We start from the raw sequence: 56369 nt of genomic DNA, 5'->3' as shown, positions 1-56369 counted from the left end.
TGATCCACCCCTATCTCGACGTGAATCTGGAGTATTACGACCTCGGTATCGAGTACCGCGACAAGACCGATGATCAGGTCACTGTCGATGCCGCCGAGGCCATCAAGCGACACGGCGTCGGGGTGAAGTGCGCCACTATCACGCCGGATGAGGCGCGGGTCAAGGAATTCGGCCTGAAGAAGATGTGGCGTTCGCCCAACGGCACTATTCGTAACATCTTGGGCGGTACCATCTTCCGGGCGCCGATCATCATCTCGAATGTTCCTCGGCTGGTACCGGGGTGGACCAAGCCGATCATCATCGGCAGGCACGCCTTCGGCGACCAGTATCGTGCCACCGATTTCAAGGTGCACCAAGCGGGCACCGTCACCCTCACCTTCACCCCGGAGGACGGCAGTGAGCCGATCGTCCACGAAGTGGTGAAGGTTCCCGAGGACGGCGGTGTCGTACTCGGCATGTACAACTTCAAGAAATCCATCGAGGATTTCGCGCGGGCCTCGTTCAACTACGGTCTGCAGCAGAACTACCCGGTGTATCTCTCCACGAAGAACACCATCCTGAAGGCCTATGACGGCATGTTCAAGGACACCTTCCAGGACATCTTCGACGCCGAGTTCAAGACCCAGTTCGACGCGGCCGGCCTGACCTACGAGCATCGTCTGATCGACGATATGGTCGCCTCGTCCATGAAGTGGGAGGGCGGTTACGTCTGGGCGTGCAAGAACTACGACGGCGATGTGCAATCCGATACCGTGGCCCAGGGCTTCGGATCGCTCGGTCTGATGACCTCCGTCCTGCTGACCCCGGACGGCAAGACCTGTGAGGCCGAGGCCGCGCACGGGACCGTCACCAGGCACTTCCGTCAGCACCAGCAGGGCAAGCCGACCTCGACCAACCCCATCGCGTCGATTTTCGCCTGGACCCGTGGTTTGGAGCATCGCGGCAAGCTGGACAACACCCCTGAGGTGATCGGCTTCGCGCAGACCCTGGAGGACGTCGTCATCAAGACCGTCGAAGGCGGCCAGATGACCAAGGACCTCGCGCTGCTCGTCGGTGGGGACCAGGGCTATCTGAGCACCGAGGAGTTCCTCGGTGCGCTGGACGCCAACCTGGCTCGCGCGTTGCGCTGAGCCGGCCTGCTCCGCAGGAGCCTCGGCGCGGAACCGGTTCGTTCGACCGATTCCGGCGCTGGGGCATATCCGGCGCCGCGCTGAATGTTATCGGGCACCCGCCTCACTCTTCGGTGGAACGGGTGCCCGTACTGTTTTCCGATCTCTTCCCCGGAGGAGCGGATCGGCTTCTCCGGTTCTTTCTTGATTGCCGGACAATTTCTACGCGGTGATCCCATCATCGGCTGATGTCAGGTTTTGCCCGTAATGTGGCGATAAAACCGGTTGCCGTGGTTATGCTGTTCTGGAACGTCGCCAATGTAGTCGGCGTTCCCGCCATAGCTTGGTTCGGAGTGCTATCTCGGCCGGTGTGGCTGCCGCGCTCACCCTGTTGTGAGCTGACCGGTGGAGGAGTTCCACTCGATCCAGCCGCGTTCGAAATCCATCCGACGGCCGTCGGGAACATCGTATTCGGCTGATGCGGGGAAGCCGAGCCTGCCGTTCTCATAGCCTTGCTTGGCCCATTCGTCGAAAATGGCGCCGTAGACGGGATAGGTGCCCGCCGGGGAGAAGTAGATGTTGCCGGTCTGGAATTTGTTGAACCGGCCGACTCCATTCGGTGTGGACAACTCGCCACTGACGGGCCATTGCAGCGGTGACGAGGGGCCGCCCAGACGGTCGTACTCGTCTTCGATCGACCCGTATACCTCCCAGGCGCCGGTCTCGGGGGTCCAGTAGATGGCTCCGTGCTGGAAGTCCTGGACCCGGCCACCATCCTGATCGTATTCACCGCCGCTGCAGTCCCCGAGCGGGCCGGTGGGCCCGGAGATCTCGGCATAGCGGGTGCCGATCGCGCCGGTGGGCCAGCAGCACGATGACTCGTCCGAATCACAGGCCGCTAGCCCGAATGCCATCAAGGTCACGGCTGTAGCCAGTGGGATTGCTCGAATCGCGTTCATGGCGCGCCCTCTTCCTGAGCAGTGGTGCCCCTCGTCTTGGGATGACCCATGGGCGGGTGACTAAACATCTGGCCTGCGTGAACGCGGTCTTGTTTGCCGTGAGTACTCGCGGGCACACTGGAGGTACAGAGCTGATCCGTCGATGGCCCCGCTGCTCAGCGGGCAGATTCGTGAGCACCCCGAGCCGCGGGGCGTTGACCCGATCGAGGAGGGGCGCGATGAGCGCCGAGCAACAGCCGGTAACGGCACCGAAGAACTCCGGAAAACACCTACGCCGAGAACGCGCCGAACGGAAACGCACACCGGGTGCGTGGCGAGGCCACGCGCAGGCATGGACTGCGCGAGCGTGGCTCGAGATCGCGGTGGGAGCGGGTCTCGTGATCGTGTTGCTGATTTTCATCCTGCAGAACACCACGCAGACCGAGATCGCCTTCCTGCCGTGGAGCTTTACCATGCCGCTCGGGGTCGCGTTGTTGTTCGCGACAATCGGTGGTGTGCTGGTGATGGCCTTGGCCGGCGGTGCCCGCATCTGGCAACTACGGCATCAGCATGCCCGTGCCGCGAAACAGAACCGCGCGGCGGGTTGACCGCTCCACTGTGATCTTCGAGGTCAGGACAGAGCACCGGGAGCTATCCGCCACGCACCGACCGATAACCGCGGCCGACGCTCCGACGGCAATCGACGAGGATCGGAACATATGGCATACATCGAGGAGACCAGGGATGTAGACGCCTCTCCGGAGGAGATATGGGCTTTTGTCGCCAATCCGCGTACCTGGGACAAATGGTTCCTGATCTTGGAGAAGTTCCGGGAGGAGCCGCCCACGGTGCTGACCGAGGGGACCGAGTTGGCCGTCAAGCTGTCGGCACTCGGCATGGCGAGCGATGCGGAAATGACCGTTATCGCGATCACCGCGCCGAACACGCTGGTCGTGCACAGCATCGTGAGCGGAGTGAAGATAGATTTCGACTTCAACATCCAGCCCAGAGGTACGGGCAGCGCGATCACGGTACGGTGCGAATTCACCGGAATGATGATCAGAGGCCCGATTGCCAAGGCAGCGGCAGAAGTCAGCACTGAGCAGGTCGATCGGTCTCTTGCTCAGCTCACCGCGTTGATCTCGGAGGAAGCGTCGCCGCAGGGCGATCCGAGCCAGTGACCGGTCGATGCCGTCCGCGCGGCATCGACTCGGCACGGTACGGTCAGCGGATGCCTTGTATCTCGACGGTGAACGTGAACGGTATCCGCGCGGCCGCGAGAAAAGGCCTGCTCGCCTGGTTGGCGAGTACAACGGCCGACATTGTCTGTCTACAGGAAACCCGTGCCACCGATGAACAAGTCGGAGTCGCGTTGGCGCCCGCGCTGGAGGCGGGGTGGCAGTTGACGCACGCCGAGCCGGAATCCAAGGGGCGTTCCGGTGTCGGAATTCTGTCCAGGCAGGCGCCGCGCGCCGTGCGGATCGGTTTCGACAGTGATGAGTTCGGGGCCGCGGGTCGCTATATCGAAGCCGATTTCGATGATTTCACCGTGGCGAGTGTGTATGTGCACTCGGGCGAAGCGGGTACCACGCGCCAAGACGAGAAGTACCGCTTCCTGGCCGAATTCGGTGCCTACTTGACTAAGCGGACCGATGATCTGGTCGTGGCGGGCGACTGGAACATCGCGCATACCGAGCGTGATCTGAAGAATTGGAAGGGCAACCTGAAGTCGGCCGGGTTCCTGCCGGAGGAGCGCGCCTGGATCGATGAGTTGCTGGCCGCGGGCTACGTCGACGTGGTGCGCGGCTTGCACCCTGGGGTCGATGGCCCTTACAGCTGGTGGTCGTACCGGGGTCGCGCCTTCGACAACGACAGTGGGTGGCGGATCGATTACCATCTGGTCCTCGGTGATCTCGCCACACGTGCCGAACAGGCTCTGGTGGAACGGGCCACCGCTTACGATCAGCGCTGGTCCGACCACGCACCTGTTACGGTGCGGTACCGGCGAAGCCATTCGTGATCGCGCGGCTTGTCCACCATGGCGTGCGGTGCTCTCGTTCGAGCCGTCCATAAGGGAATGCGCAGGCCGCTGGGTGTGTCGCCGCTTCTGTGGCGCTGAGTGTTCAGCGCAGCTTGCTCGCTGAATCCTCGCCGAGCAGGACGAATACGTCGACGGTGTGTTCGATCAGTTCGTCGCGGCTGAGGTTCAGATCGCCCTGGAGCCAGGCGGTCAGCGTCTGTATCAGCCCACCGACCAGATACATGGCGCGGAAGTCGATCACCGGGTCCGGGGTAGCGGTGCCGACTCGGTAGAACTCGATGCCCTCGGTGGCCACCATCCGGGAGAATTTTCGCACTGTGCTGGTGGTGCGGGCGCGAAGCGCCGGTGTCGCCATGCTCACGATCAGCGCGACTTTGGCTTTGCGCGGATCGTCGGTGAGTACATGTACGCCCGCGGTGATGGCGGCCTGTGCGCTCGTGCGGGCATTCGGGGCGGCGGCGCGTACAGCCGCGAGGATGGCGACGGCCAGTTCCTCGGCGATCCTGTCGAGCAGTGCGGCGAGCACGGCGTCGAGGCTGTCGAAATTCTCGTAGTAGTAACGCTCGTTGAGACCGGCCAGCGCGCAGAGACCGGAGACCGTCAGTTTCGCCGAACCAGTGGTGCCGACGATTTCCAGCGCCGCTTCCAGTAAAGCCGCACGTCGCTGCGCTCGCCGTTCCGGTGCGGAGATACCCCCATAGGTCCTTTGCGCGGTCACGCTCCGATTCTGACAGTGTTCGATGTGTCGTGCCTGCGGCGGTGGGTTCGCGGCTCGGCTCGGTTCACACAGAGTGGTGTGTCGGCAGGTCAGGGTGTGATCACAATTCTGGTAGAGAGCATTGCCAGAATGGTCGATTCTGGTGGATGCTATTGCCAGATGATCCCGATCGGGGAGGCTGGAATGCCGAGAACCACTGGAACCTCCGAGCCCGGCTACTTCAGTGACCACTCGATGATTCGGCGGGTCATGCGCAAGCGTGCGGTAGGCCTCACCTATGGCCTGCGCGCCTTGGTCATCGGTGCGGTGCACCCGCTGCTCTATGTCGGCACTGCGGAGAACACCGAGCATCGGGAGACGCCCTACACCAGACTCGCGCTGACCGGCAGGTTGTTCGAGGCGGTGTTCCTCGGCAGCAAGGCCGAGGCGGATCGCGCGCTGGCGTTCACAAGGAAGAAGCACAGCACAGTACGGGGCGCACTGCCGGAGGACGCCGGGGTCCACTACCCGGCGGGCACCGGATACTCCGCGCTCGACCCGCACCTGATGTTCATGACGATGGCCTTTGCTTTCGATTCGGCCGAAGTGATGCACGACCTGCTGGTGCGCCCCCTGACCGATGGTGAACGCGAAGGTCTCTACCAGGACTACGTACGCTGGGGCGAGCTGTTCGGTATGCCTGCGGACGCCGCTCCTGGCAGTCATCGAGAGTTCCGCGCATTCTTCGACCGTTATCTCGACTCCGGCGAACTGTTCCTCACCGATGAGGCGCGGCTGGTCGGGTCCTACTTGGCCGGACAGCGTGTACCGTACGCGCCAGGTATGCCGTTACGGCAGGTCACTTCCTCGTTCTACCTGCTGGTGCAGGGCAGCTTACCGCCGCGTATCCGCCGGATGTACGGGATGCGCTGGGGAATTGTCGACGAGGCCGCCTATCTGGTGCTGGCGCGTGCGATCCGCACCGCGCATACGCCGGTTCCACTGGTGCCCGCGGTACTGCACGGAGCCCTCGCCGGCCCGAGCACACCGGTCTACACCATGCTCGCCGAACGTGAACGCGAACTGGTCGGCAGCGGGCGGCCGAGCATGCCGGGGATCGATCCGCGCAACCGGGTGCGGCGGAATCCGGCTTGAACCGCATGCGAAGATCGGTGGTATGTCCAGTCCTGTGCCCACCACGGCGGCCGAACGCACACAGCGGGTCCTGTCCGGGATTCAGCCGACCAGCTCCTCGTTTCATCTCGGGAACTATCTTGGCGCGCTGCAGTACTGGGTGACTATGCAAGATGACTACGACTCGCTGTATTTCATCCCGGACCTGCACGCGATCACCGTGCCGCAGGACCCGAAGGAACTGAGAGCGCGGACAAGGGCCGCTGCCGCGCAGCTGCTCGCGCTCGGGATCGACCCGAAGAAGTCCACCCTGTTCGTGCAGAGCCAGGTACCCGAGCATGCCGAACTGGCCTGGGTGCTCAGTTGTATCACGGGTTTCGGTGAAGCGAGCCGGATGACCCAGTTCAAGGACAAGTCGGTGAAACAGGGCGTGGAGAACGCGACCGTCGGTTTGTTCACCTATCCGGTGCTCATGGCCGCGGATATCCTGCTCTACCGGCCCCATCAGGTTCCGGTCGGTGAAGACCAACGGCAGCACCTGGAGCTGACTCGAAATCTGGCGCAGCGCTTCAATACCCGGTTCAAGAAGACGTTCGTGGTGCCGGAAGCCCATATCGTCAATGGCACCGCGAAGATCTACGACCTGCAGGATCCGACCGCGAAGATGAGCAAATCGGCCGTCACCGACGCGGGCCTGATCAACCTGCTGGACAACCCGAAGATCACCGTGAAGAAGGTGAAATCGGCGGTCACCGACACCGGGCGTGAGATCCGCTACGACACCGAGCACAAGCCTGGTATCAGTAATCTACTGGTGATCTTGAGTTCGTTGACCGCGACGCCGATCGTGGTCTTGGAGAAGGATTTCGAGGGCAAGGGCTACGGTGAGCTGAAAGTGGCTGTCGCCGACGCATTGGTCGAGTTCGTCACACCGTTACAGGCCAAGGTGCAGGAGTATTTATCGGATCAAGGCGAACTGGACCGGATTCTCGCCGCCGGAGCCGAACGGGCGCGCGAGATCGCGGGAAATACCCTCGCGCAGGTGTACGACCGGGTCGGCCTGTTGGGCCGCTGAGCGCCGTTCGCGAGTTCTGGCGTCCGAAAGGCGAATGGTGCAGTGATCGACTCTCTTGTGGCAGGGATCAAACGCCGGATTCAGGCGCGGCCCTGGCTGGATCATCTGGTCAGGGCGGCCGGACGCTACCGCGATCAACGGGGTGACCATTACGCGGCAGGCATTACGTATTTCACGGTGCTGTCGCTGTTTCCGCTGTTGATGGTTGCTTTCTCGGTCGCGGGCCTGGTGTTGTCCAGCAATCCAGAGTTGATCGATACGCTGCGGTCCAAGATCGTCGAGAACATGCCGGGCTCATTCGGCACGCAGGTGAGTGACCTGGTCGATCGGGCGATCGACTCCAGGGGGACGGTCGGTACGCTCGGGCTGCTCGTCGGGATATATACCGGGCTCGCCTGGATGAATCATCTGCGTGCCGCACTCACCGAGCAGTGGGAGCAGCGGTCCACCGAACACAACTGGCTGGTGACCAAACTCTCCGACCTGGTCGCGTTGGCCGGTCTCGGTCTCGCCTTCACGGTATCGCTCGGTTTGTCGGCGTTGGGATCGAGCACGCTCGGTACGCAACTGCTCAGAGGCCTTGGACTCATCGATTTCCCCGGTGCCGGATTACTGCTGCGGGCGGTGTCCATCCTGCTCGGGATCCTGGCCTCCTGGGCAGTGTTCGCCTGGATCATCGCCAGGCTTCCTCGGGAACCGGTCACACTGGCCAGTGCGGCCAAGGCGGCGGCGCTGGCCGCGCTGGTGTTCGAGGTATTCAAGCTCGTTGCCTCGCTCTATCTGCAAACGGTGCTGGACAGTCCAGCCGGCGCTACGTTCGGCTCGATCATCGGCCTGATGGTGTTCACCTACACCACCTACCGCATCACCCTTTTCGCCACCGCCTGGGCCGCTACTGCCGCCGAGAACGAGCCGGAGGCCGAGATTCCCCCGCCGGGCCCCGCTGTGATCGCGCCAAGGATCGGTGCCAGAGGCCTGTCGATGGGTGCGGGTGCGAGTTACTTCGGTGCAGGTATTTTCACCGCCCTTACCCTTTCGCGTCTTCGGCGGTTCTCCGGCCGTCGTTGACCGGAACTGTCCGGCCGGGTCGTATCCCGCGTATGCGTAGGTCGAGCGGCTAGGCGGTACCGCGCGCTGTGTCCGCGGACGTGGGGCCTGCGGTGGCTTTTATCCGGATGCGACACTTCGAGCCGGAGTGCGCGCTGGATGCGGCAGAATCGATGCATGTCGGTCGAGCTACCTGCGCCCGGCGCGGCGCGGGCGTTGGGTGAGCGGAAGCAGGAACGCGATCGCCAGGCGATTCGTCTGGAAGCGTTCCGGCTGTTCCGTGCGCAGGGCTACAACGAGACGACTATCGAGCAGATCGCCGCGGCGGCCGGTGTCTCGCCGAGCACCTTCTTCCGCTATTTCCGGAACAAAGAGCAGCTTGTGCTCGCCGATGATCTCGAGCCGCTGCTGATCGAGGCCCTGCGGCGGCAGCCACGCGGTATCACCCCGATGGCTGCCTTCCGCAACGCGGTGTTCGAGGTCTTCACTATGCTGCCCGCCGCTGAGCTGGGTTTCGAGCAGGAACGGCAGGCTTTGCTGTATCACGTACCGGAGTTGCGGTCGGCTATCGGCTCGGAAGTCCTCCGCAGTATCGATCTCATCGCGGGCCTGCTGGCCGAGCGCAGCGGCTGCTGCGCCGATGATTTCGAGGTTCGGGTGACGGCGGGCGCGATGGCGGGCGCCACCATGGCCATCTCGACGATGACACCGATGAACGTGGAGAACATCACCCGCACCGTGGATTTCCTGCATGCGGGCCTTCCGCTCGGGGTAGATCGTGAATCCTGAAGGTCGATCCAGATCCGAGTACCGCAGGGCCGGGCGCATCCTGGTCTACTGAGCCCTGGTGGTGCTGGAGCGCAGCAACCGATCCGGTGTGTCGTCGTCCATGGTCGCGAAGAAGCCGCCGAGCACATCTTCGATCTCGGTGATCGAGTCCGCGCAGTAGAGAATCGGCTGGTAATGCGTGATGTCGTAGTTCGCGCTGCCCATCTCGGCGATATCGAGTGGCCGGAGTTCGGCATGCCGGAACTCCTCGATCTCGCCGTAGGAGGACAGCAGACCCGCTCCGTAGCAGCGGATTTCGCCGTGCTCGCGAACGACGCCGAATTCCATCGAGAACCAGAAGACATCGGCGAGGAACTTCAGCGCGCGCTCGGTGCTCAGTCTGTCTACCGCCGCGCCGACCGCGGCGTAGATAGCGGCGAAGCGCGGGCTGGCGATCTGGTTGGCGTGTCCGATGATCTCGTGGATGGCATCCGGCTCCGGGGTGTACAGCGGTGCGGAGTGATGCCGGATGTATTGGGTCGAGTGGAAGGTCCTTGTGGCGAAGGAGCCGAAGAACTCACGCAGCGGTACCAGGCCCGCGGCAGGGACGTAGCGGAATCCGGTGAGTGGTTCCAGTGCCGCGGATACCTCGTCCAACTGTGGAATGTGATCGGTGGGCAGGGTGAGTGCCGCGGCTGCCGTGAGTATCTCCGCACTGGCGTAGGCGCGGTGTTTGCGGGTGAGCTCTGCGGAGGCGATCCGCCACACCTGCTGCTCGGCGTCGGTATAGGCGATGCGGGGCAGCGGCTTTCCCTGCGTATAGTCCAGGGCCGATGCGGCGATGGCATTGCGCCGCGCCCGATATGCCGGGTCGTGCACGCCGGGATGCTCGTCGCATAGGTGCACCGTCACGTCGCCGTCGCCGGTGCGGGTCACCGGCGAGTACAACTGGGCCTCGGTGAACATACCTCGATGCAAGCATCGCTGACCGCTGTCGACAACAAAAGCCCGTCAAACTGGGCAAAATGTCTAGCTGGATGGGGTTGTCCGGTGGATTCCGCTACCGAATGGCGTGTGTGGTCGGCCGATCGGTGCCCGCCGTGCGGTGAATGCGTCACCGCGTGCCCCTTGCCGCGCCCGATCGGCCATGTGTGCGCTGGTGTGTTCGGCGCGAATGCCCTCGCGAGAGCGAAAAGGAGAGTGGTCAAGAACGGAATGCAGTGTCGCCATCGCCGTCGTGCATCAGGTAGCCGGTGGATGGTGCGCGCTATGGTGCCAGGTATGGCGCGACTGGTGTCCAGCGCCTACGACGTGATCGCAGACCGCGGTGTGCCTGTACCCCATGGCGATAACTATACCCATGTAGGGTATACGCCGGGCGAGTCGAGTTCGCGATTTGCCAGACATGAGCGGGCATCATGACGCAAGATGGCGAAAGTACGAAGGAGGGCGCATGAAATACGTGCGGATCGATCTCGACCAAGAATTGCTCGCCGCGGCTGCCACCATCATGGGCACTTCGACGAGTGCCGCCACCATCAACGAAGCCCTGCGTCGAATCGTCGTGCACGAGCGCCAGTTGCACCACCTGGAGAAGCTTGCCTCGGATATCTTGTTCGCTGTGCCGGAGCCGGAGGTGGTCGGCGTCGATCGATAGCGAGGGCGTCCGGCTATAGGGCAGGCGCTCCCGCTGTCTCGATGGTTCTTGGCCCGGCGCCACATACGTCGGTAGCAGGCTCGTCCGTTGGGATGTGGTGTCGGTGTCTGCTGGCACAATCCGGGAAACTGTTGGCGTGACCGAGGGGTGGAGTCATGGCGGTCTCCCTAGTCGATGTGCCTGCCGCGCAGCGGCCGCGTGAACGTCTGTTGGCGCTCGGGCCGCAGGCGCTCAGCGACGCGGAGTTGCTCGCATTGTTGTTGCGGCATGGCAGGCGCGGTGCGAGTGCGCTCGATCTGGCGGTGGAATTGCTGGTCGAGCACGGTGGACTGGCCGGGCTGGCGGCGGTGCGCCCGGAGGAGCTGTCGCGGCGGGCCGGGATCGGGGTGGCGAAGGCCACTACGATCATCGCCGCATTCCATATCGGTGTGCGGGCGCGTGGCGGGCCGGATACGGCGATCCGGCTGACCAGTGCCTCCGCCGTGGCCGCCGCCGCTCGCGCGCAGTTCGCAGGGGCTCGGGTGGAACGGTTGCTGGTGCTGATATGCGATACCCAGAATCGGTTACGCAGGCAGGTGTTCGTCGCGCAAGGCGCTGTCGATCAGGTCGCGGTCCCGGTCAGGGAGATTCTCAATACCGTATTGCGCCATGACGGCCGTGGCTTCGCCGTCGTGCACAATCACCCTTCCGGCGATCCGACCCCGAGCGCCGATGATCGTCGCGCGACCACCATCCTCGCCGAAGCAGCTCATATCGTCGGACTCCGCTTCCTCGATCACATAGTGATCGCGGGAGAGAAGTGGGCCAGCGCCCCCGCTCATCCGATGCCCTGACCGATGCGCGGCGGTGCTGCCTGCCTCGATACTACGGTGAAGGCCGCCTTCCCCCATCCAGGGAGAAGGCGGCCTTCGGTGCGGCTGAGCCGGGTGGTCAGCGAGTGAAGAGCAGGGCTCGCTTGACCTCTTGGATGGCCTTGGTGACCTCGATACCGCGTGGGCAGGCATCGGTGCAGTTGAAGGTGGTACGGCAGCGCCAGACGCCTTCGACGTCGTTGAGGATGTCGAGGCGTTCGCGAGCACCTTCGTCGCGGCTGTCGAAGATGAAGCGGTGCGCGTTCACGATCGCCGCAGGGCCGAAGTAGCTGCCGTCGCTCCAGTACACCGGGCAGGAGGTGGTGCAGCAGGCACACAGGATGCACTTGGTGGTGTCGTCGAACCGGGCGCGGTCGGCCTGGCTCTGGATGCGTTCCCTTGTCGGCTCGTTACCCGAGGTGATCAGGTAGGGCTTCACGGCGCGGAAGGCGTCGAAGAACGGCTCCATATCGACCACGAGGTCCTTCTCCACCGGCAGGCCGCGGATCGGCTCGACCGTGACGGTGAAGGACTTGCCGTCCTTGGGCAGCATGTCCTTCATCAGCACCTTGCAGGCCAGCCTGTTGACGCCGTTGATGCGCATGGCGTCGGAACCGCAGACGCCGTGCGCGCAGGAGCGGCGGAAGGTGAGCGTGCCATCCAAATAGGACTTGATGTAGATCAGCACGTTCAGGAACCGGTCGGTCGGCAGTACCGGCACTTGGAAGGACTCCCAGTGCGCGCCCTCCGTGTTCTCGGGGTTGAACCTGGCCACCTTGACGGTGATCATCACCGAGCCCTCGGGGACCGGAGCCGGCTTCGCGCCAGGCGCTGCTTGGTTCTCGATAACAGCGGTCATCAGTACTTACGCTCCATCGGCTCGTAACGGGTCTGCACCACGGGCTTGAAGTCCAAGTGGATCTCGGCGAGGAGGTCGGCCGGAGCGCCTGCTTCGACCTGCTTGTAGGCCATGGTGTGCCGCATGAAGTTCACGTCGTCACGGTCGGGATAATCCTCGCGGGCGTGGCCGCCGCGGGATTCCTTACGGTTGAGCGCACCGACCACGGTGACCTCGGCCAGCTCCAGCAGGAAGCCGAGCTCGACGGCTTCGAGCAGATCGCTGTTGTAGCGCTTGCCCTTGTCCTGCACTGTGATCCGCGCGTAGCGCTCCTTGAGCGCGTGGATATCGGTGAGGGCCTGCTTGAGCGTGTCCTCGGTACGGAATACCGAGGCGTTATTGTCCATCGAGCGCTGCAGTTCGGTACGGATATCGGCGACCCGCTCGTCGCCGTGCTCGCTCAGCAGCTGGACCAGCCAATCCTGCACCATCTGCGCCGGGTTCTCCGGCATGTCCACGAACTCGGCACGCTGCGCGTATTCCGCGGCGGCGATACCGGCGCGGCGACCGAACACGTTGATGTCGAGCAGTGAGTTGGTGCCGAGACGGTTGGCGCCGTGTACCGACACGCAGGCGCATTCACCCGCGGCGTAGAGCCCGGGGACGATATCGGTGTTGTTGCGCAGCACCTCACCCTGGATGCGGGTCGGGATACCGCCCATCACGTAGTGGCAGGTAGGGAATACCGGCACCAATTCCTTCACCGGATCCACGCCGAGGTAGGTGCGGGAGAACTCGGTGATATCGGGAAGTTTCTCCTCGAGCACGTCTTCGCCGAGGTGGGTCACGTCGATGTAGACGTAGTCCTTGTTCGGCCCTGCGCCCCGGCCCTCCAGCACCTCGAGCACCATCGAGCGGGCGACGATATCGCGCGGGGCGAGGTCTTTGATGGTGGGGGCGTAGCGCTCCATGAAGCGTTCGCCGTCGGCATTGCGCAGGATGCCGCCCTCGCCACGGACCGCCTCGGAGATCAGGATGCCGAGACCGGCCAGACCTGTCGGGTGGAACTGGTGGAACTCCATATCCTCCAGCGGCAGACCCTTGCGGAACACGATCGCCATCCCGTCGCCGGTCAGGGTGTGCGCGTTCGAGGTGGTCTTGTACATCCGGCCCGAGCCGCCGGTGGCGAACACGATCGACTTGGCGTGGAAGACGTGCAGCTCGCCGGTGGACAGCTCATAGGCGACCACACCGGTCGCGACCGGGCCGCGGTCGCTGTCGGTGAGCACCAGATCCAGCACGTAGAACTCGTTGAAGAACTCCACATCGTGCTTGACGCAGTTCTGGTACAGCGTCTGCAGGATCATGTGGCCGGTGCGGTCGGCGGCGTAGCAGGCGCGGCGGACCGGGGCCTTGCCGTGGTCGCGGGTATGGCCACCGAAGCGGCGCTGGTCGATCTTGCCCTCGGGGGTGCGGTTGAACGGCAGCCCCATCTTCTCCAGATCGAGTACCGCGTCGATGGCCTCCTTGGCCATGATCTCCGCGGCATCCTGATCGACCAGGTAGTCACCACCCTTGACGGTGTCGAAGGTGTGCCATTCCCAGTTGTCCTCTTCGACATTGGCCAGGGCCGCGCACATACCGCCCTGGGCGGCGCCGGTGTGGCTGCGGGTCGGGTACAGCTTGGTCAGCACCGCCGTCCGTGCCCGCGGGCCTGCCTCGATCGCGGCACGCATGCCCGCGCCGCCCGCGCCGACGATCACGACGTCGTAGCGATGCTCCTGGACCGGACGAGATCCGCCGGTCCCGTTGATTGGTTCGCTGCGCTCACTCATGCGAGGGGGCCTGTTCCTAACTGATGTTGGGGTCGAAGGTGAAGATGACGTAGGTGCCAACGCTCATGACCAGGATCATCGAGACGGCCAGCAGGGTGTTCAGCCAGAACCGGGTCGAATCCTTGCGGGCGTAGTCCGCGATCACGGTGCGCACCCCGTTGCCGCCGTGCAGCTGCGCCAGCCACAGCATGCTCAGGTCCCAGAACTGCCAGAACGGGCTGGACCAGCGACCGGCGACGAAGGCGAAGTTGACCCGCTTCACGCCGCCGTCGAGCAGCAGCATGATCGCCATATGTCCGAGGACGAGCACGATCAGCAGCAGGCCGGAGAATCGCATGAACAGCCAGGCGTACTTCTCGAAGTTGTTGTTCGAGCGGGCGCGGGGCGAGCGGGGCAGATCCAGGCTCGCCGGGCGGTCGTAGGACTTGCCGAGAACAGGTGCGCTCATGATCAGTGCTCCGTGAACAGGTAGAAGAACATGCGTCCGATTGCGGGAATACCGAGCAGGGCGCAGGCCGCGAGAACGATCCAGAGCATCAGGCGCTGGTACTTGGGCCCCTTGGCCCAGAAATCCACCAGGATCACGCGGACACCGTTGAATGCGTGGTACAGCACGGCGGCGACCAAGGCCATTTCCATCAACGCGACGATGGGGGTCTTGTAGGTCTCGATCGTCGCGTCGTAGGCCTCCGGGCTCACCCGGACCAGTGCGGTGTCCAGTACGTGGACGAAGAGGAAGAAGAAGATGGTGACGCCGGTGATCCGATGCAGCGCCCACGACCACATTCCGGGGTCGCCTCGGTACAGTGTCCTCCGCTTCGGCTGGGCCGGAGCTTCAATCGTGGTCATAGAGTACGGTGCCTCCAACGTCGTTGATGGACCCGGTTGCAGGTCCGACGCCGGCTGCAGTGGGGGGCTGAATGCCCAGGTGGCTGTCCTCCGACCCATCGCAGGGAACCTGAACCGATCTGTTGTGGACTCTAATCCTCTTGCATTCTCGGAACTAATTCGGTGTGCCGCGCGTTGCACGGCAAACGATTGAGTTAGGTTTACCTTCCTCTGTGTGTGCGAGGTTTCCTCGCGGTCCTCGCGCGGCTGTGTTCGGCTCGACCGGAAAGAGCTTCCTATGCTGGATATCGACTGGAAAATATTGCGCGACAATGCCATTGGAGTTATGCAGAATGCCTATGCGCCGTACTCGCAGTTTCCGGTCGGCGCCGCGGCTCTCAGTGCTCATGGACGAATTGTGATCGGCTGCAATGTGGAAAATGTCTCATATGGATTAGGCCTGTGTGCCGAATGTGTACTCGTCGGTAACTTGATTTCGGGGGGTGGCGGACGACTGTTGGCCATCTCGGTGGTGGATTCTCGCGGAGAAATCCTGATGCCGTGTGGACGGTGCCGACAATTGCTCCACGAGCACGGTGGTGACGAACTCTTGGTCGACAGCAAGGCCGGAGCGGCGCCACTGCGGATGCTGCTTCCGGATGCCTTCGGCCCCGCGGACCTGGACGCTGGGCATATGCCCGATCTGGTCAGGGGGGTCAGCCCGCAGTGAGGTAGGCGGCACCGGAGCGAGCGCATGCCAGACTGGCGAATGTGACAGCACTCGACGCGGTTTCGATCATTACGGCCAAGCGCGACGGCGGGGAACTGTCCGATGCGCAGATCCACTGGGTGGTGGACGGGTTCACCCGAGGAACGGTGGCCGATGAGCAGATGTCCGCGCTGGCCATGGCAATCGTATGGCGCGGGATGACTCGGCGGGAGATAGCCGCGTGGACCGCCGCGATGATCGATTCCGGGCAGCGTATGGACCTCACGGGTCTGCCACGGCCGACTGTGGACAAGCATTCGACCGGCGGGGTGGGGGACAAGATCACCTTGCCCTTGGCCCCCGTGGTCGCCGCTTGCGGGGCCACCGTACCGCAATTGTCCGGACGCGGGCTCGGCCACACCGGCGGAACTCTGGACAAACTGGAATCCATCCCCGGGTGGCGAGCCGATGTGCCGGTATCGCGGATGCGCGACATCCTGGCGGATCCACGGCTCGGTGCGGTGGTGTGTGCGGCGGGGGCTGACCTCGCGCCCGCCGACCGGCGTCTGTACGCCTTGCGCGATGTCACCGGCACGGTCGAATCGATCCCGCTGATCGCCAGCTCGATCATGAGCAAGAAGATCGCGGAGGGCACCGCGGCGCTGCTGCTCGATGTCAAGGTCGGCTCCGGCGCCTTTATGAAGACGCTCGACGAGGCACGTGAATTGGCTACGGCCATGGTCGAGCTCGGTACCGATGCGGGTGTGCGGACAGTGGCACTGCTCACCGCCATGGACACCCCGCTCGGCCGCACCGCGGGCAATGCCATGGAAGTCGCGGAATCGGTGGAGGTACTCGCCGGAGGTGGACCGGCTGATGTGGTGGAGCTGACCCTCACCCTGGCCAGGGAGATGGTTGCCCTGGCCGGACTCGATACCGATCCCGCCGATGTGCTGGCGGACGGCCGGGCGATGGACCGCTGGCGCGCGATGGTCCGTGCCCAAGGAGGCGACCCGGAGGCGGCCCTGCCTGCCGCGAAACACACCGAGACCGTACTTGCTACCACCGACGGTGTGCTGAGCAGGCTCGACGCGTACGGCGTCGGTATCGCCGCCTGGCGCCTCGGTGCGGGCCGCGCACGCCAAGGCGATCCGGTACAGCTCGGTGCGGGCGTCGTTATGCATGCCAAGCCGGGCGACGCTGTCACCGCGGGACAGCCGCTGCTCACCATGCATACCGATACCCCGGAAGCATTCGCGGGTGCGGCGGCGGCACTGGATGATGCCGTCACCATCGCGCCGACGACGGCTGAGCCCATCCCGCTGATACTCGGTCGCGTCGGGTGTTGATCCGGCGCACGGGTATGCGGTATCGAGTCGCTGCCATGCCGACCGGCCGGAAGTAGCGGGCTCGGTTCGGTGGTCCATTCTGGTCCGGTCGGCATTCATCCGGCAACGAGATGGTCGCCACGCCCCGAGTCGGCTGCCGATCCGGCGTGCTACGGCTACCGTCGATACATGACTGGACCGATGCCACTGACCCTCGCCTCGATCCGCCAAGCGCCGAAAGCGCTGCTGCACGACCACCTCGATGGTGGCCTGCGGCCCGCTACGGTGCTAGAGCTGGCCGCACACAGCGGCTATGACGATCTGCCTGCTTCCGATGAGGCGTCACTAGCGGCCTGGTTCCGTGACGCGGCCGACAGCGGATCGCTGGAACGGTATCTGGAGACCTTCGTCCACACCGTCGCCGTGATGCAGACACCGGAGGGCCTGCGCCGAGTCGCCCGCGAATGCGTCGAGGATCTCGCTGCCGACGGTGTGGTGTACGCGGAGGTCCGTTTCGCCCCCGAACAACACTTGGAACAGGGCCTCACCCTGGATGAAGTGGTCGAACACACTCTCGCCGGTTTCCGCGATGGTGAGGCCGCGGTCGCCGGACAGGGGCACACCATCGTGGTGACCTGTCTGCTCATCGCGATGCGGCATGCGGCGCGGTCAAGGGAAATCGCCGAGCTGGCGGTGCGTTTCCGCGATCGTGGTGTCGGCGGCTTCGATATCGCGGGCGCGGAGGCTGGCTTTCCGCCGAGCAGGCATCTGGACGCGTTCGAGTACATGCGCGCCAATAGCGCGCATTTCACGATCCACGCGGGTGAGGCGTTCGGCTTGCCGTCCATCCACGAAGCACTCGCGTTCTGCGGTTGCGACCGGCTGGGGCACGGCGTACGGATCACCGACGACATCAGTGTGCCCGGCGCGATCGAGGACGCGCAGCTCGGACTGGTTGCCAGCTACGTGCGGGATATGCGCATCCCGCTGGAACTGTGCCCCTCCTCGAACGTCCAGACCGGCACCGTGCCCTCCCTGGACAAACATCCCTTCGATCTGTTGGCCAGGCTGCGTTTCCGCGTGACGGTCAATACCGATAACAGGCTGATGAGCGACACCAGTATGAGCAAGGAGATGCTCAAGCTGGTCGAGACGTTCGACTACGGCTGGAGTGATCTGGAACGGTTCACCATCAATGCCATGAAATCGGCGTTCATCCCGTTCCCGCAGCGACTGCGGATCATCGACGACATCATCAAGCCCGGATACGCGGTGCTGATCGGCTGACATACGCATACAACGAGATTCGGATATGCCGGGTAGACGTATGTCGACGTAATCGGCCATATGGTGCCCGACCGGCCGTCGTGAGACGGCGCTGTGCGCACCGGTGCTCGGCCCGATCCGGGGTCGGGCACCGGTGCGCTAGGGTGATCGGCCATGGCGATTGCTCATCGCGGCTACTGCTTGTCGAATCGGGATTCCAGATCGCGTTCCAGCTCGCGCCATGCCTGTGCCTCTGCGGTGAACGGCGGATTGGGCGCCAACCGGGTGGGATCGGGATTCAACAGGTAGGAGATGTACCAGCCCAGCGGGGTGGACTGGGCCAGCGCCTGTTCGACAGTGTCGCTGTCGGCGTAGTCGGCGGCATCGGTGAACAGTTCGACCGCGAGGTCGAGTTGTTCGATGTCGACGGCCTCCGGTCCTTCCGCCAGATCTTCGGCAAGGCCGGGTAGCACGTAGACGTTCTCATCGGTGACTTCGACCTCCAGCGAACCGTCCACTGCCGCGGTCTGCACGTCGGTGAAAGTGCTCACTCGGGCCAGATCGTGTTCGTGATCATCGGCGAGGTAGCGAGCCAGCGCCCGCTCGGAGGAGAACACCGTGATCGAACTGTCGGTGCCGAGGAAGATCGGTTCGTCGTCGAGATAGCAGCGCAGGGTGAAGAAATTGCCCTGCGAGGTGACGATTTTGACCGGGTCGATGCCGACCTCATGCCAGAACGATTCGTCCTCGTCTTCCTCGTCGAGGTCGACCGGCTCGAACTCCTCGTCTTCATCGCTGTCGGCCGCGTCGTCCGCATCGACGATGTTCTCCTCCGCGGCCAGTATTTCGGCCTCGGCGACCGCGACCGCCTCGGCATCGACCTCTGGTGTCTGGATGGCGGAGTCGATGGCATCGAGGACGTCGTCCCACCCTTTGGCGATGGCCGCGCCGATCTGGTCCCACAGTTCCTCGCCGTCTCGTCCGACGAACGCGCTCACCCCGCCGGGCAGGGCGCCGAGCACCGGATGCGAACCGAAGAACTTGGTCACCGTCTCCAGCTCACAGACCTCGCCGAGGTTGCGCACCATGTCGAGGGTGTCTTCCAACTCGGCGACAACGTCTACGTCCGGTTCACCCGCGGCCAGCTCAGGTACCGCGACCAAATCGAAGGTGAAATTCTCCTCCGGCTCCAGCTCGGCCGCGGAGAGCCCGACGACTACTTTCCACGCCGGATGGTCGACGAGGTCGTTATCGGAGTCGGTCCGGATGAAAGCGGCCAGTTCCGCGACGGACTCGAAGCCGTAGAGGGCATCCTCGTGTCCGAGGAATGCCTCCCACTCATCATCACCGTCGCGCCAGCGCGGTGCCCACAGGGTGACGAGATCGCCGTCGGTCAGGCCGAGCTCGATCGGGACGATGTCTCCAGAAGCCATGAGCGGTAGCCTATCGACCTTCCTCGTCAGGCACTATCCGGCCCGCCCCCATGCCGGTCCGCCGGAGGATCGGCGGGAGAAGTAAACGACTCGTTCAGTGTCGCAACGACCTTGGATCGTTGCGCACCCGCATTCTCGGCCGCCTGCCCACAAGCCCAGATGATCAACTGTCCGACTTCTGCGGGTGGTCTGGTGCTGACCGATTCCGCCAAGGTCAGGCCTACCAGTGCGCCGTCACTGTTCACCTCGACACGCACCGAGCCGTCCTCGGTGGTGAATTGCCCGCGTACCTGCTTCAACCCGTACAGCGCTGCTTCCAGCGCCTCCAGCTTCTGGGTCGCCGATGCGACCAGAGCGTCCATCTCCGCACTCATAACGGTCTCATCCAGCTTGTCGGTCCGGTGTCCGCGTCATCGATCCGGTCCAGTTCGTCCACCGCCTGTTGCCGGGTGGGTAACCCGAGCTGGTCCAGGGTATCCGAGGACATGCCTGCTTCGGCGAGTAGTTCGCGGCGCCGGGCCCTGGCCGCGATGGCGGAGCGCTGGGTGAGTCGCAGGATCTCATTGGCGAGCGACTGCGCACCGTAGCGGTATTCGCTGCGTTCGAAGGTGATCTCCACCGGCATGCCCTGATCGGTCGCGCGCACCGAGACAGTGCCCGACCGGTTGCTGCTGCTGGCCACCGTGACATTGGGTATCTGAGGTTGATTCATGCTGTCGGCCTGTAGAAACCGTAGAAGTCCATGCCTGAGTTCTCCGTTCGAATCGAACTGATCTGGACTGGGTCACCCGCTTCGACCAACTGTCCGTTCCCGATCACCATGGCCACATGACCATCCCAGATCGCGAGATCACCGGGCATCAGGTCGCCGGGGGACACCGTCGCGGCCCCGGTGCCCTGCTCGGCCGCGAGCCGGGGCAGATCGACACCGGCTTCGCCATAGGCGTACTTGGTGAGCCCACTACAGTCCAGCCCGGCGCCAGGGCTGTTTCCACCCCATACATAAGGGGTGCCGAGAGCGCCGAGCGCCGAACGGACCGCGGTGGCGGCCTGCTCGTTCGGGGCCTCGACGACACTGCCATCGGGCAGCGTGAGCCGTACGCCATCGCCATCGTCATCGGCGGGCATATCCGATGAGCCGGTGCCCGGCATAGGGGTGGTCGATGGGCCGGGCATCTCACCGGGACCGTACAGGGCCTGCGGTTGTGGTTGCGGTGCGGTCAGCGCGCTGCTCAGCATCTGGCCGACGCCGTCGAGCGCGCTCGCACCGGCGGACATCACCTGCTGCATACCGGGGCCGGGCATATCGAGGCCGGGCACGTTGAGACCGGGTACCCCGGCGAGTGATGGAGTAGGCGGCGGTGGGATCAGCTCGCTCATCGACGCGGTGCAGGTGCGCAGCTCGTTCTGCACCCGGCCGACCACCGCGAGTGCCCGGCCGAGGTGGTCGATCGCCGAACCGACCAGCACAGCCAGCCCCTGCGGCGTCGTCAAAGCCGGCCCCATGCTCGCCGCGGTGTGCAGGAACGACTGCGCGATAGCGGTGAGCTCCCGCTGCCCGGCCTCGACCTCGGCCGCCGCCCGGCCGACCACCACGGCCATTTCGTTACCACGATCGGAGATGGTGGCCGCGGAGGTCTGTACGCGCAGTGCTTTGGCAGTGGCGGCATCCGCGGCTCGGCCGTCCCACGCGGTGTTCATCGCGTTGATGCTGTCGCGACCCTGTTGCTGGATCTGATCGATCACAGCCGAGGTGCTGCGCAGCGCATCGGCCGGACCACCGGCGGGCAGCACTCCGGTGCCGAAGCAGGTGAGCAGGTCCAGGAGCGGTCTGGCCAGCGCGTTGATATCGATCACGGCTTCACTCCAGGCCGGCGGTGGCGTTACGCAGTGCGCTCGCTGCCGCCGCGTCGGTCTCGGTGAGGACGGCCGCCGCGCCGGTGGCCGCGCCACCCATGCTGGTCAATACCGCCGAGAGCTGGCCGATCGAGGCGAGGTGCCCGGCGTGTGCCGCGGCATAGGCCGCCATGAAATCGGCCCCGACGAGTCCCATGATCGGACCGAGTGCCGCGGGCCCCGCCGCCGCACTACTGCCCCCTGCCGTCGCCAGCTCACTCGCCATAGCGTGGGTTATCGCGCCATAGGCGGCGATCCCCTCGGTATCCGCCGACATCTTTCGCATCCGAGAATCCCCCATCTGTTGTTCTCTCGCAGAGTACGTCATCTACTCAGTTGGACGCGCATTGCCCGGGTTCGGTTCCGCCCCTTGGGAAAAGCTCGGAGCGCCGGACGGGTCCGGCGATGCGTCCCCTGGTGAGCTTATCGTTCCTTCATGCATACCCACACTGTGGACCATCCACTTGCCGCCGCCCTGCTCACCACGATGCGGGATGAGCGAACGGCGAATCCGGCCTTCCGCGCCGCGCTGCGCGACCTCACCGGCATCCTGATCTACGAGGCGTTACGCGACGCGCCAGTGGAGCGATTCGAGATCACCACCCCGGTCGCCGTCACCGAGGGCATCCGGCTCGCCCAGCCACCGTTGCTGGTTCCGGTGCTGCGTGCCGGGCTCGGCATGACCGATGCCGCCGCTGAGTTGATTCCGGACGCCAGAATCGGATTCGTCGGTCTCGCCAGGGACGAGGACACTCACCTGCCGGTGCCCTACCTCGAGTCATTACCCGCCGACCTCGCCGGGCTACCGGTCTTCGTACTCGATCCGATGCTGGCCACGGGAGGATCGATGCGCTACACCCTGGAGTTGCTCGCGGCGCGTGGCGCCACCGACATCACGGCGATCTGCGTTGTCGCCGCACCGGAAGGCATTGCTACGCTGGCCGACTCGGGTCTTCCGGTGCGTCTGGTCACCGCGGTCGTCGATCAAGGCCTGAACGAGAACGCCTACATCATGCCCGGTCTCGGTGACGCGGGAGATCGGCAGTTCGGTCCGCGCTGATCCCGCCCGAGAAAATGTCATAATGCCCGGCAGAAATCGCGCAACGCCGCAAGACGCTCGCGCGCAGCGGTGCGTGCGGCCGGAAGGTCCGCGCGTGCGCCGACCGGCTCGACTACCTCCAGATAGCACTTGAGCTTCGGTTCCGTACCGGAGGGGCGCACCACCACCCGCGATGTGCTGCCGGTGAAGATCAGCGCATCGGTTCGCATCCGGCCACGCTCCTGGAGCTGGTCGGTGTATTCGACCGGCTCACCAGCGATCTGCTTCGGTGGATCGGCTCGTAACCGTTCGACGATCGCCGCGGCCTCCCGCGCAGAGGTCAGCCGCAGTGACACCTGATCACCTGTGTGCAGACCGAACTCCAGCGCGTAGTCATCGAGTTCGTCCGCCAAGGTGCGCCCCTTCGCCTTCAACCTGGCCACCAGATCGGTGACGAGCACGGCGGCGGAGATACCGTCTTTATCGCGGACCGCCGCCGGGTCGACACAATGGCCGATCGCTTCCTCATAGGCGTACACCAGGCCGTCACCCGCGCGAGCCAGCCATTTGAAGCCGGTGAGCGTTTCCGCGTAGCGGCCGCCGCGCGCGGGAGCCAGTTCGGCCAGCAGACGGGAGGACACGAGGGTCGTCGCCACCAAGGCGCCTGCCGGTGCGGTGCGCAGCACACAGTCGGCAAGGAGCACACCGGTCTCATCACCGCGCAGCATCCGCCAGCTGCCATCCGGTTGCGGGATGCCGACCGCGCACCGATCGGCATCGGGATCGAGCGCGATAGCCAGATCGGCACCGGTCCGCGCGGCCAGTGCGAGGAGCAGGTCGGTCGCACCGGGCTCCTCGGGATTCGGAAACGCGACGGTGGGGAAATCCGGGTGCGGCTCGAACTGCTCGCCGACTACGTGAACGTCGGGGTAGCCCGCAGCGGTGAACGCGTCGACAGCCGGCTGCCCGCCGACACCGTGCAGTGCGGTGAGCGCGATGCGTACCTCGGCACGCGCACCGGAGCCACCGATCAGCGCGGGAAGTTCGGCGACACGGTCCAGATAACGGCGCACCACAGCATCCCCCGCAGGGCGGAGCGGCGCACGGGCGACCGGTTCGGTGACCGCTTCGATACAACGCTCTATCTCGGCATCGGCCGGCGCGATCAGCTGTGCCCCACCTTCGAGGTAGACCTTGTAACCATTGTCGGTGGCCGGATTGTGCGATGCGGTGATCTGCACGCCCGCGACCGCTCCCAGCTCCCGCACCGCGTACGCGACTACTGGCGTCGGCATCGGATAGGGCAGCAGTGTCACCGGAAAACCCGCCGCGGTGAAGACTTCCGCGGTCGCCACCGCGAACTCGGCGGACCCATGCCTGGCATCGTGCCCGACCACCACCGCCCCGCCACCGAGGCAACGCTCACGCAGCCAGTCGGCGAACCCGGCACTCGCCCTGGTCACCGTGGTGATATTGATACCGTCCGCACCATCACGCAGCGGCCCACGCAAGCCCGCCGTACCGAAGCGCAGCATCTACACCCGTTCCAGCACGCCACGCAGCAGTTTGCCCAGCCGCGGCGCGGCGGCGCGCCCCTCGGCGAGCACCTCGGCATGGGACAGATTCGCACCGGTCACACCCGCGGCCAGATTGGTGACCAGCGAGATCCCCAACACCCTTGCACCGAGCGCGCGGCACGCGATGGCCTCCAACACCGTGGACATACCGACCAGATCCGCACCGATAGTGCGCAACATCCGGATCTCGGCCGGAGTCTCGTACTGCGGACCGGCCAAGCCCGCGTAGACCCCCTCGGCCAGGCTCGGGTCGAGCTCTCTGGCCAGCGCACGCAATTCGGGATCCCAGGCATCGACCAAGTCGACGAAGGTCGCGCCGGACAACGGTGTACGGCCGGTGAGATTGAGATGATCACTGATCAACACCGGCTCACCCACCCCGAGGTGCGGGTCGATGCTACCCGCGGCATTGGTCAGCACGACGACTTCCGCGCCCGCAGTGACCGCAGCGGTCACCGGATGCACCACATCGGCGGGCTGATAGCCCTCGTAGAGATGCTGCCTGCCCACCAAAAGCAGCACCGAATTGCCACCGACCTCGACCGAGTGCACCATGCCCGCGTGACCCTCCGCGCTCGGTCTGCCGAAACCGGGCAGCTCCGGCATCGGCAACGACATACGCGGCGTCCCGATCTCCTCTGCCGCGTCCTGCCACCCCGATCCGAGTACCACCGCGACTCGATGGCGCGGCACTCCAGTACGTTCAGCGATCGCCTCGGCGGCCTGTTCGGCAAGCATGGTCGTCACGATAGCTGTGTTTGATTTGCCGCGCCTGCGGCTCGGCGTGTTCGCGGCCCCGGGAAGTCTCGCGTCCGAACAACCGAGACTCGCGCCTGCTGTGTTTGATTTGCCGTGCCTGCGGCTCGGCGTGTTCGCGGCCCCGGGAAGTCTCGCGTCCGAACAACCGAGACTCGCGCCTGCGGCGCATGCGCTTCGGTTGCTCGGACGCGAGACGGGCCGCGAACGGTGCTCGTAAGACTCGCACCTGGTGGGGCTGGGAGGGGGTGTGCTCTGTGGATTTTGTCGTGTTTGTGGGGTGGCGGGTTTGTGGTTCTTGGGGTTTGCGTTCGAGTGGTCGAGGCTCGCGTCTGCGGTGTATGCGCTTTGGTTGCTTGGATGTGGGACGGGCTCCGGGCGGTGTTTGTAAGGCTCGCGCTTGGCAGGGTGGGAGGGGGTGGTTGCGCGCTGTGTGTTTGTCGTGTTGTGGGGGTTGCGGTTCTTGGAGGGGTGGCGGGGGTGGGGTTTGTGTTTGTGGTGCGTGTGCTTCGGTTGTTCGGGATCAGCGGGGTTTCGCGGCTCGGCGTGGGTGCTTTATGGCGTATACAACGCGCTCGCCTACGCTGCCTGCATGCCGTATTTGGAACGTGAAGGGGAAGTGTTCGTTGTCTACCTCGGGACCGAGGGACAGACCGACAGCGAGAACCGCTTCCACCCCGATTGGATCGATGAACTCCACGGGTTGCTGGACGAGGTGGAGGGCTCTGAGGGGCCTGCCGCGCTGGTGACCACTTCCACGGGGAAGTTCTACAGCAATGGTCTCGACACCGATTGGCTCTTTGCCAATTCGGACAAGACACACGGTTATCTCGATCGGGTGCATTCGGTCTTTACCCGTCTGCTCGCTTTCCCGATGCCTACGGTCGCGGCGATCAACGGACATGCTTTCGGCGCGGGTGCCATGCTGGCGACTTCGCACGATTTCCGGGTGATGCGTGCCGACCGCGGTTTCTACTGCTTGCCAGAGGTGCATCTCGGTATGCCGTTCACTGTGGCGATGAATGCCTTGCTCACCGAGCGGTTGTCCAATCAGGTCTGTGTGCAGGCGATGACTACCGGCCACCGCTACCCGGCGGATGAGGCGATCGCCGCGGGCATTGTGGACGGAAAGGCCGATACCTCGGCGCTGCTCGCGACCGCGGTCGAACGGGCAGCGGCGTTGGCGGGTAATCGTAAGCCGAACTTGCCGGTGATCAAGCGGGCGCTGCACGCGAAAGCGCTTGCCGGTCTCGCGGTGCCGACCACTGAGGAGAACCTGACGTTCACGGCGGGCTGAGCCGGGTGGGTGACCTCGGGGAACCGGCGTGGGGCGCGCCGGTTTGCCGGGGTAATGCGAGACTGTGTTGCATGCCACCTTCGCGCAGCGGGTACCGGGAATCGCACCGTGACGACCACGCAGTGTGCTCGGCTGCTCGTAGTGATGCCGCGATCGCCGCTGCTTCCGCTGAGCTGATCGCGCTCTCGCATGCCATTCACGCCGAACCGGAGCTGGCGTTCGAGGAGCATCGCAGTGCCGCCAAGACCATCGCCCCGCTCGCCGAACGCGGTTTCGCGATCGAAACCGGTATCGCCGAGTTGCCGACGGCTTTCCGTGCCAGGTACGGCAGTGGACCTCTGACTGTCGGGATCTGTGCCGAATACGACGCTTTACCGGAGATCGGCCATGCCTGCGGGCACAACATCATCGCTGCTGCCGCGGTTGGCGCGGCGCTCGGTCTGGCCGAGGTCGCCGACGCGCTCGGCATCACGGTACTGGTGTTCGGTACGCCTGCCGAGGAGAGCGGCGGCGGCAAGGTGCTTCTGCTGGAGCGCGGGATGTTCGATGACGTCGCGATGATGATGATGGTGCACCCGGGTCCGGCGGATATCGTCGGCGCTCGTTCGCTGGCGCTCGCCGACCTGTCGGTGATCTTCCACGGGCGCGAGGCGCACGCGAGCGCGGCCCCGGAGCAGGGGCGTAACGCGGGTGACGCGAGCACCGTCGCACAGGTTGCTATTGGTTTGCTGAGGCAGCATCTCCTGCCCGGTCAGCAGTTGCACGGTATAGTCGGGCATGGTGGCATAGCTCCCAATATCGTGCCCGGACGTGCGGAACTGCTGTATTACCTACGTGCAGCCGACTCCGCATCCCTCGACGATCTGATGCGACGAGCATCGGCTTGTTTCGAGGCAGGCGCTCTCGCGACCGGCTGTACCCACGAGATTCGGACGCTCGCGCCGACTTATACCGAGCTGACCCCGGATCAGGAGCTGCTGCTCGCCTATCGTGAGCAGATCACCGCACTAGGACGTGTGCCGATAGCCCAGGAATTCGAGGCGCAACGCCCGTTCGGCAGCACGGACATGGGCAATGTCACCAATGTCATTCCGGGCATCCACCCGGTTATCGGCATAGACGCCGGTGGCGCGGTGACACACCAGCCGGGCTTCGCCGCGGCGAGCGTCAATGCCTCGGCGGATCGGGCGGTCCTCGACGGTGCGGTCGCACTGGCGCGTACCGCTATCTCCGTCGCACGCGATGAAGTTCATAGCGACAGGTTGTTGCAACGGTTGGTCCAACGACAGGAGGACATTCGGTGAGCATAGTCAGCCGTTCGCCGGCAACGGAGCCGATAGCGGGCGCCTGGGAGAACGGGGAGAGCCCCGGAAGTTCCGCGGTGCCGGGCACCGGCGGATCCGGGCGCGAGGTGGTGGAGTCGTGGCTGGCCGATCACACTGTCGATCTCGTGCAGTGGCGCAGGCATATCCATGCGAATCCGGAACTGTCCCGTACCGAGTTCGGTACCACCGAGTTCGTCTCCGCATGGCTGACCAAGGCGGGCCTGTCGCCACGGGTGCTTCCTGGCGGAACCGGTTTGATCTGCGATATCGGGCCGGAGGGGCCACGGATCGGGCTGCGCGCCGATATGGACGCGCTGCCGTTGCAGGAGTTCACCGGGTTGAGTTTCGCCTCGACGGTACCTGGCGTGGCGCACGCGTGCGGCCATGACGCGCACACCACGATTCTGCTCGGTACGGCGCTGGCGCTGGCCGAGGTGCCCGAGCTGCCTATCGGTGTCCGGCTGATCTTCCAGCCCGCCGAGGAGGTTATGCCCGGTGGTGCGATCGATGTGGTCGCCACGGGGGCGATGACGGGCGTGGAGCGGATTTTCGCGTTGCACTGCGACCCGCGTCTAGAGGCGGGCCAGGTCGGTATTCGTGTGGGTGCGATCACCTCGGCCGCCGACACCATCGAACTGGTGCTCGATTCGCCGGGGGGTCATACTTCGCGCCCGCATTTGACCAGCGACTTGGTCTATGCGATCGGTACTGTGATCACGGGCCTTCCCGGTCTGCTCAGCCGCCGTATCGACCCGCGAACCAGCACCGTCATGGTGTGGGGTGCGGTGAGCGCGGGTAAAGCGCCGAACGCTATTCCACAGACCGGCATGCTCACCGGGACCATCCGGACCGGCGATCACGAGACTTGGTCGCTGTTGGAGCCGATGGTGCGCGAGATCGTAGACGGACTGCTCGCTCCGACGGGCGTGCGTTACCAGCTGAACTATCGGCGTGGTGTGCCGCCTGTGGTCAATGAGATGCACTCCACCCGCATGTTCGAGGACGCGATCCGCGCGCTCGGTCCCGATGCGCTGGCCGACACCATGCAATCCGGTGGTGGCGAGGATTTCTCCTGGTATCTGGAGGAGGTGCCGGGCGCGATGGCACGCTTGGGTGTCTGGTCCGGTACCGGGGAGCAGTTGGATCTGCACCAGCCGACCTTCGATCTGGACGAGCGGGCGCTCGCGGTCGGTGTTCGGGTGCTGAGCAATATCGTGCTCAGAGCGCGCTGAATCCTCCTCACCGTCACGGTGGCCGAACCGCCACCGCAGTGATATTCGTCATGGTGGCGATTGCGTCACAGTGGCGGTTCGAAGCGTGGTCAGCCGAAGTGGCCCGGCCCGACGTTACGGCTGTTACGGGTACGCAACGCGTGCACGTACTCTTCCGGCGCTCCCGCCTTCTCGGCCGCGTCGGCGATGACGCCGAGATAGCGGGCCGACGGCAGGCCGCCCTCATAGGCGTCCAGCACATAGAGCCAGGCCAGCGTGGGTTGGTCGGTATCGCGGGTGACACGCAGGCGGATCTTCTTGTGGATTCCGAAGTCCGAGCCCTCCCAGCGGTCCAGCCGCTGTTCGTCCTCAGGGGACACGTCGTAGAGCACAACGAACACGCGGGAACCAGGGTCCTCGACAACCGTCGCGAGCGGCCCTTCCCAGCCGATGTCGTCACCAGCGAAGGTGAGCCGCCAGCCCTCCAACCAGCCCGTCCCGGACATGGGGGAGTGCGGACAGCGCTCGAGCATCTGCGTTGAGTCCATGTTGGACCCGTAGGCGGCATAGATCGGCACGACAAAAGGGTAGCCAATAATCCTCGCAGACTGCGTTTGATTGCCGCACCCGTGGCGTATCGCTTGTCGGGGATCTGGTTCGCGTGGCGGTGACGCGGGCGGAACTGCGAGGTGATTGCCGGATAACGTTTACCTCGTGCCGGAGATCCCGGTGCGCAGGCACGAGCGGAGGTATCAATGACCCGCATCGCGATCATCGGTGGTGGACCAGCCGGCTACGAGGCGGCACTGGTAGCGGCGCAGCACGGGGCGTCGGTGACGCTGATCGATTCCGACGGCATCGGCGGGGCATGTGTGCTGTGGGATTGTGTCCCTTCCAAGACGTTCATCGCTTCGACCGGCGTACGCACCGACCTGCGACGCGCCCGCGATCTCGGGATCACGCTCGACCCGAACCAGGCGCAGGTGCAGTTGCCCGAGGTGAACGCGCGGGTGAAGGCGCTGGCGTTGGCGCAGTCCTCGGATATCCGCTCGAAATTGCAGACCGTCGGGGTGACGGTGCTGTCGGGCCGCGGTGAGCTGATCGATCCCACCGGTGGTCTGGCCGCGCACCGGGTGCGCGCCGAGTTGCCTGATGGTGCGCAGCAGATCCTGGAGGCCGAGGTGGTGTTGATCGCTACTGGTGCCAGCCCCCGCGTGCTGCCGGGCGCTGAACCGGATGGTGAGCGCATTCTCAACTGGCGTCAGCTCTATGACCTGGAGGAATTGCCAGAGACTTTGGTAGTGGTCGGTTCCGGCGTGACGGGTGCCGAGTTCGTCTCCGCGTATACCGAGATGGGCGTGCGGGTGAAGTTGGTCTCCAGTCGCGACCGGGTGTTGCCCGGCGAGGATGCCGATGCGGCGCTGGTCCTGGAGGACGCACTCGCTGAGCGCGGTGTCGAACTGGTCAAACACGCGCGTGCCGATGCGGTGGAGCGTACTGCCGATGGCATCGTGGTGAAGCTGTCCGACGGCCGCACTGTTTCCGGTTCGCACGCGCTGATGACTGTCGGGTCGATACCCAACACCACGGGGCTCGGGCTGGAACGGGTCGGTATCGAACTCGACAGCGGTGGCTATCTGCGGGTGGATCGGGTGTCGCGCACCTCGGTTCCCGGTGTTTATGCCGCGGGGGACTGCACCGGTTTATTGCCCTTGGCTTCGGTGGCCGCGATGCAGGGACGCATCGCGATGTATCACGCGCTCGGCGAGGGGGTCAGCCCGATTCGGCTGAAGACCGTCGCCTCCGCGGTATTCACCCGGCCGGAGATCGCGACCGTCGGCGTCAGCCAGACCGCGATAGACAACGGCGAGGTGCCCGCGCGCACGGTGATGCTGCCGTTGAATACCAATCCGCGCGCCAAGATGTCCGGGCTGCGCCGCGGTTTCGTCAAGATTTTCTGCAGGCCCGCGACCGGAGTGGTGATCGGAGGCGTTGTCGTCGCGCCGATCGCTTCGGAGCTGATTTTGCCCATCGCGCTTGCGGTGCAGAACAATTTGACGGTCAACGATCTGGCCCAGACCTTCTCGGTGTATCCGTCGCTTACCGGTTCGGTGACCGAGGCGGCGCGTTTATTGATGCGTCACGACGATTTGGGCTGATCGCCGACCGGGACGGTCATCGATTCTCCGTTGAGTGGATGACAGTGCCGGACAACGGTTTCAACGCCCGTTGCGTACGGTTTTCGCGGGCGCTCTTGTCACCCTTGGCTATTCGTCACATTGCTCATCATGCGCGTATGTGGTTCACTCCTCGACAGAGATGCGATCGGAGGGCGGTCGCGAGATTCGGTGTGGGGGATATGCCCTTTCCAAATCGGCACGGCGAATGGCTCGAGGCCGTTCGACGGTCAGGCGTCTCGCCCAGAGACAACTGAATGCGACCGATCAGGTCGCATCCGGGAAGGGATCGCGAAAAGTGAAACATCGTAAGCCGAGTCGTGCGCAGCGAGTGATGGCGAATAGTTCGCTGCCACTGGCCACAGCGGCTGCAGTGGCTACTCTCTTCGCTGCGCCGGCGGGGGCGGCTCCCAATGATCAGCCGAGCACACCGGCGACACCGGCTCCGGCCCAGCCGGGAGCGAGTGAGTCGCCGAGCACCCCGGAGACCGCCCAGCCGCCGTCGGACCAGCCGGAGTCCACGGAGGATTCGCAGCAGTCGGACAGCACCCCGAGCCAGCCCGGTATGACCCCGCCGAGTCGGCCAGGTGATACGACGCCGAGCCAGCCCGGTATGACCCCGCCGAGTCGGCCAGGTGATGCGACGCCGAGCCAGCCCGGTATGACCCCGCCTGATTCGGATCGGGCCCTGCCCGAGCAGGAGGATGATCCGCAACTGACAGGGCCGACACAGCCGGGTATGACCCCTCCGCGGGTCGCTCCGCTGCCGGTTCCGGGGCAGTCGACGGAAGCCCCGCAGTCCGAGGCAGAGCTGGAGCAGGACGGTGAGCAGACCGCACCGCAGCCGGGCGCCCAGGCCGAAGGAGACGCCGAGGACACCCGGAACGCCGAGGCGCAGCAGCCGGATAACTCCATGCTGGTGCAGCCGCAGCGGTCGCAGCCGCAGCAGCAACAGCAGCAGTGGGAGGCGCCGCGCCTGGAGGACGCTCCGCCCGCTCCGGTCGTGGAGATGACCGGACCGCACGCGGAGCTCGGTGCGAATATCGACGGCGGCACACTGCTGCCCGGCTATGTGGCCAATACCCATCATTTCAGTAATGAGGCGGGCTACGTGGGCACCATTGGCTACAACACTCCGGCGGGAGCGGGGGAAGCGGGGATCTCGGTGGAGTTCGTCGATCCGAATACCATCGCGCTGACCACCTACACCGGTGGCGAGGGAGTGGCCGACAACACCGCCACCACGGTGTTCGACACCACTCAGCTGAACATGGCCAGGGCCGCGGTGGAAGACTGGATCCGGGAGCAGCCGGGCGGCGCGGCCGCGCTGGAGGCCGCAGCGGCGATCCAGCCGCCGCTGCCCTCGGGTGAGTTCCCACCGCAAACCATCGAAGTGGGTGGTGTCATCACCCAGTGGGGTGGTTCACTCCAGTACTGACGATACTGACACGAGCCGATGTCGATGGGTGGGGCGGTCGTTCGCGGCCGCCCCACCCGTGTGTCAAGGAAAGGATTTGGGTGTGACCTCCGAGGGTGATGCGCGGGAGAACGAATCCGGCCGTTCCAGCTCGGAGTTCGGCCCGCCGTTGGAGGAGTTCGGACCACCGGTTTCCGAGTTCGGACCGCCGATGGGCGGTGATACCGGCCAGAACTGGCAGGTACCGCAACAACCGACCGGCTCCCCTGAGCTCATCTGGCGTCCAGCGGGTGAGCCGGAGACACCGGCCGCGTCGTCCCCGCAGCACCGTGTGCCGGATGCCGCGGGCGAGGTCGAGCGACCTGCTCCGCCATCGACACCTGGGCAATCCGAGCAGGCTGCCGCGCCGGCCGTGCCATCGCAGCTAACGGGCAGGGAGCAGGACTCGTGGTGGAACCAGCCGACCGCGCAGGGGGATGTGCCGAAGCCTCCGATACCTGCCGAACCGGGTCTGTCCTGGGCGGAGGACCCGATCGCGATGCGGCTGGCGGTGCGCACCCCGGCGGAACCCGAGCCGGTGCGGCGGTCTCGCTTGCCGGTGCGTCCGGTTGTGCTCGGTACGGTCGTGGCGATCGTCCTGTTGATCGCGCTGACCGGGTTCCTCATCGCGTTCTCCGGTGACAGCGGTGATACCGGCGCTGCTGAGGCGAACAGTACGACGGCGGCATTGAGCTGCCCGGCCAAGAAATCCGGCGCGGTCACTATCGGTAATGGCCAGGGCGGTACCGATACCGGCCCAGAGGCTATTCTCGGCTTACAATATGCCTTCTACGTCGAGCGCAGCGGTGCGAAGGTCAGAAGATTCGTTGCCGATGACGCCAACGTCCCGACAGCTGAGGACATCCAGAAGGGTATCGATGAGCAGGTGCCGGTCGGCACCACGCACTGCCTGCGGATCACCGAGCTGGCTTCGGACACCTTCGAGGTAGATCTGACTGAACATCGACCCGATGGAGTGACCACGGTGTACCAGCAGAAGGTCACCACGGTGAGCAGGGATGGCGAGATCCTGGTCCACATGATGGACAAAAAGCGCCCGTAGTGCTGACCTTACTCGGTATATATCAGATCATGGGATGAATATTTCGGATTCGGCTCGGGGTATGCGACAGTAGGGCATCGCATACCGCGGCGTTCCCCGGAGGTTCCCCATGTCGCCGATCACCCCACCGCTGGCAGGCAAGCTGGACGGACTGCACAGTTCGGCGATTCGCGATCTGTTGAAGCTGACCGCGCGGGCCGAGGTCGTGAGCCTGGCCGGTGGTCTGCCGGACGCCGCGCTGATGCCACGCGAGCGGATGGCTGCCGCCGCGGACGCCGCGTTGAGCCACCACGGGTGCTTGCAGTACACCGAGTCGCCGGGATGGGGGCCGCTGCGTGAGGTACTCGCGCAGCGGGAGTCGGAGGGGCTCGGCCGATCGGTCGGGCTCGCCGAGGTGTTCGTGACCCACGGGTCGCAGCAAGCCCTAGCACTGCTGGCCGAGGTGCTGCTCGATCCTGGTGCACTGGTCGTGGTCGAGGACCCGGCCTATGTCGGTGCGCTACAAGCTTTCCGGGCCGCCGGCGCCCGTATCGTCGGGGTGCCATTGGATGCCGAGGGTATGCGTACCGAGGCGCTCATGACGCTGCTCGCCGAGGGGGAGCGGCCTGCTGTGGTGCATACGGTGAGTAATTTCCACAACCCCGGTGGCGTGACCATGAGCCCGCGCCGCCGCGCGGAACTGGCTCGGTTGGCCGAGGAATACGGTTTCTGGGTGATCGAGGACGATCCCTATGGCGAGTTGTGGTTCGACAACCCCGCACCTGCCCCGGTGGCATCCCGCGCGCACAATGTCATCCGGCTCTCCAGCGCGTCGAAGATCCTCTCGCCGAGTCTGCGCGTTGGCTGGATGGTCGCGCCGGAACCGGTCTGCCGTGCGGTCGAACTGCTGAAACAAGGCGCCGACCTGTGTGGTTCGGCACTGACTCAGCAGATCGCCGCCGAGCTGCTCGCCGATACGGAGTGGCTTACCGGCCATATCGACCAGGTGCGCGGGGTCTACGGTGCGCGAGCGAAGGCGCTTACGCACGCTACGCGCAGTAGGTTCGGCGATCGCGTGCGGTGTAGTGACGCGGCGGGCGGGATGTTCGTCTGGGTCGATTTCCTCGACGGCACCGATACCGACCGGCTGCTGCCGCAGGCGCTCGCCGCCGGTGTCGCCTATGTTCCCGGCTCCGCGTTCGCGGTCGATGGCGGGTACCGCAGTGCGATGCGAATGTGCTTCACCACCGCCGATGCGCCCACGCTGGAACTGGCGATCGACCGGCTCGCGCATGCGCTCGGATAGCTACTCGGTCGCCGGCGATTCATCTAGCCTGTAGAGGAAGGCTCGATCGGGCATATCCGCGTCGGCTGGAGGAGTCGGGCATGGCCATCAAACCGAATGCACAGTTCCTCGGTCCGGAGCAGCGCAGGACGGCCTGGGAGCGTTTCGGCAAGGATCATTTCGATGTGGTGGTCATCGGGGGCGGGGTGGTCGGGGCCGGTATCGCCTTGGATGCGGCGACCAGGGGGTTGCAGGTCGCGCTGGTCGAAGCGCGTGATCTCGCGGCGGGTACCTCCAGCCGCTCGTCGAAGATGTTCCACGGTGGACTGCGTTATCTGGAACAGCTGGAGTTCGGATTGGTGCGTGAGGCGCTGCGGGAACGTGAACTCTCGTTGTCCAGACTGGCGCCGCATCTGGTCAAGCCGCTGCGGTTTCTGTATCCGCTGACCCATCGGGTCTGGGAGCGGCCGTACGTGGCGGCGGGACTGGTCCTCTATGACTCGATGGGTGGCGCCAAATCCGTTCCCGGCCAACGACATCTGACTCGCGCGGGCGCTTTGCGGCTGGCGCCCGGATTGCGGCGCGATGCGCTGATCGGCGGGGTCGGTTACTTCGACACGGTGGTCGACGATGCGCGCCACACCATGATGGTGGCGCGTACGGCCGCCCATTACGGTGCGGTGATTCGGATGTCCACCCAGGTGGTCGGGTTCCTCCGGGAAGCGGACCGAGTGGTCGGCGTGCAGGTGCGTGATACCGAGGACGGGCGTTCCGGCCAGGTCCGCGCCCATGTGGTGATCAACGCGACCGGCGTGTGGACCGATGAAGTCCAGGCGCTGTCGCATCGGCGCGGCCGGTTCTATGTGCGCGCTTCCAAAGGTGTGCATATCGTGGTGCCACGTGATCGGATCGTCAGTGACACCGCGATCATCCTGCGCACCGAGAACTCGGTATTGTTCGTCATCCCCTGGGGTGCGCATTGGATCATCGGTACGACCGATACCGACTGGAACCTCGACTTGGCGCATCCGGCCGCTACCGAGGCCGATATCGACTACCTGCTCCAACAGGTGAACCAGGTACTGGTCACGCCGCTCACCTCCGCCGATATCCATGGTGTATACGCGGGGCTGCGCCCGCTGTTGGCGGGGGAGAGCGACGAGACCTCCAAACTGTCGCGTGAGCACGCCGTCGCCAGGGTCGCGCCGGGGCTGGTCGGTATCGCGGGTGGTAAGTACACCACCTATCGTGTGATGGCTTACGACGCGGTAGATGAAGCCGCGCAGGATATTCCGGCTCGGGTCGCGCCATCGATCACCGCGAAAGTGCCGCTGCTCGGCGCGGATGGGTACTTCGCGCTGGTCAACCAGACAGTGCAATTGGCGGAGACATATGGTGTGCACCCGTACCGGATCACGCATCTACTGGACAGGTACGGTTCGCTGATCGATGAGGTCATGTCCTTCGCCGAAGGAAAACCCGAACTGGTGCAGCCGATTACAGATGCTCCGTCCTATCTGCAGGTGGAGGCAGTGTACGCGGTGGCGGCCGAGGGTGCCCTGCACCTGGACGATATCCTCGCCCGGCGAACCAGAATCGCGATCGAATATCCGCACCGTGGCGCCAATTGCGCCGAACAGGTGGCACGGCTGGTCGCGCCGGTGCTCGGCTGGGATGAGGAGGAGATCAACCTGGAGGTCCACATCTACCAGGCGCGGGTCGATGCGGAGATCCGTTCGCAGGCCCAGCCGGACGATGCCGCTGCCGACGCGCTGCGGATCGCGGCCCCCGAACCACGCAGACAGATTCTGGAGCCGGTGCCGTTCGAGAGCTGATCTCCGCTATCGGGCGTACCGGGCGTACCGGGCGTCCTCAGGCCGGGTGGCCGGGGCGGGCTGGCAGCGGGGGCAGAAGAAAATGCCGCGTTCCCGTCTGACCACCCGGTCGTACTCGGGGGCGGTAGCACCGAGCAGTCCGGTTGCCAGCGGAGTGCCGCAGCGCTGACACGGGCGATGGGTTCGGCCATAGGCCAACGGGCGCCGCCGGGGTTTGCCGACGGCTTCGGTCAGCACCCGATGCGCCTCGTCGACCAGTGCGAGCAGATCGGGTACTGCCGCGACCGGGGTAGCGGGGTGCACGCGGCGCAGGAAGCAGACCTCACTGCGATAGATATTGCCGATACCGGCCAGATTCCGCTGGTCGAGTAGAGCGACGCCGATCGGCTGGTCCGGCAGGCGTCGCAGCCGCCGGACGGCTTCGACCGCATCCCAATTCGGACCGAGCAGATCGGGCCCGAGCTGCTCGACGATCCGGTGTTCATCCCGTCTGTGTACTACTTCGACGGTGCCGAGTGAAAATCCGACGGCTTCCACCTGCTCGGTGCTGAGCACGATCCGCGCGGTGACGCGGGGTTTGGTCCAGCGCTGTCCGCAATGGAATACATGCCAGCTGCCCTCGAGCTTCAGATGTGTATGCACGCTCACCGTCGGTGTCCGGATGAACAGGTGCTTGCCGTAACTGCCGACACTGTCGACCACTTGTCCGCGTAGATCTGCGTTCGCATATCGCGGAACTCGAAAATCGCTGCGCACCAATGTATTTCCCGCCAAAGCCGCCTGTAGGCGTTGGGCGGTCAGATAGACGGTATCCCCTTCAGGCATACCGAGATCCCGGTGTGGGGACGGTGACCCCGGCGTACCGGCCGGTGCCGGTACGCGCCGTGATCGGATCGATCGAAGATACCGGTGCGGGCCGTTCGCGGCCGATACAGCTCGCGGTGCGGACAACCATCTCGTCGGGCATCTCCTCGGGTGCGACCGCTCGGATCGCGGTGGGACTGCTCATGGGCGGCCGCGCAGGCGCAGACCGCGCGGGGTGGCGGCGAAGCCTGCTTCGATGAGGAATTCGGCGTAAGCGTTGCCGTGCACAGTATCTCCGTTGACGCGGTCGACCACCAGTGCGCTCACCCGACGCTGCCGGACCAGATCCGCGAGCGCGTGTGCGGCACTACGGCGGGCGTCGAGGTCCTCGGTGAAGGTCAGCAGGGACTTACCGCCTCGCTCCAGATAGAGAACCAGTTCCCCGTCGATCAGGACGACCAGCGCCCCGGCTTTGCGCCCCGGACGATGTCCGCTGTCGATATCGCTCTTCGGCCAGGCCAGTGCGGCACCGTACGGATTGGCGGGATCGCACGCGGCCAGTGCGTACGCCATGCCCGCCTGCTGCCCGGACGCGGTGCGGACGAGCTCGGTATCGAAGGAGCGTAAGCGGTCGACCACATCGGTGGTGGAGAACTGGGCGCCGCCGAGGGAGTCGACGAAATACCCGCGGCGGCACCGGCCGCGGTCCTCGAACTCGGTCAGCACCCGGTACATCAGTGCGAATCCGCCCTGCACTGCTTCGTTCTGTACCGATCCCCTGGTCAGTACCCCGTAGCGCTCCAGAAGCAGATCCGCGCTCGCGTGCGCGCGCACGGTGGTGTCCGGTATCCGCTCGGGGAGCAGAGACCACCGTCCGGCCACCGCTGGCGGTCCGGAGCGGGTAGGCATACTCGGCCGGGGGAGATAGGCGCGGGTGCGTGGGGTGTGCCTTGGTGTGCGGTGCGTGGTGGTGGCCCGCGTTGTTCCGGACAGCCGTGCCCGTACCGGTGCGAATGTGTCACCGGAAACCCAGCCCGCCCAGACCAGTTCCCACAGCGCGGCGGCCACCGCGGTGTCGTCCAGCGCGCCGATGGCGTCCGAGAGCTGCCGGAAGAAGAACGCACCGCCTGCGTGGATTCGCTGATCGGTAGCCGGATCGGTGCGCGTACCGTTACGTCCGGTCGAGGTATCGAGCCCATCCGACGCCACCGGCGGATCGCCTGCCGGTCCGTGGAGTGTCCGAGGCGTGAGATCCACACCGAGCGCGGTGAGCAACCGCAGCTGAATATCCGTGTGGTCGATATCGTCCGGCGGTGCCAGGGTTACCGGGGCCTGCTCGGCAGGGTGCAGGGCGATCCAGCCGTCCTTTGCGGTGAGGGCGCCGTGGCCGGACCAGATCACCTCGCCGGTCGCCATGAGCTCGTCAAGCATGGCCGGGGTGTAGTCGGGTACCCGTGCGGGCAGGATGAGTGATTCCCAGGCCGATGCCGGAAGCGGAACGCCTGCCAGCTGTTCCACCACCGCCGCTACACCGTCGATCGCGCGCAGCTCCCCGGTGCCGATGTGTTGCCAGGACGGCAGGAAACGGCCGAAAGCGGCGGTCGAGACCGGCTCGACCTCATGTTGTGCGGCAGCGAGCGACCTGCGGCGCAGCCGGCGAAGTACCTGTGGATCACACCACTCCGAACCCGTTGCTCCTGGTGTGAACTCGCCTTGCACCAAACGTTTTTCGGCTACCAGGCGATGGAGTGCGGTGGCCACGACAGCGGTGCCGAGCCCGAATCTGGCCGCGACCGCCTCGGTGTGGAAGGGACCATGAGTGCGGGCGTAGCGGCCGACCAGATCGCCGAGCGGATCGGCTACCGGCTCGATGAACGCCGCCGGGGTGCCGATGGGCACCGCCACCCCGAGTGCGTCCCGCAGCCTTGCCGCGTCTTCTACCGCTACCCACCAGGTGTGGCCCGCGAACGAGACGTCGAGTGCGCGATGTGCGGTGACGAGATCGGCGAACCATCCGGCCGGATCCGTGGTGCACCGTTGGGCGGCCTCCGCCGCGGTGAGCGGCCCGAGCAGCCGCAGCAGATCCGCCAATCCTTCGGCATCCCGGGCGTACCGCGATGCGGTGAGCCGCTGCAATTCCCGCTCCAGCTCTTCGACCACCGCGGCATCGAGCAGATCGCGTAGCTCGACGCGCCCGAGCAGTTCGGCAAGCAGGCTCGAGTCGAGCGAGAGCGCGGCGGCGCGGCGCTCGGCCAGTGGGCTGTCGCCCTCGTACATGAATTGCCCGATGTAGTCGAACAGCAGAGCGTTCGCGAAGGGCGATGGGGCGGCGGTCGCCACCTCGACCAGCCGTACCTGACGCCGCGCCACTCGAGCGAGCAGTTCACGCAGCGACGGTAGATCGTAGACATCGCGCAGACATTCCCGCACCGTTTCCAGCAGGATCGGGAACTCGGGGAACTTCCTTGCTACGTCGAGTAGCTGAGCGGAGCGTTGCCGTTGCTGCCACAGCGGGGCCCGCTTGCCCGGATCACGACGCGGTAGCAGCAGAGCGCGTGCCGCGCACTCCCGAAACCGGGAGGCGAACAGTGCTGAGCCGCCCACTTGCTCGGTGACGATATCGTCGATCTCATCGGGTTCGAAGACGAACAGTTCGGCGCCGGGCGGATCATCGGTGGTATCGGGCAGTCGCACGACGATGCCGTCGTCGGAGGCATTCGGCGCGGCGTCCACTCCGAACCGCTCCCGCAGCCGGGCCCCGACGGCCAATGCCCATGGCGCGTGCACCGGCAGCCCATAGGGCGAGTGCAAGACCAGCCGCCAGTCGCCGAGCTCGTCGCGGAACCGTTCCACCACCAAGGTACGGTCGGTGGGCAGCTGCCCCGTCGCGGTGCGTTGTTCCTCCAGCAGGGTGATCAGATTCGCGGTCGCGTTATCGTCGAGGCCGGTCGATCGCATGGTATGCGCGATGTCCACTGTCGTCGAAGTCGTACCGGATTTCCCCTGTTTCGTTGTCCGCGTACCGGTATCTCCAGCCGCCGCGGCGGTGAGCTCCTGTCCGGCGGTACGCACGAACTCGCCGAGCGCCGCGCCGAGTTCGGCGGGGCGACCCAACCCATCGCCGTGCCAGAACGGCAACCGGCCCGGTTGTCCGAACGCCGGTGTCACCAGCACCCGATCGAAGGTGATCTCCTGGATCCGCCAGCTCGTCGCCCCGAGCGCGAACACATCGCCTGCCCGTGACTCGTAGACCATCTCCTCGTCGAGTTCCCCGACCCGCGAAGCCTTCTCCCCGACCATGTACACCGCGAACATGCCGCGATCGGGAATCGCGCCACCCGAGGTCACGGCCAAACGCTGCGCACCGGGCCTGCCGGTGAGTATCCCGGCATCGCGGTCCCAGATCAGCCGGGGCCGTAGCTCGGCGAACTCCTCGGAGGGATAGCGCCCGGAGAGCAGGTCGAGCACCGACTCATAGGCCGAGCGCGGTAGCGCCGCATAGCTTCCCGTGCCGCGGACGACATCGAACCACTCGTCGACATCGACCGGATCGAGCGCGCACGCGGCGATGGTCTGCTGGGCGAGGATATCCAGCGGGTGCGCCGGTATCCGGATCGCTTCGATTCGGCCTGCGATCATCCGCTGTGCCGTCACCGCGCAGCGGATGATGTCGGTGCGCTGTTTCGGGAAGAGCACTCCGCGTGAGATCTCCCCGACCTGATGTCCGGCTCGTCCGATCCGCTGCAGCCCGCTCGCTACCGAGGGCGGCGCTTCCACCTGTACCACCACATCGACAGCGCCCATATCGATACCGAGTTCCAGGCTGCTGGTCGCGACGACGCAACGCAGCCGCCCGCTTTTGAGATCGTCTTCGATCAGCGCGCGCTGCTCCTTGCTGACCGAACCGTGGTGCGCGCGCGCCAGCAGCGGTTCGGCACCGTGGATCACCTCGGTCGACGCCCCGAGCTGAGCGGGTGGCCCGTGCTCGGTCGATGCCGGTGTGCCGAGCCGTGCCGCATAGGCTTCGTTCAGCCTGGCGGTGAGGCGTTCGGCAAGCCTGCGCGAGTTCGCGAACACGATCGAGGACCGATGTGCCAGCACGAGATCTACGATCGCCTCGTCCACATGCGGCCAGATCGACCCGGGCTGGTCGGATTCCCCCGGCTCGGTCATATCCGCCACGGGTACCCGGACCGATAGCTCGAAGGTCTTCGGTGCGGGCGGCGCGACCACAGTGATCGGTGCGGCGCCGACCAGGAACCTCCCGATGTCCTCCGCGGGCCGGACGGTGGCGGACAGGCCGATGCGTTGCGCGGGCCGCGCGGTCAGCAGATCGAGCCGGGCCAGCGACAGTGCCAGATGGGCGCCGCGCTTGGTCCCGGCGATCGCGTGGACTTCGTCGACGATCACCGTGCCGACTTCTCGCAGGGTGTCCCGCGCCGCCGAGGTGAGCATGAGGAACAGCGACTCCGGGGTGGTGATCAGGATGTCCGGAGGGGTGCGCACCATGGACCGCCGGTCGGCGGAGCTGGTGTCACCGGAGCGGACCCCGACAGTGATCTCCGGTGGTTCCAGTCCAAGGCGCTTGGCGGTCTGGGTAATGCCGACCAGTGGCGACCGTAGATTGCGTTGTACGTCCACCGCGAGCGCTTTCAACGGTGATACGTACAGCACGGAGGTGCCGGTACGCTCGCGGGACGGCTCCATGGTAGCCAGCTGGTCTATGGCCCAGAGGAACGCCGAGAGCGTCTTGCCCGATCCGGTCGGTGCGATGACCAGCGTGTGCTCGCCCGCCGCGATAGCTTGCCACGCTCCGAGCTGAGCGGGTGTCGGCGCGGGGAACGCCCCGTCGAACCACTCCTGGGTGGGGCGGGAAAACCTGGCCATGGCATCAGTGTGCCTTGGACGACCGACAAGTACGCCGGTACCACCGGCCGATGCCGCTGGTGCGGCTCGACGCCGACTCGGCCGTACCCTTCCATGGATGCAGCAGGTGCTCAGACTCGACCTGGTCAGCCATGGCATGACCGAGGCGATGCGCAAAGCGCGCTTTCCCATCGACGAATCGCTTACCGAAGCGGGCCGCCGGTCGTTGTCCGGATACCGCGGGCCCTCGGGGCGACAGGTGCGCACCGGGCCGGAGCGCCGGACTGTGGAGACCGCTGTCGCCCTCGGGCTGTCCGGCGCACCGGACCATCGGCTGCGCGATCTGGACGCGGGTGCCTGGCAGGGCAGGGAACTGGGGGCATTGCCTCGGGACGAGCTGTCCGCGTGGCTCACCGACCCCGGCTTCCGCGGGCACGGTGGTGAGTCCGTGGTGGATGTCATCGAGCGGACCAGATGCTGGCTGGCCGAGATCGCCGCACAGGAGGTGGCCACCATCGCGGTCACCCACCCGGCGATCATCAGGGCCGCGCTGTTGGTGACCCTGGACGCCCCGCCGAAATCGTTCTGGCGCATCGACATTTCGCCCGGAAGCGGCATCCGATTGCATTATCGTGGGGCATGGACGCTGCACGGCACGCCCTAACGGAATCGCGGTAGGACACGGCGCGGTCGAAACAAGGAGCCCTCGTATGCGAATCCTCGGATCCGGCTACCCACACATCGACCTGCGCGAGGCGAATGTCCTGATCACCGGGGGTGGTCGCGGTATAGGCCGGGCCACCGCGGAACTGTTCGCGGACAAAGGCGCTCATGTCGTGCTCGGGGATGTGGACAAATCCGCGGCCGAAGCGGCGGCCGCCGAGATCGGTGCGGTCGCCTGCGAATTGGATGTTCGCTCCCGCGGCCGGTGGGACGCGGTGGTCACCGCGGTGGGCAGGATCGACATCCTGGTCAACAACGCGGGTGTCATGCCAGCGGGCGCCTTCCTGGACGAGCCGGATACGGTCGGGCAGGCCACAGTGGACATCAACCTGTGGGGACTCATCCACGGTATGCGGGCTGTCGCGCCGGGTATGGTGCGCCGCCGCCGTGGCCATATCGTCAATGTCGCCTCCCTGGCAGGCAAGGTTCCGGTCCCCGGCCTTGCCGTCTACAGCGCGAGCAAGTTCGCTGCCGTCGGCCTTTCGTCGACGACTCGGCTGGAGTTCGCCGAGTATGGCGTCAGCGTCAGCTGTGTGCTGCCCTCCGCCGTGCGCACCCGGCTCTCCTCGGGGATGGCACTCGGCCGTGGCATGCCGACCGTAGACCCGGAGGATGTTGCCGCGGCGATCGTGCGCACCTGCGCCACCCGCAAAGCCGAGGTGGCTGTGCCGAATTATCTCGGCCCGGTAGACATCGTGCTGGCCGCTGCGCCGGAACGCGCGGTGCACTTGGTCCGCAGGCTGTTCGACGGCGATCGTGCGCTGCACCCGGCCGATGAACAGACTCGGGCGGAGTACGAGCGGCAGATCCGTTCGCTCAGCTGACACCCTCGCCAAGCGTCGCACCGGCAGTGCCGGGTGGGCCGGGCTGCCTCGCCTGCGCGGTAGATCTGCCAGTGATACCTGCCGGTGATATTCGCACTGCCGTTCCTGGCATCGGTTCAGAGCAGCGGTATGCCATGGAACTGTCACCTACCTCACACGGTGCATAGGTGGCGCCTACCCATACCGCTGGTAATTGAGCAAAGTGCTATATGGATAGAGCAAAGGTTGTGCGTCCAGATCTCCGAATGCAGGATATCCGCATCAAGTGCACAACAATGTGAGGCGCCTGATCGGTGCCGAGCGGACGGGTGGATCTGTATGACCGAGCTCGCTGACCGCGATCTGATCCCAGCGCCCGATGACCTCGCCGACCGTTATCGACTCGCCGACCGTTACCGGGTCGGGATGCGGACCACCGTCCTCACCGGTGTCCAGGCCATCGCCAGGCAACTGTTCGAGCAGCACACGCGTGATCTGCGCGCGGGCAGGCGGGTCGGCACCTTCGTATCGGGATATCAGGGCAGTCCGCTCGGCGGTGTGGACAAGATGCTGGCCGGGATGCCGGAGGCCCTCGCCGAGCACGACGTCACCTTTGTTCCCGGGGTGAACGAGGAACTGGCCGCGACCTCGGTATGGGGCAGTCAGGCCGAGCTGCCTACCGGTACCGCGACCCACGACGGGGTCGTCGGTATCTGGTACGGCAAGGGCCCAGGGCTCGACCGCGCGACCGATGCGCTGCGCCACGCCAATATGTACGGGGCGAGCCCGCGTGGCGGCATGTTATTACTGGTCGGCGACGATCCGTCCGCGAAGTCCTCCACCGTCCCCGCCGCCAGCGAGCGTTCGCTGGCGGCGATGAATATCCCGGTGTTGTTTCCGCGCAATGCCCGTGAGGTCATCACCATGGGCCTGCACGGCGTAGCTCTGTCGCGCGCCTCGGGATGTCTTGTGGCGCTGAAGATCGTCGCCGATGTCGCCGATGGCGCGTGGACGGTCGCCGGTTCGGTCGGTGATATCGACATCGTGGTGCCCGAGATCGAGTGGGAGGGGCAGCGCTTCCGTTACCGGCAGCGCCCGATGGCCGCGCCTGCCGACAGCCTGCTCGCCGAAGCGGATCTCTACGGTCCGCGCTCGGCGATGGTGCAGGCGTACAGCACACGCAACGGACTGGATGTGCTGGAGCTGAACCCGGCCGACGCGACGATCGGAATCGCCGCGACGGGAACGACCTTCGACGCGGTCCGGCAGGCACTGGTCGATCTCGGTGCCGATGACGATGCCTTGTCTCGTGCGGGTATTCGGTTGCTGCGCATCGGCATGCCGTATCCCTTGGCCCCCGAACGAGTTCGGGAGTTCGCCGCCGGACTGTCCCGGGTAATCGTGGTCGAGGACAAGACCCCGTTCCTCGAGACCCAGATCCGGGACATCCTCTACGGCGTCTCCGACGCGCCCGAGATCGTCGGCAAGCGTGATGGCGTGGGCCGCCCGTTGTTCGCCCAGGACGGTGAACTCACCGCAGGGCGTATCGCCGCGCCGTTGCGCAGAGTGCTCGATGGCGTCCTCGAGTTGCGCCGCCCGCTACCGCAACCGCTGTCGCTGTCGGTGCTGCCCGCCACCCGCGCGCCCTATTTCTGTAGCGGCTGCCCGCACAACCGTTCCACCGCGGTACCGGAGGGTTCCTTGGCAGGTGGTGGCATCGGCTGCCACACCTTGGTGACCGTCTCGGATCGTGCCGACAGCAAGGTCACCGGCTTGACCCAGATGGGTGGTGAGGGCGCGCAGTGGATCGGTCAGGCGCCGTTCACCGATGTGCCGCATCTGTTCCAGAACATCGGTGACGGTACGTTCTTCCATTCCGGCCAGCTCGCTGTCCAGGCATGCGTCGCCGCAGGGGTGAATATCACCTTCAAGCTGCTGCACAACGATGTCGTCGCGATGACAGGCGCACAGCACGCCGAGGGGGCGCTCACGGTGCCGATGCTCACGCACAAACTCGCCACCGAGGGGGTGCGCCGAATTATCGTCTGCGCCGATGAACCCGCCCGCTACCGCAAGCGGGACCTCGCCACCGGGGTATCGCTCTGGCATCGGGATCGGCTGGATGAAGCGCAGCGTGTCCTGCGGGAGATCCCCGGTGTCACGGTGCTCATCTACGACCAGCACTGCGCCGCCGACGCGCGCAGGCAACGTAAACGCGGCACGCTGCCTGCGCGCCGGACCAGGGTGGTCATCAACGAGGCGGTATGCGAGGGCTGCGGAGACTGCGGTGTGCAGAGCAACTGTCTGTCGGTCCAGCCGGTCGACACCGAATTCGGCAGGAAGACCAGGATCGACCAGACCTCCTGCAATACCGATTACAGCTGTCTGAACGGCGACTGCCCTTCGTTCGTCACCGTCGAACTGCCCGATCCGGCCACTGCCAAGGCGCGCAAGAGCCCGAAATCACGGTGGCCGGAGCCGCCGCGATTACCGGAACTTCCCGGTCAGTCGCCGACATCGACCCAGAACATCTTCCTCGCTGGTATCGGCGGCACCGGTATCGTCACCGTCAACCAGGTGCTGGCCACCGCGGCATTGCGCGCAGGCTACGAGGTCGCCGGTCTCGATCAGATCGGTATGAGCCAGAAGGCGGGCCCGGTGGTCTCCCATCTGCGGTTCGCCCGCGGCGACCTGGAACCGGCCAACCGGCTCTCGCCAGCCTCGGCCGACTGCATTCTGGCCTTCGACCTGCTTGCCGCCGCCGATGCCAAGAATCTCGCGTACGGCGCGAAGTCGGCTACCGTCGCCGTCGCGTCGACAAGCAAAACGCCGACCGGCGCGATGGTCTACGACAAATCGGTGGCTTATCCACAAGATCAGCTGCTGTTGGATCGCTTGGCACGCGCCGCACGCGCGGTGCACGCGTTCGACGCGCTTGCCGCTGCCGAAGCGCTGTTCGGTAACACGACCACCGCCAATTTCCTGCTTGTCGGCGCCGCCTACCAACTCGGTGGCCTGCGGTTGTCCGCCGCGGTGATCGAGGAGGCCATCGCGATCAACGGCGTGGCGGTCGAAGCGAATATCGCCGCGTTCCACTGGGGCCGTATCGCGGTGGCCCGGCCCGATGAGTTCGCCGCGGCCACCGCTGTACGACGCCGTGTGGAAGCCCGGATCGATGCTCCGGAAGGGCTTTTCGATGGTCTCACCGCGACCGGAGAGACCAGGCGGCTGGTCGAGCTGCGCGCACGGGAGCTGATCGGCTTCCAGAACGTGACCATCGCTCGTGCGTATGTGACTACAGTGCAACGGATCTGGGACGCCCAGTGCCGGGTCGGCGACCGCACCGAGTTCAGCGAACAGGTGGCGCGTGGCCTGTACAAATTCACCGCCTATAAGGACGAATACGAGGTGGCCCGGCGGCTCACCGCCCCTGATTTCCTGGCCGATGTCGCGGCCCGGTTACCTGATGGCGCGAATCTGACCTACCGGCTGCACCCACCGATCCTGCGAGCCATGGGACGGAAGAAGAAGCTCGGCTTCGGCCCGAGAAGCCATCTGGCTCTGCGGGTACTTGCCAAAGGGAAACGTCTGCGTGGCACCGTGTTCGACCCGTTCGGCTACAGTCACGTGCGCCGGGTGGAGCGCGCCGTGCGCGACCACTACATCGCCATGGTGACCACCCTTGCCGATACCCTCACGGAAGCGAACTACGACCGTGCCGTCGAGGCCGCCGGCCTGCCCGATCTGGTTCGCGGCTATGAGGACATCAAGCTCGCAGGCGTGGCGGCCTATGCCGAGCGACTGCGCGGTCTCGGTATCGAGCCGCCACGCTATCAGCAGCCTGGTGGTGGTCCGGAGCGCCACCAGGCAGCCGTCCGGCCCGAGGTGAGCAACCCGATTCACAAACGAGGCATAGATTCGTCCTGTTCATAGATGATCCAGCTATGGCGCTGAGTATCAAGCATCCCGAAGCGGATCGGTTGGCGCGTGAACTCGCGGCCCGAACCGGGGAGACGATGACCGAAGCTGTGGTCATCGCCTTGCGTGAGCGACTGGCGCGGGAAACCGTCCTGGCACGTTCGGTACCGCTGCGTACTGAGCTGGCGGCGATCCGGCGTAGATGTGCCACACTCCCGGTTCTCGATGACCGCGCCGCCGAAGAGATCCTCGGCTAGGGCTACCGAGGCTGCCGTCCCGATGGTGATCGACACCTCGGCTGTCCTGGCCATGCTGACCGATGAATCGGACGCGCCTCGTTCCGAGGCCGCGATCGCGGCCTACCCCGTTCGATTCATGTCCACCGCCACCTACCTGGCGACCTCGATCGCCATCGAAAGCCGCTACGGCGACGCCGGTGGGCGAGAGTTCGATCTGTGGATGCATCATGCGGCTGTCGACTTGGTCGCGGTGCATCCCGAGCATGCGCACGCGGCCCGGCTCGCATACCGCACCTACGGTAGAGGCACCCATGCGACAGGGTTGAACTACGGAGCCTGTTTCTCCTACGCCCTGTCCAAGGTCAGTGGCGAACCGCTCTTGTTCAAGGGGAACGATTTCCCGCACACCGATATCACCGCCGTGGTACTGGCCGAGATCGGCGCCGAAGACGAATAGACGACCAGGACGATAGCGGGCTTACTACTCTGCGCCCCCTCGGCCTCGCCCGGTCCGCCTCCTTCGGCCTCGTCGGTGGAAGGAGGCAGACCGTAGCGCCTGTCATTCGGCCGGTCACTACTTCCATTCGAACAGCTTGCCCTCGGACTTGCCGCCGACGACGGTGTACTCGAATATGACCGCGATCCCGTTCAGTGCGCTCAATTCGTCGCCGGTGGTCTCGAAGACCTCCGAACCTCGCCAGGCGACGGTCCCTGGACCGGTGAATGTGCCGACCCCTTGCCCACGGAACGTCGCCGTCTGTCCGTGCGCGGTGACCACGAACCCGGTGCCCTCGCCGACAAGCGTGCCGTTGGGGCGCATCGTGCTGGTAAAGGTCACGGTGGCTTCGACCTGAACGTCACATATCGTACCGACCTGATGGTCGGTCATCTCCGTTCGCGGGCCGAAACCGGTGTCGTCGAGAATGCGTGTGCCGATCATCTGGCCGCTGACTTCGCCGACCTGCTCACCAAGCATGATGATCTCCTCGCGGTGTTTGTTGTCGGGGGCTGGAACGGTGCCCCGCGGTAGATGGACAGCGCGGGAAAGGCCATCCGACCGCACCGGCAGAACAGCCCTGTAATGCCGGGGGCCCGCCCCAGCTCATCGACTCCGTGATGAAGCCGACAAATCAATCGTAGGCCGAGCAGGGGGAGTAGCGGGAGTGCCTCGGCGTCGTCCGGCGCCGTGTTCGGCACGGTAGCGGGTGTTCCGCATAGGCTTCGACCATGGAAACGATCACCACACCGGCCGGTATCGAGCTCGCTTTCGATCGCTATGTCGGTGGTGATGCCGGGACAGTGATCCTGATCGGCGGTGCCTTCGGTTATCGGAAGTTCCCCAAGATGGTGCGTTTGGCCGAGCGGCTGGCCGAAACCTATCGGCTGACCGTTATCAATTACGATCGCCGCGGTCGTGGCGACAGTTCCGATTCGCCTGGCGACTTCCGGGTCGAGAACGAGATCGATGACATCGCCGCGTTGGTCGAGGCGGCAGGCGGCTCGGCAGCACTGTTCGGCTGGTCCTCGGGTGCCGTGCTGGCGTTGCTGGCAGCCGCTCGGGTTCCTGGTATCACCAAGGTGGTCGCTTTCGAGCCACCTTTCGTCGTCGACCGAAAGAACTTCGTTCCCGCAGCGGATCTACAGGTGCGGCTGCACGAGTTGATCGCGGCCGACCGCCGCGCCGAGACGGCGAAGTTCTACCTGACCAAGGCCATGGGGATGCCGCGCGCTTTCACCGCGATCATGCGGTTCACGCCGATGTGGAAGAACATGATGGCCACCGCGAACTCGACGGCACACGATTGGGCCGTTATGAGTCCGTATATGCGCGGTAAGCCGCTCGACGCTGCAGAATGGTCCACCGTCACCGTACCGACCCTGGTCCTCTCCGGCGGCCGGAGCGGCGCTCTGCTGCGTACCGGCGCCGAGGCCATCGCGGCAGTGCTGCCCAATGCGAGGCATTGTGAGATAGCGAAGTTGAGTCACAACCCCGATATCGAACTCCTCGCACCCGCGGCGGGTGGATTCCTCGCCGAGCAGGCGGACGACGATCGATTCGGATCGGCGAACCCGTAACTGCTTCCCCTGCGGCGCCAGTGCGATCACCGATCAGCAGTTTACGGTGGCGATACCAGGAAAGATCGGGCTGGATAAAGAAAACCCCGGGGCGGCCGGTATGGTGACCGGCCGCCCCGGGCCTTGGTAGCGGGGACAGGATTTGAACCTGCGACCTCTGGGTTATGAGCCCAGCGAGCTACCGAGCTGCTCCACCCCGCGTTGCGGGGACAACACTACACGGGTGGGGGCGAACTACCGAATTTGCTGTTCGTAGGTGGTTGGTCGGCCGGAATCTTGCCCGATCTCATGGCTGTTGTGTGGCAGGGCGCGGACGCCGCTACCTTCTTCGGCTGTCGTCCGGCAGACATGTTCCGGGTTCGTGGCCACCGATCCGATGGGATCGGCGAGAGGTCAGGGAGCCATGACCTTCAGGCGGCATACCTCCCGGTGGTACTTCGTGTAGGAGTGGGAGCTTACTCGGAGCGGATCTTGTTATCCGGCAATGTCGTTCGTCAACTCGGTCCTCACGTGCGCTGCCCGTTGGGGGCGTGCGGCGCTGCGGAACACCGGCCGGTGATCTGCACCCGCTATCGGAGCCGGGTAGGTTTCGCGAGCTTCCTGCTTGTGACTGAAAAGCTTCGTTCGGTTGTCGTTCATTTCTTGGTACTCCAATGTGGTTTGTGTATGGGGGCTGTGGTCATGCGCAGGTGATTCCTGCAGAACCAGTTGGATGCCCAACGCATTCGGTGACCGGTCGGGTTATGAGTGCGTGGCCACCACGCGCCACCGATCGGTCCGCGGGCATTGTGCCCGGTGTCGCGTCTCGTCGAGGGCGGGTCAGGACGGCATTCCGGCGCAACGGCACATACCGCCATTCCGGTGGTGAACCGCTTCGGATTGCTGCCGCTTTCGGCGATGAGTGGCCTCTCGTTACGAGGTGGAATGAAGAACCAAGGTGAAACGAGGGCTTCGGCGTCATAATCGACGCTCCGCCCAGCCGCACGTGTGGCTCGCCACTCGCCATATGACGACAGTCTCGTTTATCAGCTACCGCGGATGGGGCTGACGCTTTCCAGGCTACACGGCTCGCCGCGAGGTGGGTGTGTCTCCCGTCCAGAACTCGATGGGTCGACCGATGTCGGGTTCGCCGATAGGCAGATGTCCCCCGGAGAAGTTCTCCGGGGGACATCTGCCTAGTAGCGGGGACAGGATTTGAACCTGCGACCTCTGGGTTATGAGCCCAGCGAGCTACCGAGCTGCTCCACCCCGCGTTGCGTAGTCAACGTTACACGGCCGGGGGTGAACTGCCGAATCTGCTGGTAGCGGGCGGTTTCTCAGCCGAACTCGATGCCCTGGGCCAGCGGCAGTTCGGTGGAGTAGTTGATGGTGTTGGTGGCCCGGCGCATATACGCCTTCCAGGAGTCCGAGCCGGATTCGCGACCACCGCCGGTCTGTTTCTCCCCACCGAAGGCGCCACCGATCTCGGCGCCGGAGGTGCCGATATTGACATTGGCGATTCCGCAATCGGATCCGTCGGCGGCGAGGAAGCGTTCGGCTTCGCGCTGGTCGGTGGTGAAGATCGAGGACGAAAGGCCCTGTGGCACTTCATTGTGCAGGTTGATCGCCTGGTCGAAATCGTCGTAGCCGAGCACATACAGGATCGGTGCGAAGGTTTCTTCGCGCACCACCGAGGTCTGGGCGGGCATGCGTACGATGGCGGGCCGCACATAGTAGGCGTCGTCGCCGAATCCTTCGACGCGCTCGCCGCCGCAGATCAGTTCGCCGCCGTCGGCCACCGCCTTGTCCAGTGCGGCGCGCATCGCGGTGTAGGCATTCCCATTGATGAGCGGGCCGACCAGCGTCCCCTTGTCGAACGGATTGCCCACCGGGAGTTGCCGATACGCCCGCTCCAGCCGGTCGAGCAGTGCATCGGCCACGTCGCGGTGCACGATCAGCCTGCGCAAGGTGGTGCACCGTTGTCCGGCGGTGCCCGCCGCCGAGAACACGATGGCGCGGGTCGCGAGGTCCAGATCGGCGGAGGAGGTGACGATCGCGCCGTTGTTACCACCCAGCTCCAGCAGGCACCGGCCGAACCGCTCGGCCACCCGCGGCGCGACGAGCTTGCCCATCCGCACCGAACCGGTCGCGCTGACCAGTGCCACTCGCTCGTCCTCGACCAGCAGGGAGCCGATATCGGCGTTGCCTTGGAGCAGTTGATGCACTTCGGGGTCTGCGCCTGCTTCGGTGGCCGCGCGGCGCAGCAGAGTATGGCAGGCCAGTGCCGTCAGCGGTGTCGTCTCCGAGGGCTTCCACACCACGGTGTCACCGCAGACCAGCGCGATCGCCGTATTCCATGCCCAGACCGCGACCGGGAAGTTGAACGCCGAGATCACTCCGACCACACCGAGCGGATGCCAGGTCTCCATCAACCGGTGGCCCGGTCGTTCGGAGGGCATGGTGTGTCCGTAGAGCTGTCGCGACAGGCCGAGGGCGAACTCGCAGATGTCGATCATCTCCTGCACTTCGCCCGCGGCCTCGGCGGGGATCTTGCCCGCTTCCATGCTCACCAGCTCGGCCAGCTCATCGCGATGTGTGGTGAGCAGCTCCGCCAGCTTGCGTACCACCGCGGCCCGCTCCGGCGCCGGAACGTTCCGCCAGGTCCGGAAGGCAGCGGCGGCCCGGCCGATCGCGGCATCCGCTTCATCCGGCGAGCTGGGCCGTAGGGTCAGCAGCTGCCCCCCGGTGATCGGAGTGCGTGCGGACAGCTCGCCCGGTTCCGGTGCTGTTATGCCGAGCGCATGTAACAGCGTGGTCGCGCGAGCGGTGAGCTCCTTGGTGGACTTGGCGCCGAGTACCTCAGTCATCTGTTGTTCCGTTATACCTTTCGGCCGCATCGCGGCATCGTGTCCCACATGGCGGGAGAGAGGGGATATTGCTTTGGACATGACCCGGGTCACCTGGGTTAGCCTTCGCTGATGGCGGATACACCGGCAAGACCCGTACTCGATGACATCGATCGTCTACTGATTCGTGAACTGATAGCTGATGGCCGGGCCACTCTGTCGAATCTGGCCGAGAAGGCGAGCCTCTCGGTATCCGCCGTGCAGTCACGGGTCCGTCGTTTGGAGGCGCGTGGTGTGATCCGCGGGTACACCGCGGATGTCGATCCCGAAGCGCTCGGCCAGATGCTGTCGGCATTCGTCGCGATCACTCCTCTCGACCCGTCGCAGCCCGATGACGCGCCCGCGGTATTGCAGCATGTCCCTGGTATCGAGGCCTGTCACTCGGTGGCAGGCGACGAGAGCTATGTCCTGCTGGTGCGCGTGGCGTCCCCCCGGCACCTCGAGCAGCTCCTCCAGGAGATCAGAGCGACTGCCAACGTACGTACCCGAAGCACCATCATCTTGCAGACATTCTACGATAAGTAGCGAATCTGTGTAATTTATCCGCCAAAGCGTGGAGATATCGCTAATTCTTTCGTACGCTCTGGGTGTGGCCATCGAACTGGAAAGCACTCGTACCGCGGCCGTTCCCGCCGCCAGGGTCCATGAGATCTTGTCGGCCAGCATCCTTGCCGACGGCTTTGATCTGGTACTCGACCTCCAGCAGTCCCGTGGCTGTCGCCTCGTCGATGAACGTGACGGCAGCTCCTACCTCGATATGTTCGGCTTCTTCGCCTCCAACGCGCTAGGCATGAACCATCCCGCTCTCGCCGATGACATGGAGTTCCGGGCGGATCTCGTCACCGCGGCGCTGAACAAACCGAGCAACTCCGATATGTACACCGTCGAGATGGCTCGCTTCGTCGAGACATTCGTCCGGGTACTCGGCGATCCGCGGCTACCGCATCTGTTCTTCATCGACGGCGGTGGCCTCGCGGTGGAGAACGCGCTCAAGATCGCGTTCGACTGGAAGAGCAGGCACAACGAAGTTCATGGCCGGGCACCGGAACTCGGCACCAAGGTGCTGCACCTGACCGGCGCTTTCCACGGTCGCACCGGTTACACCATGTCGCTGACCAATACCGACCCGGTGAAGATCGCACGGTTTCCCCGCTTCGGCTGGCCGCGGATCGACGCCCCCTATCTGACCGATGCCTTCGATATCGAGGAGGCAGAGGCGAACGCACTGGACCAGGCGCGGCAGGCATTCGCGGAGAATCCGCACGATATCGCGTGTTTCATCGCCGAGCCGATCCAAGGCGAGGGCGGTGACCGGCATTTGCGTCCGCAGTTCCTGCGCGCTGTGCAGCGACTGTGCCAGGCGAACGACGCTCTGTTCATCCTGGACGAGGTGCAGACCGGAGTCGGAATGACCGGAACCACATGGGCATATCAGCAGCTCGGACTGGAGCCGGATGTCGTTGCCTTCGGCAAACGCACGCAGGTATGTGGTGTCATGGCGGGTGGGCGCGTAGACGAGGTGCCGGACAACGTGTTCGCGGTCAGTTCCAGGCTGAATTCCACCTGGGGTGGCAACCTCACCGATATGGTGCGCACCCGGCGCATTCTGGAAGTGATCGAGTGTGACGAGCTGATCGAGCGTTCCGGGCCGCTTGGCGCATATCTGCTGGAGCGGCTGACCGAGCTCGCCGCACGGCATGCCGTCGTCAGCGAGCCACGCGGGCGTGGCCTGATGTGCGCGGTCACGCTGCCCTCGGCTCGGCTGCGCGATGAGGTGGTCACCGCGCTGCGCGAGCGGGCGCATGTACTGATTCTCGGCACCGGTGAACGGGGCATTCGTTTCCGGCCGCCATTGACGGTATCGCGCGCGGAACTGGACGAAGCCGTCGACGCACTGGATCGGGTGCTGAACGGCCTCGGATAGCTCACGAATGGCCGCGATCAGGGTAGGTCGGCGGCCTCGATGCGCTCGGTCAGGCCGAGACCGTCCGTGAGGAAACGCCGGACAGACCGCAACCCGGCGTCCAAGGCGAGCTCGTAGCCGGGGTGCGCCCATCCGCTGACGGTCGCGGCGCCGTCACCGGTAGGCGTCACCCCGACCTCGGCGACCAGCTCGGCGGTAGTCGGTTCGCAGACGGCCCAGGAGAAGTGGGTTTCCTCGGCCCAGCCCGCGCTACGCAGCGTCACATAGTCCGGATCGGTGATCTCGCCTGCCGCCAGTGCTGGGCGATCATCGATGCGGTCGTCTGCGCGTAGGGCGCGCAGATACCAGACGCCCGCGTTGATCTCGATCGGTTCCATAGTCTCCGCTTCCCGCACCGTGTCGGCTGTCGACCAACGCCCGTGTGCTGATTCTGTTCGATTCCACGGCATCGAGCCGCGCTCGGCGACTGGATCGGACGCATACCGGTGGTGCGTGCTTGCCGTTGCGGGCAAGGGGCCGGTGGGTGGCATCAGGGGTCCGGCGTGCGCAACCGTATGCGAAGAATTCACCCACCGCCGCTCACGCGGTGGGTGTGACCGTGGTGGACAGCGCCGATACCACGGCATGGTGGCCGATGCGCAGGGCAGTGGCCAGCAGTTCGGTATCGCGGCTGGAACTGTCGATATCGGGCGAGCCGAGCGGTGGGTGGATCTGCAGTACGGACTCGCCGAGCTCGGCCAGTGCCGTATCTTCGATATCCTGCTGCCCGGGGCGCTCGCGCCAGGCTCGATAGGCGCCGGGCGCCACGGTGCGCAGATAGCCGCCGCCGACGATCTGATGCAGCAGCGAGGCGGGTGGGCGTCGCTCATCGGCGCGCCGGGTGCGCAGCACAAGGGCGTGCGTGGCGGATGCGCGGAAGGCGGTGCGGATGGGCACCGTCTCGGCGAGACCACCGTCGAAGTAGGCGCTATCACCGAGGGTGACCGGTGGTCCGGCCAGCAGCGGCAGGCCGGCCGAGGCGCGTAGCGCACGCATGAGCGTGCGTTTGTCGGTGATCCGCGGATGTAGGTCCACCGCAAGACCGGTACGGATATCGGTGGCGATCGGGTGGAATGTGGTGGAGCCTGCCAGGATCGCGTCGAAATCCATCGGCTCGACGCCGTCGTACACCTCATGAACGAGATACCGTAGATCGAACGGGGGGCGTCCGCGCAGGAAACGGGCAGGGTCGATGGCGCGGCGCATGATCGCCGAATCGGTCCAGGGGCGCATACCGAGGATCGCGCGCCCGCTCAGTAGCCAGGCGCCGTTGATCGCCCCGGCGGACGTGCCGTAGACCGCGTCGAATACCGAGGTGAGCCCGAGTTCCTCCAGTGCGGCCACCATTCCGCCGGAATACACGCCCCGGCTGCCGCCACCCTCGATAACCAACACGAGCCGATGACCATCGGCACGACTGGCGGTGGTATGGCGTGCGCGGATCAACTCCGCGACGGGGGAGGTACTCGGCGAGCTGGTCACCGGATCACGATACGGCATCGCGGTATCCGCATCAGGTGCGGGAAGGACGGTATACGGACACTCGAAAGATCGCGGACACCACCAGCGAACACCGGTGGGGGGGGCCCCGGGGGGGCGCGCCCCCCCGGGGTGGGGGGGGGCCGACAAGGTTTACCCCCGG

At 65.3% G+C, this 56369-nt stretch carries 52 protein-coding genes and 2 tRNA genes (1 of these 54 running past the window's edge); 30 read left to right on the top strand and 24 right to left on the bottom strand.

The genetic code is table 11. The features are described 5' to 3' along the window. Positions 1-1130: the 3' portion of an NADP-dependent isocitrate dehydrogenase gene (locus tag ACL02S_RS14110; RefSeq protein WP_412802862.1), read on the top strand. 88 nt of this gene lie to the left of the window's left edge; 1130 of the gene's 1218 nt are visible here — the last part of the coding sequence; its start codon lies beyond the left edge, outside the window; its stop codon occupies positions 1128-1130. Between the two features lie 362 nt (positions 1131-1492). On the opposite strand, the gene ACL02S_RS14105 is transcribed toward ACL02S_RS14110, so the two are convergent. After that, positions 1493-2068 carry an LGFP repeat-containing protein gene (locus tag ACL02S_RS14105; RefSeq protein WP_412802861.1) on the bottom strand — a complete coding sequence of 192 codons (576 nt, stop codon included), beginning with the start codon at positions 2066-2068 and terminating at the stop codon, positions 1493-1495. Positions 2069-2286: 218 nt separating this feature from the next. On the opposite strand from ACL02S_RS14105, the gene ACL02S_RS14100 reads away from it, so the two are divergent. The 3 genes from ACL02S_RS14100 to ACL02S_RS14090 all read left to right on the top strand — a co-directional run bounded on the left by ACL02S_RS14100 (position 2287) and on the right by ACL02S_RS14090 (position 4067). Then, on the top strand, positions 2287-2655 hold the full coding sequence (locus tag ACL02S_RS14100; protein ID WP_412802860.1) for a LapA family protein: 369 nt from the start codon (positions 2287-2289) through the stop codon (positions 2653-2655). A gap of 111 nt (positions 2656-2766) precedes the next feature. Next, positions 2767-3228 (top strand): type II toxin-antitoxin system Rv0910 family toxin, encoded by a 462-nt coding sequence (locus ACL02S_RS14095; RefSeq protein WP_412802859.1) that lies wholly within the window; start codon positions 2767-2769, stop codon positions 3226-3228. Between the two features lie 50 nt (positions 3229-3278). After that, complete coding sequence (locus tag ACL02S_RS14090) at positions 3279-4067, top strand: exodeoxyribonuclease III (RefSeq protein ID WP_412802858.1); 789 nt, start codon at positions 3279-3281, stop codon at positions 4065-4067. A gap of 103 nt (positions 4068-4170) precedes the next feature. Here ACL02S_RS14090 and ACL02S_RS14085 read toward each other — a convergent pair whose 3' ends face one another. After that, on the bottom strand, positions 4171-4806 hold the full coding sequence (locus ACL02S_RS14085) for a TetR/AcrR family transcriptional regulator (protein ID WP_412802857.1): 636 nt from the start codon (positions 4804-4806) through the stop codon (positions 4171-4173). Positions 4807-4989: 183 nt separating this feature from the next. On the opposite strand from ACL02S_RS14085, the gene ACL02S_RS14080 reads away from it, so the two are divergent. The 4 genes from ACL02S_RS14080 to ACL02S_RS14065 all read left to right on the top strand — a co-directional run bounded on the left by ACL02S_RS14080 (position 4990) and on the right by ACL02S_RS14065 (position 8830). Continuing rightward, on the top strand, positions 4990-5940 hold the full coding sequence (locus ACL02S_RS14080; RefSeq protein ID WP_412802856.1) for an oxygenase MpaB family protein: 951 nt from the start codon (positions 4990-4992) through the stop codon (positions 5938-5940). A gap of 22 nt (positions 5941-5962) precedes the next feature. Beyond that, on the top strand, positions 5963-6994 hold the full coding sequence (gene trpS / locus ACL02S_RS14075; RefSeq protein WP_412802855.1) for a tryptophan--tRNA ligase: 1032 nt from the start codon (positions 5963-5965) through the stop codon (positions 6992-6994). Between the two features lie 42 nt (positions 6995-7036). Next, on the top strand, positions 7037-8062 hold the full coding sequence (yhjD, locus tag ACL02S_RS14070) for an inner membrane protein YhjD (RefSeq protein WP_412802854.1): 1026 nt from the start codon (positions 7037-7039) through the stop codon (positions 8060-8062). 156 nt (positions 8063-8218) lie between these two features. Next, entirely contained in the window at positions 8219-8830 is a 612-nt protein-coding gene (locus ACL02S_RS14065; protein WP_412802853.1) for an acyl-CoA-like ligand-binding transcription factor, read from the top strand. Between the two features lie 45 nt (positions 8831-8875). On the opposite strand, the gene ACL02S_RS14060 is transcribed toward ACL02S_RS14065, so the two are convergent. Next, positions 8876-9775, bottom strand: coding sequence for a phenylalanine 4-monooxygenase (locus ACL02S_RS14060; protein ID WP_412802852.1), 900 nt, complete (start codon positions 9773-9775; stop codon positions 8876-8878). A gap of 487 nt (positions 9776-10262) precedes the next feature. Here ACL02S_RS14060 and ACL02S_RS14055 point away from each other — a divergent pair, with 487 nt between their 5' ends. Together ACL02S_RS14055 and radC are read left to right on the top strand one after the other, a co-directional pair. Continuing rightward, positions 10263-10466, top strand: a complete 204-nt coding sequence (locus ACL02S_RS14055; protein WP_412802851.1) for a type II toxin-antitoxin system VapB family antitoxin — start codon at positions 10263-10265, stop codon at positions 10464-10466. Between the two features lie 155 nt (positions 10467-10621). Then, positions 10622-11299, top strand: a complete 678-nt coding sequence (gene radC, locus ACL02S_RS14050; protein ID WP_412802850.1) for a RadC family protein — start codon at positions 10622-10624, stop codon at positions 11297-11299. Between the two features lie 97 nt (positions 11300-11396). Here the strand turns inward: radC and ACL02S_RS14045 are convergent, their stop codons facing one another. The 4 genes from ACL02S_RS14045 to sdhC are packed head-to-tail and all read right to left on the bottom strand — an operon-like array spanning position 11397 to position 14839. Next, a complete protein-coding gene (locus ACL02S_RS14045; protein ID WP_412802849.1) occupies positions 11397-12176 on the bottom strand; it encodes a succinate dehydrogenase iron-sulfur subunit in 780 nt (259 codons plus the stop codon). Then, on the bottom strand, positions 12176-13990 hold the full coding sequence (sdhA, locus tag ACL02S_RS14040; protein ID WP_412802848.1) for a succinate dehydrogenase flavoprotein subunit: 1815 nt from the start codon (positions 13988-13990) through the stop codon (positions 12176-12178). The genes ACL02S_RS14045 and sdhA overlap by 1 nt, the downstream gene beginning before the upstream one ends. Before the next feature lie 16 nt (positions 13991-14006). Continuing rightward, a complete protein-coding gene (locus ACL02S_RS14035; protein WP_412802847.1) occupies positions 14007-14438 on the bottom strand; it encodes a succinate dehydrogenase hydrophobic membrane anchor subunit in 432 nt (143 codons plus the stop codon). A gap of 2 nt (positions 14439-14440) precedes the next feature. Continuing rightward, positions 14441-14839 (bottom strand): succinate dehydrogenase, cytochrome b556 subunit, encoded by a 399-nt coding sequence (gene sdhC, locus ACL02S_RS14030; RefSeq protein ID WP_412802846.1) that lies wholly within the window; start codon positions 14837-14839, stop codon positions 14441-14443. 277 nt (positions 14840-15116) lie between these two features. Here sdhC and ACL02S_RS14025 point away from each other — a divergent pair, with 277 nt between their 5' ends. The 3 genes from ACL02S_RS14025 (at position 15117) to ACL02S_RS14015 (ending at position 18142) form a co-directional block, all read left to right on the top strand. Next, positions 15117-15548 carry a cytidine deaminase gene (locus ACL02S_RS14025; RefSeq protein ID WP_412802845.1) on the top strand — a complete coding sequence of 144 codons (432 nt, stop codon included), beginning with the start codon at positions 15117-15119 and terminating at the stop codon, positions 15546-15548. Between the two features lie 41 nt (positions 15549-15589). Further along, the gene (locus ACL02S_RS14020; RefSeq protein WP_412802844.1) at positions 15590-16876 is read left to right on the top strand and encodes a thymidine phosphorylase; all 1287 of its coding nucleotides are present in this window, start codon (positions 15590-15592) and stop codon (positions 16874-16876) included. Positions 16877-17044: 168 nt separating this feature from the next. Continuing rightward, a complete protein-coding gene (locus tag ACL02S_RS14015; protein WP_412802843.1) occupies positions 17045-18142 on the top strand; it encodes an adenosine deaminase in 1098 nt (365 codons plus the stop codon). 173 nt (positions 18143-18315) lie between these two features. Here the strand turns inward: ACL02S_RS14015 and ACL02S_RS14010 are convergent, their stop codons facing one another. Genes ACL02S_RS14010 through ACL02S_RS13990 form a run of 5 tightly spaced genes read right to left on the bottom strand, consistent with a single transcriptional unit; the run spans position 18316 to position 21736 of the window. Beyond that, positions 18316-19554 carry a SatS C-terminal domain-containing protein gene (locus ACL02S_RS14010; RefSeq protein WP_412802842.1) on the bottom strand — a complete coding sequence of 413 codons (1239 nt, stop codon included), beginning with the start codon at positions 19552-19554 and terminating at the stop codon, positions 18316-18318. Between the two features lie 26 nt (positions 19555-19580). Then, the gene (locus ACL02S_RS14005; protein ID WP_412802841.1) at positions 19581-19928 is read right to left on the bottom strand and encodes a YbaB/EbfC family nucleoid-associated protein; all 348 of its coding nucleotides are present in this window, start codon (positions 19926-19928) and stop codon (positions 19581-19583) included. Further along, positions 19925-20266 carry a hypothetical protein gene (locus ACL02S_RS14000; protein WP_412802840.1) on the bottom strand — a complete coding sequence of 114 codons (342 nt, stop codon included), beginning with the start codon at positions 20264-20266 and terminating at the stop codon, positions 19925-19927. The genes ACL02S_RS14005 and ACL02S_RS14000 overlap by 4 nt, the downstream gene beginning before the upstream one ends. Beyond that, positions 20263-21411, bottom strand: coding sequence for a C40 family peptidase (locus ACL02S_RS13995; RefSeq protein ID WP_412802839.1), 1149 nt, complete (start codon positions 21409-21411; stop codon positions 20263-20265). The genes ACL02S_RS14000 and ACL02S_RS13995 overlap by 4 nt, the downstream gene beginning before the upstream one ends. A gap of 4 nt (positions 21412-21415) precedes the next feature. Further along, positions 21416-21736 (bottom strand): hypothetical protein, encoded by a 321-nt coding sequence (locus tag ACL02S_RS13990; protein ID WP_412802838.1) that lies wholly within the window; start codon positions 21734-21736, stop codon positions 21416-21418. Positions 21737-21886: 150 nt separating this feature from the next. Between ACL02S_RS13990 and upp the strand changes: the two genes are divergently transcribed. Next, complete coding sequence (upp, locus tag ACL02S_RS13985) at positions 21887-22510, top strand: uracil phosphoribosyltransferase (RefSeq protein ID WP_412802837.1); 624 nt, start codon at positions 21887-21889, stop codon at positions 22508-22510. Between the two features lie 17 nt (positions 22511-22527). Here upp and ACL02S_RS13980 read toward each other — a convergent pair whose 3' ends face one another. Together ACL02S_RS13980 and ACL02S_RS13975 are read right to left on the bottom strand one after the other, a co-directional pair. After that, complete coding sequence (locus tag ACL02S_RS13980; RefSeq protein WP_412802836.1) at positions 22528-24024, bottom strand: phospho-sugar mutase; 1497 nt, start codon at positions 24022-24024, stop codon at positions 22528-22530. Then, entirely contained in the window at positions 24025-24804 is a 780-nt protein-coding gene (locus ACL02S_RS13975; RefSeq protein WP_412802835.1) for a purine-nucleoside phosphorylase, read from the bottom strand. 610 nt (positions 24805-25414) lie between these two features. On the opposite strand from ACL02S_RS13975, the gene ACL02S_RS13970 reads away from it, so the two are divergent. From ACL02S_RS13970 to ACL02S_RS13960, 3 genes are all read left to right on the top strand, one after another. Further along, the gene (locus tag ACL02S_RS13970) at positions 25415-26119 is read left to right on the top strand and encodes an enoyl-CoA hydratase-related protein (protein ID WP_412802834.1); all 705 of its coding nucleotides are present in this window, start codon (positions 25415-25417) and stop codon (positions 26117-26119) included. Between the two features lie 71 nt (positions 26120-26190). Further along, positions 26191-27423, top strand: a complete 1233-nt coding sequence (locus tag ACL02S_RS13965) for a M20 family metallopeptidase (protein WP_412802833.1) — start codon at positions 26191-26193, stop codon at positions 27421-27423. A 110-nt stretch (positions 27424-27533) separates the two neighbouring features. Beyond that, positions 27534-28676 (top strand): M20 family metallopeptidase, encoded by a 1143-nt coding sequence (locus ACL02S_RS13960; RefSeq protein WP_503129058.1) that lies wholly within the window; start codon positions 27534-27536, stop codon positions 28674-28676. An 89-nt stretch (positions 28677-28765) separates the two neighbouring features. On the opposite strand, the gene ACL02S_RS13955 is transcribed toward ACL02S_RS13960, so the two are convergent. Continuing rightward, entirely contained in the window at positions 28766-29233 is a 468-nt protein-coding gene (locus ACL02S_RS13955; RefSeq protein ID WP_412802832.1) for a gamma-glutamylcyclotransferase family protein, read from the bottom strand. Between the two features lie 177 nt (positions 29234-29410). Between ACL02S_RS13955 and ACL02S_RS13950 the strand changes: the two genes are divergently transcribed. The 5 genes from ACL02S_RS13950 to ACL02S_RS13930 all read left to right on the top strand — a co-directional run bounded on the left by ACL02S_RS13950 (position 29411) and on the right by ACL02S_RS13930 (position 36450). Beyond that, entirely contained in the window at positions 29411-30814 is a 1404-nt protein-coding gene (locus ACL02S_RS13950; RefSeq protein ID WP_412802831.1) for an NAD(P)H-quinone dehydrogenase, read from the top strand. 679 nt (positions 30815-31493) lie between these two features. Beyond that, a complete protein-coding gene (locus ACL02S_RS13945; RefSeq protein ID WP_412802830.1) occupies positions 31494-32270 on the top strand; it encodes a hypothetical protein in 777 nt (258 codons plus the stop codon). Between the two features lie 82 nt (positions 32271-32352). After that, complete coding sequence (locus ACL02S_RS13940) at positions 32353-33351, top strand: DUF8176 domain-containing protein (protein ID WP_412802829.1); 999 nt, start codon at positions 32353-32355, stop codon at positions 33349-33351. Positions 33352-33460: 109 nt separating this feature from the next. Then, positions 33461-34636, top strand: a complete 1176-nt coding sequence (locus ACL02S_RS13935; RefSeq protein ID WP_412802828.1) for an aminotransferase-like domain-containing protein — start codon at positions 33461-33463, stop codon at positions 34634-34636. Positions 34637-34716: 80 nt separating this feature from the next. Further along, positions 34717-36450, top strand: coding sequence for a glycerol-3-phosphate dehydrogenase/oxidase (locus ACL02S_RS13930; RefSeq protein WP_412802827.1), 1734 nt, complete (start codon positions 34717-34719; stop codon positions 36448-36450). Positions 36451-36456: 6 nt separating this feature from the next. Here the strand turns inward: ACL02S_RS13930 and ACL02S_RS13925 are convergent, their stop codons facing one another. The 3 genes from ACL02S_RS13925 to ACL02S_RS13915 are packed head-to-tail and all read right to left on the bottom strand — an operon-like array spanning position 36457 to position 42141. Continuing rightward, on the bottom strand, positions 36457-37275 hold the full coding sequence (locus ACL02S_RS13925) for a DNA-formamidopyrimidine glycosylase family protein (protein ID WP_412802826.1): 819 nt from the start codon (positions 37273-37275) through the stop codon (positions 36457-36459). Next, a complete protein-coding gene (locus tag ACL02S_RS13920) occupies positions 37268-37459 on the bottom strand; it encodes a hypothetical protein (RefSeq protein ID WP_412802825.1) in 192 nt (63 codons plus the stop codon). The genes ACL02S_RS13925 and ACL02S_RS13920 overlap by 8 nt, the downstream gene beginning before the upstream one ends. Beyond that, a complete protein-coding gene (locus tag ACL02S_RS13915) occupies positions 37456-42141 on the bottom strand; it encodes an ATP-dependent helicase (protein WP_412802824.1) in 4686 nt (1561 codons plus the stop codon). The genes ACL02S_RS13920 and ACL02S_RS13915 overlap by 4 nt, the downstream gene beginning before the upstream one ends. 97 nt (positions 42142-42238) lie before the next feature. Between ACL02S_RS13915 and ACL02S_RS13910 the strand changes: the two genes are divergently transcribed. From ACL02S_RS13910 to ACL02S_RS13890, 5 genes are all read left to right on the top strand, one after another. After that, on the top strand, positions 42239-42784 hold the full coding sequence (locus tag ACL02S_RS13910) for a histidine phosphatase family protein (protein WP_412802823.1): 546 nt from the start codon (positions 42239-42241) through the stop codon (positions 42782-42784). 46 nt (positions 42785-42830) lie between these two features. Beyond that, entirely contained in the window at positions 42831-43667 is an 837-nt protein-coding gene (locus tag ACL02S_RS13905) for an SDR family NAD(P)-dependent oxidoreductase (RefSeq protein ID WP_412802822.1), read from the top strand. A gap of 318 nt (positions 43668-43985) precedes the next feature. Beyond that, a complete protein-coding gene (locus tag ACL02S_RS13900) occupies positions 43986-47579 on the top strand; it encodes an indolepyruvate ferredoxin oxidoreductase family protein (protein ID WP_412802821.1) in 3594 nt (1197 codons plus the stop codon). Between the two features lie 11 nt (positions 47580-47590). Next, positions 47591-47821 carry a type II toxin-antitoxin system VapB family antitoxin gene (locus tag ACL02S_RS13895; RefSeq protein WP_412802820.1) on the top strand — a complete coding sequence of 77 codons (231 nt, stop codon included), beginning with the start codon at positions 47591-47593 and terminating at the stop codon, positions 47819-47821. Positions 47822-47843: 22 nt separating this feature from the next. Next, entirely contained in the window at positions 47844-48260 is a 417-nt protein-coding gene (locus tag ACL02S_RS13890) for a type II toxin-antitoxin system VapC family toxin (protein WP_412802819.1), read from the top strand. 117 nt (positions 48261-48377) lie between these two features. On the opposite strand, the gene ACL02S_RS13885 is transcribed toward ACL02S_RS13890, so the two are convergent. Next, positions 48378-48779 carry a hypothetical protein gene (locus tag ACL02S_RS13885; protein WP_412802818.1) on the bottom strand — a complete coding sequence of 134 codons (402 nt, stop codon included), beginning with the start codon at positions 48777-48779 and terminating at the stop codon, positions 48378-48380. A 251-nt stretch (positions 48780-49030) separates the two neighbouring features. Between ACL02S_RS13885 and ACL02S_RS13880 the strand changes: the two genes are divergently transcribed. Further along, positions 49031-49879, top strand: a complete 849-nt coding sequence (locus ACL02S_RS13880) for an alpha/beta fold hydrolase (protein ID WP_412802817.1) — start codon at positions 49031-49033, stop codon at positions 49877-49879. A gap of 124 nt (positions 49880-50003) precedes the next feature. Here ACL02S_RS13880 and ACL02S_RS13875 read toward each other — a convergent pair. From ACL02S_RS13875 to amaB, 3 genes are all read right to left on the bottom strand, one after another. Then, a tRNA-Met gene (locus ACL02S_RS13875) sits at positions 50004-50080 on the bottom strand. Between the two features lie 978 nt (positions 50081-51058). After that, positions 51059-51132, bottom strand: a tRNA-Met gene (locus ACL02S_RS13870). Between the two features lie 63 nt (positions 51133-51195). After that, positions 51196-52725 (bottom strand): L-piperidine-6-carboxylate dehydrogenase, encoded by a 1530-nt coding sequence (amaB, locus tag ACL02S_RS13865; RefSeq protein WP_412802816.1) that lies wholly within the window; start codon positions 52723-52725, stop codon positions 51196-51198. 111 nt (positions 52726-52836) lie between these two features. On the opposite strand from amaB, the gene ACL02S_RS13860 reads away from it, so the two are divergent. Together ACL02S_RS13860 and lat are read left to right on the top strand one after the other, a co-directional pair. Beyond that, a complete protein-coding gene (locus ACL02S_RS13860; RefSeq protein WP_412802815.1) occupies positions 52837-53289 on the top strand; it encodes an Lrp/AsnC family transcriptional regulator in 453 nt (150 codons plus the stop codon). 64 nt (positions 53290-53353) lie between these two features. Next, a complete protein-coding gene (gene lat / locus ACL02S_RS13855) occupies positions 53354-54688 on the top strand; it encodes an L-lysine 6-transaminase (RefSeq protein ID WP_412802814.1) in 1335 nt (444 codons plus the stop codon). 17 nt (positions 54689-54705) lie between these two features. On the opposite strand, the gene ACL02S_RS13850 is transcribed toward lat, so the two are convergent. After that, positions 54706-55065: a hypothetical protein gene (locus ACL02S_RS13850; RefSeq protein ID WP_412802813.1), complete on the bottom strand. Its 360-nt coding sequence runs from the start codon at positions 55063-55065 to the stop codon at positions 54706-54708. A gap of 202 nt (positions 55066-55267) precedes the next feature. After that, positions 55268-56209, bottom strand: a complete 942-nt coding sequence (locus ACL02S_RS13845) for a patatin-like phospholipase family protein (protein ID WP_412802812.1) — start codon at positions 56207-56209, stop codon at positions 55268-55270. Between the last annotated feature and the right edge of the window lie 160 nt (positions 56210-56369).

Origin of the sequence: Nocardia spongicola (assembly GCF_047200775.1) — a bacterium.
GTDB lineage: Bacteria > Actinomycetota > Actinomycetes > Mycobacteriales > Mycobacteriaceae > Nocardia.
This window is presented reverse-complemented; position numbering and strand designations above follow the sequence as displayed.

Excerpts from the sequence above, each read along its gene's own strand:
- ACL02S_RS14105 (WP_412802861.1), bottom strand. The coding sequence starts at position 2,068 with ATGAACGCGATTCGAGCAATCCCACTGGCTACAGCCGTGACCTTGATG.
- ACL02S_RS14100 (WP_412802860.1), top strand. The coding sequence starts at position 2,287 with ATGAGCGCCGAGCAACAGCCGGTAACGGCACCGAAGAACTCCGGAAAA.
- ACL02S_RS14095 (WP_412802859.1), top strand. The coding sequence starts at position 2,767 with ATGGCATACATCGAGGAGACCAGGGATGTAGACGCCTCTCCGGAGGAG.
- ACL02S_RS14090 (WP_412802858.1), top strand. The coding sequence starts at position 3,279 with ATGCCTTGTATCTCGACGGTGAACGTGAACGGTATCCGCGCGGCCGCG.
- ACL02S_RS14080 (WP_412802856.1), top strand. The coding sequence starts at position 4,990 with ATGCCGAGAACCACTGGAACCTCCGAGCCCGGCTACTTCAGTGACCAC.
- trpS (WP_412802855.1), top strand. The coding sequence starts at position 5,963 with ATGTCCAGTCCTGTGCCCACCACGGCGGCCGAACGCACACAGCGGGTC.
- ACL02S_RS14065 (WP_412802853.1), top strand. The coding sequence starts at position 8,219 with ATGTCGGTCGAGCTACCTGCGCCCGGCGCGGCGCGGGCGTTGGGTGAG.
- ACL02S_RS14060 (WP_412802852.1), bottom strand. The coding sequence starts at position 9,775 with ATGTTCACCGAGGCCCAGTTGTACTCGCCGGTGACCCGCACCGGCGAC.
- ACL02S_RS14055 (WP_412802851.1), top strand. The coding sequence starts at position 10,263 with ATGAAATACGTGCGGATCGATCTCGACCAAGAATTGCTCGCCGCGGCT.
- radC (WP_412802850.1), top strand. The coding sequence starts at position 10,622 with ATGGCGGTCTCCCTAGTCGATGTGCCTGCCGCGCAGCGGCCGCGTGAA.
- ACL02S_RS14045 (WP_412802849.1), bottom strand. The coding sequence starts at position 12,176 with ATGACCGCTGTTATCGAGAACCAAGCAGCGCCTGGCGCGAAGCCGGCT.
- sdhA (WP_412802848.1), bottom strand. The coding sequence starts at position 13,990 with ATGAGTGAGCGCAGCGAACCAATCAACGGGACCGGCGGATCTCGTCCG.
- ACL02S_RS14035 (WP_412802847.1), bottom strand. The coding sequence starts at position 14,438 with ATGAGCGCACCTGTTCTCGGCAAGTCCTACGACCGCCCGGCGAGCCTG.
- sdhC (WP_412802846.1), bottom strand. The coding sequence starts at position 14,839 with ATGACCACGATTGAAGCTCCGGCCCAGCCGAAGCGGAGGACACTGTAC.
- ACL02S_RS14025 (WP_412802845.1), top strand. The coding sequence starts at position 15,117 with ATGCTGGATATCGACTGGAAAATATTGCGCGACAATGCCATTGGAGTT.
- ACL02S_RS14015 (WP_412802843.1), top strand. The coding sequence starts at position 17,045 with ATGACTGGACCGATGCCACTGACCCTCGCCTCGATCCGCCAAGCGCCG.
- ACL02S_RS14010 (WP_412802842.1), bottom strand. The coding sequence starts at position 19,554 with ATGGCTTCTGGAGACATCGTCCCGATCGAGCTCGGCCTGACCGACGGC.
- ACL02S_RS14005 (WP_412802841.1), bottom strand. The coding sequence starts at position 19,928 with ATGAGTGCGGAGATGGACGCTCTGGTCGCATCGGCGACCCAGAAGCTG.
- ACL02S_RS14000 (WP_412802840.1), bottom strand. The coding sequence starts at position 20,266 with ATGAATCAACCTCAGATACCCAATGTCACGGTGGCCAGCAGCAGCAAC.
- ACL02S_RS13990 (WP_412802838.1), bottom strand. The coding sequence starts at position 21,736 with ATGCGAAAGATGTCGGCGGATACCGAGGGGATCGCCGCCTATGGCGCG.
- upp (WP_412802837.1), top strand. The coding sequence starts at position 21,887 with ATGCATACCCACACTGTGGACCATCCACTTGCCGCCGCCCTGCTCACC.
- ACL02S_RS13980 (WP_412802836.1), bottom strand. The coding sequence starts at position 24,024 with ATGCTGCGCTTCGGTACGGCGGGCTTGCGTGGGCCGCTGCGTGATGGT.
- ACL02S_RS13975 (WP_412802835.1), bottom strand. The coding sequence starts at position 24,804 with ATGCTTGCCGAACAGGCCGCCGAGGCGATCGCTGAACGTACTGGAGTG.
- ACL02S_RS13970 (WP_412802834.1), top strand. The coding sequence starts at position 25,415 with ATGCCGTATTTGGAACGTGAAGGGGAAGTGTTCGTTGTCTACCTCGGG.
- ACL02S_RS13965 (WP_412802833.1), top strand. The coding sequence starts at position 26,191 with ATGCCACCTTCGCGCAGCGGGTACCGGGAATCGCACCGTGACGACCAC.
- ACL02S_RS13950 (WP_412802831.1), top strand. The coding sequence starts at position 29,411 with ATGACCCGCATCGCGATCATCGGTGGTGGACCAGCCGGCTACGAGGCG.
- ACL02S_RS13945 (WP_412802830.1), top strand. The coding sequence starts at position 31,494 with ATGACCCCGCCTGATTCGGATCGGGCCCTGCCCGAGCAGGAGGATGAT.
- ACL02S_RS13935 (WP_412802828.1), top strand. The coding sequence starts at position 33,461 with ATGTCGCCGATCACCCCACCGCTGGCAGGCAAGCTGGACGGACTGCAC.
- ACL02S_RS13930 (WP_412802827.1), top strand. The coding sequence starts at position 34,717 with ATGGCCATCAAACCGAATGCACAGTTCCTCGGTCCGGAGCAGCGCAGG.
- ACL02S_RS13925 (WP_412802826.1), bottom strand. The coding sequence starts at position 37,275 with ATGCCTGAAGGGGATACCGTCTATCTGACCGCCCAACGCCTACAGGCG.
- ACL02S_RS13920 (WP_412802825.1), bottom strand. The coding sequence starts at position 37,459 with ATGAGCAGTCCCACCGCGATCCGAGCGGTCGCACCCGAGGAGATGCCC.
- ACL02S_RS13915 (WP_412802824.1), bottom strand. The coding sequence starts at position 42,141 with ATGGCCAGGTTTTCCCGCCCCACCCAGGAGTGGTTCGACGGGGCGTTC.
- ACL02S_RS13910 (WP_412802823.1), top strand. The coding sequence starts at position 42,239 with ATGCAGCAGGTGCTCAGACTCGACCTGGTCAGCCATGGCATGACCGAG.
- ACL02S_RS13905 (WP_412802822.1), top strand. The coding sequence starts at position 42,831 with ATGCGAATCCTCGGATCCGGCTACCCACACATCGACCTGCGCGAGGCG.
- ACL02S_RS13900 (WP_412802821.1), top strand. The coding sequence starts at position 43,986 with ATGACCGAGCTCGCTGACCGCGATCTGATCCCAGCGCCCGATGACCTC.
- ACL02S_RS13895 (WP_412802820.1), top strand. The coding sequence starts at position 47,591 with ATGGCGCTGAGTATCAAGCATCCCGAAGCGGATCGGTTGGCGCGTGAA.
- ACL02S_RS13890 (WP_412802819.1), top strand. The coding sequence starts at position 47,844 with ATGGTGATCGACACCTCGGCTGTCCTGGCCATGCTGACCGATGAATCG.
- ACL02S_RS13885 (WP_412802818.1), bottom strand. The coding sequence starts at position 48,779 with ATGCTTGGTGAGCAGGTCGGCGAAGTCAGCGGCCAGATGATCGGCACA.
- ACL02S_RS13880 (WP_412802817.1), top strand. The coding sequence starts at position 49,031 with ATGGAAACGATCACCACACCGGCCGGTATCGAGCTCGCTTTCGATCGC.
- amaB (WP_412802816.1), bottom strand. The coding sequence starts at position 52,725 with ATGACTGAGGTACTCGGCGCCAAGTCCACCAAGGAGCTCACCGCTCGC.
- ACL02S_RS13860 (WP_412802815.1), top strand. The coding sequence starts at position 52,837 with ATGGCGGATACACCGGCAAGACCCGTACTCGATGACATCGATCGTCTA.
- ACL02S_RS13850 (WP_412802813.1), bottom strand. The coding sequence starts at position 55,065 with ATGGAACCGATCGAGATCAACGCGGGCGTCTGGTATCTGCGCGCCCTA.